This window comes from Streptomyces sp. A2-16 (assembly GCF_018128905.1).
In the GTDB taxonomy this organism is placed as follows: Bacteria; Actinomycetota; Actinomycetes; order Streptomycetales; family Streptomycetaceae; genus Streptomyces.
The window spans coordinates 4,330,496-4,386,769 of record NZ_CP063808.1 but is presented as its reverse complement, the minus strand read 5'-3'; the positions used below and the strand labels follow the sequence as shown (position 1 = coordinate 4,386,769).

At 69.9% G+C, this 56,274-nt stretch carries 54 protein-coding genes and 4 pseudogenes (1 of these 58 running past the window's edge); 23 read left to right on the top strand and 35 right to left on the bottom strand.

Annotated features, from left to right (window positions below; genetic code table 11):
- Window positions 1-368 precede the first annotated feature (368 nt).
- Entirely contained in the window at window positions 369-1,421 is a 1,053-nt protein-coding gene (locus IOD14_RS19695; RefSeq protein WP_212670935.1) for a winged helix-turn-helix domain-containing protein, read from the bottom strand.
- A gap of 172 nt (window positions 1,422-1,593) precedes the next feature.
- Between IOD14_RS19695 and IOD14_RS19690 the strand changes: the two genes are divergently transcribed.
- The 5 genes from IOD14_RS19690 (at window position 1,594) to IOD14_RS19670 (ending at window position 4,953) form a co-directional block, all read left to right on the top strand.
- The gene (locus tag IOD14_RS19690) at window positions 1,594-2,535 is read left to right on the top strand and encodes a LysR substrate-binding domain-containing protein (RefSeq protein ID WP_249125972.1); all 942 of its coding nucleotides are present in this window, start codon (window positions 1,594-1,596) and stop codon (window positions 2,533-2,535) included.
- 203 nt (window positions 2,536-2,738) lie between these two features.
- Window positions 2,739-3,110 carry a peptidase inhibitor family I36 protein gene (locus tag IOD14_RS19685; protein WP_123993179.1) on the top strand — a complete coding sequence of 124 codons (372 nt, stop codon included), beginning with the start codon at window positions 2,739-2,741 and terminating at the stop codon, window positions 3,108-3,110.
- A gap of 345 nt (window positions 3,111-3,455) precedes the next feature.
- A complete protein-coding gene (locus IOD14_RS19680) occupies window positions 3,456-3,977 on the top strand; it encodes a hypothetical protein (RefSeq protein ID WP_212670934.1) in 522 nt (173 codons plus the stop codon).
- Between the two features lie 87 nt (window positions 3,978-4,064).
- A complete protein-coding gene (locus tag IOD14_RS19675; RefSeq protein ID WP_123993181.1) occupies window positions 4,065-4,616 on the top strand; it encodes a MarR family transcriptional regulator in 552 nt (183 codons plus the stop codon).
- Window positions 4,609-4,953, top strand: a complete 345-nt coding sequence (locus tag IOD14_RS19670) for a hypothetical protein (protein ID WP_212670933.1) — start codon at window positions 4,609-4,611, stop codon at window positions 4,951-4,953. The genes IOD14_RS19675 and IOD14_RS19670 overlap by 8 nt, the downstream gene beginning before the upstream one ends.
- Before the next feature lie 164 nt (window positions 4,954-5,117).
- On the opposite strand, the gene IOD14_RS19665 is transcribed toward IOD14_RS19670, so the two are convergent.
- Entirely contained in the window at window positions 5,118-5,633 is a 516-nt protein-coding gene (locus IOD14_RS19665) for a hypothetical protein (protein WP_123993182.1), read from the bottom strand.
- A gap of 247 nt (window positions 5,634-5,880) precedes the next feature.
- Between IOD14_RS19665 and IOD14_RS19660 the strand changes: the two are divergent.
- A pseudogene (locus IOD14_RS19660) lies at window positions 5,881-6,724 on the top strand (IS5 family transposase).
- A 4-nt stretch (window positions 6,725-6,728) separates the two neighbouring features.
- Here the strand turns inward: IOD14_RS19660 and IOD14_RS19655 are convergent.
- A complete protein-coding gene (locus tag IOD14_RS19655; protein WP_212670932.1) occupies window positions 6,729-7,445 on the bottom strand; it encodes an SDR family oxidoreductase in 717 nt (238 codons plus the stop codon).
- A 71-nt stretch (window positions 7,446-7,516) separates the two neighbouring features.
- On the opposite strand from IOD14_RS19655, the gene IOD14_RS19650 reads away from it, so the two are divergent.
- On the top strand, window positions 7,517-8,332 hold the full coding sequence (locus IOD14_RS19650; protein ID WP_212670931.1) for a helix-turn-helix transcriptional regulator: 816 nt from the start codon (window positions 7,517-7,519) through the stop codon (window positions 8,330-8,332).
- A 339-nt stretch (window positions 8,333-8,671) separates the two neighbouring features.
- Here the strand turns inward: IOD14_RS19650 and IOD14_RS19645 are convergent, their stop codons facing one another.
- On the bottom strand, window positions 8,672-9,556 hold the full coding sequence (locus IOD14_RS19645) for an alpha/beta hydrolase (RefSeq protein WP_212670930.1): 885 nt from the start codon (window positions 9,554-9,556) through the stop codon (window positions 8,672-8,674).
- 125 nt (window positions 9,557-9,681) lie between these two features.
- On the opposite strand from IOD14_RS19645, the gene IOD14_RS19640 reads away from it, so the two are divergent.
- The 6 genes from IOD14_RS19640 (at window position 9,682) to IOD14_RS44320 (ending at window position 17,758) form a co-directional block, all read left to right on the top strand.
- Window positions 9,682-11,628: an AfsR/SARP family transcriptional regulator gene (locus IOD14_RS19640; protein ID WP_212670929.1), complete on the top strand. Its 1,947-nt coding sequence runs from the start codon at window positions 9,682-9,684 to the stop codon at window positions 11,626-11,628.
- Window positions 11,629-11,746: 118 nt separating this feature from the next.
- A complete protein-coding gene (locus tag IOD14_RS19635; protein ID WP_212670928.1) occupies window positions 11,747-12,697 on the top strand; it encodes a hypothetical protein in 951 nt (316 codons plus the stop codon).
- Window positions 12,698-12,736: 39 nt separating this feature from the next.
- Window positions 12,737-13,309 (top strand): hypothetical protein, encoded by a 573-nt coding sequence (locus tag IOD14_RS19630; RefSeq protein WP_212670927.1) that lies wholly within the window; start codon window positions 12,737-12,739, stop codon window positions 13,307-13,309.
- Complete coding sequence (locus IOD14_RS19625) at window positions 13,306-15,465, top strand: M48 family metalloprotease (protein ID WP_212670926.1); 2,160 nt, start codon at window positions 13,306-13,308, stop codon at window positions 15,463-15,465. The genes IOD14_RS19630 and IOD14_RS19625 overlap by 4 nt, the downstream gene beginning before the upstream one ends.
- A 42-nt stretch (window positions 15,466-15,507) precedes the next feature.
- Window positions 15,508-16,446 carry a hypothetical protein gene (locus IOD14_RS19620; protein ID WP_123993190.1) on the top strand — a complete coding sequence of 313 codons (939 nt, stop codon included), beginning with the start codon at window positions 15,508-15,510 and terminating at the stop codon, window positions 16,444-16,446.
- A 541-nt stretch (window positions 16,447-16,987) separates the two neighbouring features.
- The gene (locus IOD14_RS44320; protein ID WP_249126283.1) at window positions 16,988-17,758 is read left to right on the top strand and encodes an aminoglycoside adenylyltransferase family protein; all 771 of its coding nucleotides are present in this window, start codon (window positions 16,988-16,990) and stop codon (window positions 17,756-17,758) included.
- An 80-nt stretch (window positions 17,759-17,838) separates the two neighbouring features.
- Here the strand turns inward: IOD14_RS44320 and IOD14_RS19610 are convergent, their stop codons facing one another.
- Window positions 17,839-18,876 (bottom strand): LacI family DNA-binding transcriptional regulator, encoded by a 1,038-nt coding sequence (locus tag IOD14_RS19610; protein ID WP_212670924.1) that lies wholly within the window; start codon window positions 18,874-18,876, stop codon window positions 17,839-17,841.
- Between the two features lie 421 nt (window positions 18,877-19,297).
- Here IOD14_RS19610 and IOD14_RS19605 point away from each other — a divergent pair.
- Window positions 19,298-19,722: pseudogene (locus IOD14_RS19605) on the top strand (transposase); the annotation flags it as partial.
- A 49-nt stretch (window positions 19,723-19,771) separates the two neighbouring features.
- Here IOD14_RS19605 and fxsT read toward each other — a convergent pair.
- The gene (fxsT, locus tag IOD14_RS19600; protein ID WP_212670923.1) at window positions 19,772-22,189 is read right to left on the bottom strand and encodes an FxSxx-COOH system tetratricopeptide repeat protein; all 2,418 of its coding nucleotides are present in this window, start codon (window positions 22,187-22,189) and stop codon (window positions 19,772-19,774) included.
- Window positions 22,190-22,575: 386 nt separating this feature from the next.
- Here fxsT and IOD14_RS44315 point away from each other — a divergent pair, with 386 nt between their 5' ends.
- From IOD14_RS44315 to IOD14_RS44305, 3 genes and pseudogenes are all read left to right on the top strand, one after another.
- A complete protein-coding gene (locus IOD14_RS44315) occupies window positions 22,576-23,040 on the top strand; it encodes an IS5 family transposase (RefSeq protein ID WP_349252431.1) in 465 nt (154 codons plus the stop codon).
- Window positions 23,041-23,048: 8 nt separating this feature from the next.
- Window positions 23,049-23,378, top strand: a pseudogene (locus tag IOD14_RS44310) (transposase); the annotation flags it as partial.
- Window positions 23,359-23,612, top strand: a pseudogene (locus IOD14_RS44305) (IS5/IS1182 family transposase); the annotation flags it as partial. The pseudogenes IOD14_RS44310 and IOD14_RS44305, both read left to right, overlap by 20 nt.
- A gap of 70 nt (window positions 23,613-23,682) precedes the next feature.
- Here the strand turns inward: IOD14_RS44305 and IOD14_RS19590 are convergent.
- Together IOD14_RS19590 and IOD14_RS19585 are read right to left on the bottom strand one after the other, a co-directional pair.
- A complete protein-coding gene (locus IOD14_RS19590; protein ID WP_212670922.1) occupies window positions 23,683-24,606 on the bottom strand; it encodes an RNA polymerase sigma-70 factor in 924 nt (307 codons plus the stop codon).
- 154 nt (window positions 24,607-24,760) lie between these two features.
- Window positions 24,761-25,234: a carboxymuconolactone decarboxylase family protein gene (locus IOD14_RS19585; protein ID WP_123993194.1), complete on the bottom strand. Its 474-nt coding sequence runs from the start codon at window positions 25,232-25,234 to the stop codon at window positions 24,761-24,763.
- Window positions 25,235-25,407: 173 nt separating this feature from the next.
- Here IOD14_RS19585 and IOD14_RS19580 point away from each other — a divergent pair, with 173 nt between their 5' ends.
- Window positions 25,408-25,956 (top strand): DoxX family protein, encoded by a 549-nt coding sequence (locus IOD14_RS19580; RefSeq protein WP_349252430.1) that lies wholly within the window; start codon window positions 25,408-25,410, stop codon window positions 25,954-25,956.
- A 352-nt stretch (window positions 25,957-26,308) separates the two neighbouring features.
- Here the strand turns inward: IOD14_RS19580 and IOD14_RS44300 are convergent, their stop codons facing one another.
- The 4 genes from IOD14_RS44300 to IOD14_RS19565 all read right to left on the bottom strand — a co-directional run bounded on the left by IOD14_RS44300 (window position 26,309) and on the right by IOD14_RS19565 (window position 28,694).
- Window positions 26,309-26,497, bottom strand: coding sequence for a hypothetical protein (locus IOD14_RS44300; protein WP_249125969.1), 189 nt, complete (start codon window positions 26,495-26,497; stop codon window positions 26,309-26,311).
- Window positions 26,498-26,542: 45 nt separating this feature from the next.
- A complete protein-coding gene (locus tag IOD14_RS44295) occupies window positions 26,543-26,962 on the bottom strand; it encodes a hypothetical protein (protein WP_249125968.1) in 420 nt (139 codons plus the stop codon).
- Between the two features lie 96 nt (window positions 26,963-27,058).
- A complete protein-coding gene (locus IOD14_RS19570) occupies window positions 27,059-27,526 on the bottom strand; it encodes a DUF5959 family protein (protein WP_212670921.1) in 468 nt (155 codons plus the stop codon).
- Between the two features lie 208 nt (window positions 27,527-27,734).
- The gene (locus IOD14_RS19565; RefSeq protein WP_212670920.1) at window positions 27,735-28,694 is read right to left on the bottom strand and encodes a WYL domain-containing protein; all 960 of its coding nucleotides are present in this window, start codon (window positions 28,692-28,694) and stop codon (window positions 27,735-27,737) included.
- 90 nt (window positions 28,695-28,784) lie between these two features.
- On the opposite strand from IOD14_RS19565, the gene IOD14_RS19560 reads away from it, so the two are divergent.
- Entirely contained in the window at window positions 28,785-29,150 is a 366-nt protein-coding gene (locus tag IOD14_RS19560) for a VOC family protein (RefSeq protein WP_123993198.1), read from the top strand.
- Window positions 29,151-29,486: 336 nt separating this feature from the next.
- Here the strand turns inward: IOD14_RS19560 and IOD14_RS19555 are convergent, their stop codons facing one another.
- On the bottom strand, window positions 29,487-30,356 hold the full coding sequence (locus tag IOD14_RS19555) for an isocitrate/isopropylmalate family dehydrogenase (RefSeq protein WP_249125967.1): 870 nt from the start codon (window positions 30,354-30,356) through the stop codon (window positions 29,487-29,489).
- 294 nt (window positions 30,357-30,650) lie between these two features.
- A complete protein-coding gene (locus IOD14_RS19550) occupies window positions 30,651-31,343 on the bottom strand; it encodes a TetR/AcrR family transcriptional regulator (protein WP_212670919.1) in 693 nt (230 codons plus the stop codon).
- A gap of 145 nt (window positions 31,344-31,488) precedes the next feature.
- Here IOD14_RS19550 and IOD14_RS19545 point away from each other — a divergent pair, with 145 nt between their 5' ends.
- Entirely contained in the window at window positions 31,489-32,166 is a 678-nt protein-coding gene (locus IOD14_RS19545) for an SDR family NAD(P)-dependent oxidoreductase (protein WP_212670918.1), read from the top strand.
- Between the two features lie 347 nt (window positions 32,167-32,513).
- Here the strand turns inward: IOD14_RS19545 and IOD14_RS19540 are convergent, their stop codons facing one another.
- Window positions 32,514-33,755: an MFS transporter gene (locus IOD14_RS19540; protein ID WP_212670917.1), complete on the bottom strand. Its 1,242-nt coding sequence runs from the start codon at window positions 33,753-33,755 to the stop codon at window positions 32,514-32,516.
- The gene (locus tag IOD14_RS19535) at window positions 33,752-35,155 is read right to left on the bottom strand and encodes an NAD(P)-binding domain-containing protein (RefSeq protein ID WP_212670916.1); all 1,404 of its coding nucleotides are present in this window, start codon (window positions 35,153-35,155) and stop codon (window positions 33,752-33,754) included. Before IOD14_RS19535 ends, IOD14_RS19540 begins: the two co-directional genes overlap by 4 nt.
- 147 nt (window positions 35,156-35,302) lie before the next feature.
- Here IOD14_RS19535 and IOD14_RS19530 point away from each other — a divergent pair, with 147 nt between their 5' ends.
- The gene (locus IOD14_RS19530; RefSeq protein WP_123993204.1) at window positions 35,303-35,680 is read left to right on the top strand and encodes a metalloregulator ArsR/SmtB family transcription factor; all 378 of its coding nucleotides are present in this window, start codon (window positions 35,303-35,305) and stop codon (window positions 35,678-35,680) included.
- A 110-nt stretch (window positions 35,681-35,790) separates the two neighbouring features.
- Here the strand turns inward: IOD14_RS19530 and IOD14_RS19525 are convergent, their stop codons facing one another.
- The 5 genes from IOD14_RS19525 to IOD14_RS19505 all read right to left on the bottom strand — a co-directional run bounded on the left by IOD14_RS19525 (window position 35,791) and on the right by IOD14_RS19505 (window position 39,020).
- Window positions 35,791-36,492, bottom strand: a complete 702-nt coding sequence (locus tag IOD14_RS19525) for a hypothetical protein (RefSeq protein WP_212670915.1) — start codon at window positions 36,490-36,492, stop codon at window positions 35,791-35,793.
- Window positions 36,486-36,830, bottom strand: coding sequence for a hypothetical protein (locus IOD14_RS19520; RefSeq protein WP_212670914.1), 345 nt, complete (start codon window positions 36,828-36,830; stop codon window positions 36,486-36,488). Before IOD14_RS19520 ends, IOD14_RS19525 begins: the two co-directional genes overlap by 7 nt.
- Before the next feature lie 58 nt (window positions 36,831-36,888).
- Window positions 36,889-37,706, bottom strand: a protein-coding gene (locus IOD14_RS19515) for an IS5 family transposase (RefSeq protein WP_249125966.1) whose coding sequence is annotated in 2 segments (ribosomal slippage) — window positions 36,889-37,355 and window positions 37,355-37,706 — 819 coding nt in all. Because the reading frame shifts where the segments join, the coding sequence is not laid out codon by codon here.
- A gap of 187 nt (window positions 37,707-37,893) precedes the next feature.
- Window positions 37,894-38,658, bottom strand: coding sequence for an aquaporin (locus tag IOD14_RS19510; protein ID WP_249126282.1), 765 nt, complete (start codon window positions 38,656-38,658; stop codon window positions 37,894-37,896).
- A 53-nt stretch (window positions 38,659-38,711) separates the two neighbouring features.
- Complete coding sequence (locus IOD14_RS19505) at window positions 38,712-39,020, bottom strand: metalloregulator ArsR/SmtB family transcription factor (RefSeq protein WP_123993207.1); 309 nt, start codon at window positions 39,018-39,020, stop codon at window positions 38,712-38,714.
- 104 nt (window positions 39,021-39,124) lie between these two features.
- On the opposite strand from IOD14_RS19505, the gene IOD14_RS19500 reads away from it, so the two are divergent.
- The gene (locus tag IOD14_RS19500) at window positions 39,125-39,547 is read left to right on the top strand and encodes an arsenate reductase ArsC (RefSeq protein ID WP_123993208.1); all 423 of its coding nucleotides are present in this window, start codon (window positions 39,125-39,127) and stop codon (window positions 39,545-39,547) included.
- 166 nt (window positions 39,548-39,713) lie between these two features.
- Here the strand turns inward: IOD14_RS19500 and IOD14_RS19495 are convergent, their stop codons facing one another.
- Window positions 39,714-40,409, bottom strand: a complete 696-nt coding sequence (locus IOD14_RS19495; RefSeq protein WP_123993209.1) for an SDR family NAD(P)-dependent oxidoreductase — start codon at window positions 40,407-40,409, stop codon at window positions 39,714-39,716.
- A gap of 102 nt (window positions 40,410-40,511) precedes the next feature.
- On the opposite strand from IOD14_RS19495, the gene IOD14_RS19490 reads away from it, so the two are divergent.
- Complete coding sequence (locus IOD14_RS19490) at window positions 40,512-41,390, top strand: helix-turn-helix transcriptional regulator (protein ID WP_123993210.1); 879 nt, start codon at window positions 40,512-40,514, stop codon at window positions 41,388-41,390.
- Between the two features lie 331 nt (window positions 41,391-41,721).
- Here IOD14_RS19490 and aspA read toward each other — a convergent pair whose 3' ends face one another.
- From aspA to solA, 13 genes are all read right to left on the bottom strand, one after another.
- On the bottom strand, window positions 41,722-43,137 hold the full coding sequence (gene aspA, locus IOD14_RS19485; protein ID WP_212670913.1) for an aspartate ammonia-lyase: 1,416 nt from the start codon (window positions 43,135-43,137) through the stop codon (window positions 41,722-41,724).
- Between the two features lie 146 nt (window positions 43,138-43,283).
- Entirely contained in the window at window positions 43,284-44,567 is a 1,284-nt protein-coding gene (locus IOD14_RS19480; protein ID WP_212670912.1) for an FAD-binding oxidoreductase, read from the bottom strand.
- Window positions 44,568-44,617: 50 nt separating this feature from the next.
- Window positions 44,618-45,283 (bottom strand): haloacid dehalogenase type II, encoded by a 666-nt coding sequence (locus tag IOD14_RS19475; RefSeq protein ID WP_123993213.1) that lies wholly within the window; start codon window positions 45,281-45,283, stop codon window positions 44,618-44,620.
- A gap of 45 nt (window positions 45,284-45,328) precedes the next feature.
- Window positions 45,329-46,267, bottom strand: coding sequence for an aldo/keto reductase (locus IOD14_RS19470; RefSeq protein ID WP_212670911.1), 939 nt, complete (start codon window positions 46,265-46,267; stop codon window positions 45,329-45,331).
- Window positions 46,264-47,724, bottom strand: coding sequence for an aldehyde dehydrogenase family protein (locus IOD14_RS19465; protein WP_212670910.1), 1,461 nt, complete (start codon window positions 47,722-47,724; stop codon window positions 46,264-46,266). The genes IOD14_RS19470 and IOD14_RS19465 overlap by 4 nt, the downstream gene beginning before the upstream one ends.
- A complete protein-coding gene (locus tag IOD14_RS19460) occupies window positions 47,721-48,674 on the bottom strand; it encodes a M14 family metallopeptidase (RefSeq protein ID WP_123993215.1) in 954 nt (317 codons plus the stop codon). Before IOD14_RS19460 ends, IOD14_RS19465 begins: the two co-directional genes overlap by 4 nt.
- Window positions 48,675-48,705: 31 nt before the next feature.
- Complete coding sequence (locus tag IOD14_RS19455) at window positions 48,706-50,097, bottom strand: aminotransferase class III-fold pyridoxal phosphate-dependent enzyme (RefSeq protein ID WP_212670909.1); 1,392 nt, start codon at window positions 50,095-50,097, stop codon at window positions 48,706-48,708.
- Complete coding sequence (locus IOD14_RS19450; RefSeq protein ID WP_123993217.1) at window positions 50,094-50,963, bottom strand: ABC transporter permease; 870 nt, start codon at window positions 50,961-50,963, stop codon at window positions 50,094-50,096. Before IOD14_RS19450 ends, IOD14_RS19455 begins: the two co-directional genes overlap by 4 nt.
- Window positions 50,960-51,880: an ABC transporter permease gene (locus tag IOD14_RS19445; RefSeq protein ID WP_212670908.1), complete on the bottom strand. Its 921-nt coding sequence runs from the start codon at window positions 51,878-51,880 to the stop codon at window positions 50,960-50,962. Before IOD14_RS19445 ends, IOD14_RS19450 begins: the two co-directional genes overlap by 4 nt.
- Window positions 51,881-51,885: 5 nt before the next feature.
- Complete coding sequence (locus IOD14_RS19440; protein ID WP_212670907.1) at window positions 51,886-53,025, bottom strand: ABC transporter ATP-binding protein; 1,140 nt, start codon at window positions 53,023-53,025, stop codon at window positions 51,886-51,888.
- Window positions 53,018-54,124: an ABC transporter substrate-binding protein gene (locus tag IOD14_RS19435; RefSeq protein WP_123993220.1), complete on the bottom strand. Its 1,107-nt coding sequence runs from the start codon at window positions 54,122-54,124 to the stop codon at window positions 53,018-53,020. The genes IOD14_RS19440 and IOD14_RS19435 overlap by 8 nt, the downstream gene beginning before the upstream one ends.
- Window positions 54,125-54,231: 107 nt before the next feature.
- The gene (locus IOD14_RS19430) at window positions 54,232-55,287 is read right to left on the bottom strand and encodes a succinylglutamate desuccinylase/aspartoacylase family protein (RefSeq protein WP_249125965.1); all 1,056 of its coding nucleotides are present in this window, start codon (window positions 55,285-55,287) and stop codon (window positions 54,232-54,234) included.
- Between the two features lie 2 nt (window positions 55,288-55,289).
- Window positions 55,290-56,274, bottom strand: partial view of an N-methyl-L-tryptophan oxidase gene (solA, locus tag IOD14_RS19425; RefSeq protein WP_123993221.1) — the 3' portion only. It continues 152 nt past the right edge of the window; the window shows 985 of its 1,137 coding nt (coding positions 153-1,137); its start codon lies beyond the right edge, outside the window — the gene reads right to left on this strand; the stop codon is at window positions 55,290-55,292.

Below are 56,274 nucleotides of genomic sequence, written 5' to 3'. Positions count from 1 at the left end.
CTACGGAGTCCCGGTCGCGGCCTTCGCACGTCACCGAGCGGGCGTCGTGGATCGCGAGGGCTGTCCCGAGCCTCGGCACAGGGCTGCGTCGCTCCTGCGCGAACTCGTGTGGAACCCGAGTCCGGAGGTGCGCAGTAATCGCTGCTCGCGGCCTCCGTGACCGCGGCCCGCCGGTCGACGTGCGGCCTCCCGGTCGGCCTGGGCCTGGCCTGGCCACGCTTCTCCCCTGTGCCCGCGCTGCCCGCGCTGCCCGCGAGGGGCTCCCGATGCGCGAGGTCGCCGCTCACTTCAAAACTGATACCAGCCTCTCTCATCGAGGTGGGTCCCCGCCCCCACTCCCCCCGATCCCGGACAACAGCGAGCAACCGTCACCGCCGTACGACCGCGGGCAGCGGTGAGAACTCGGCCGGGCTCTCCAGTCGCTGCGCCGGCAGATCGCCACTGAGCAGCGCGGCGCCCAGCGGAGTGAGGGTGTGGACGACATGGGTGCCGACGCGTCGGCTGTGCGCGAGGTCCACCTCCCGCAGGACGGCGACGTGTTCGCTCGCCGACGGGGCCGAGATGCCCAGGCGCCGCGCGATTTCCCCGGTGGTCGCGGTGGTGTCCAGGCACGCCAGTACCCGGGCACGGGTCCGGCCGATCAGGGTGGCCAGTGCCTCGGCGTGCCGGTCACGGGTGACCTCCGGCGCCCAGGTCGGAGGATGAGCGACGGGGTAGGCGAGGACCTGGGGCAGGGTGGGGTCGGCCAGCCCAATGGGCGTCTTCCAGCAGAAGTGCGAGGGGATCAGCCGTACTCCACGTCCGCCGAGGTGCAGATCCCGGTCCTCCGGGTAGCGCACGTGCAGTACGGGAGGACGCCAGACCATCAGCGGTCGGAAGGAGTCCAGCAGTCCGTGGACCCCTCGATCGCGCAGAGTGCGTGTCCGCAGGGCCCGGTCGGCCTCGGTGGTTCTGGCCGTTCCGGTCCAGTCCGGCGCCACGATCGTACGGTGCACCAGACGGAACGCCGTCGCGACCTCCTCCATCACCGTCCGGTCGCCCGCGCCGAGACCGTGCGCCCAGCGCGGCAGCCTGTGGGTCCCGGCCATCCGGTCGAGTTCCCGGTGCAGTCGTGACCGGGGTGTGGCGCGCAGTTCGTCCATGGCGGCCTCCAGGCCACCGGCCGAGGCGCCGGGGGTCAGGAAATCGGGCCAGTAACTCGCCGACGCCGGGGCGAGGACGGACAGCATCCGGGCCGGCCCCGCCAGTCCCTTCGCGGCCAGTCCGGCCCGCGCGGTGCGCCGCCAGTGGGCGAAGACGGGCAGGCCTCGTCTCGACGCGCTCAGCTGATGCAGGCTCAGCAAGGTCTCCCACACCGGGTCCGGCTCATGGGCCAGGTGAACGCGTGCCAGGTCCGCGGCTGTGAAGTGAATGCGCAGCATGGTTTCTCCCCCGATTGCCATTGCCACCGCCAACCGTGCCGGTGGTCAGTCCGGCGGGGCGGCGGTTTTCCAGAGTGGCACGGAGAAGATTCGTTCAACGGTGCGCGGGCGATGAGAGTATGGGCCCGATCGATGCAGGGGCTGCTATGGCCGCAGGTTAAGGACGTGTGCGGTGCCTGAACCGGAGGGAACGGCGGAGCCGAGCCTGCATCAGCTGCGTCTCTTCCTGGCGCTCGGCGAGGAGTTGCACTTCGGCAGGGCCGCCGCGCGGTTGCACATCGCCCAGCCGACGCTGAGCCGCCAGATCAAGGAGCTAGAGAAGCGGCTGGGTGTCCCGCTGTTCTCCCGTGACAGCCGCAGTGTGACGCTCACCGACGGGGGCCGAGCCCTGATGGAAGAGGCGCGGGCGGCGGTGGAGGCGATGGGCCGGCTACGGCTCCGCGCCGGCCAGTGGGCCCGCACACTCCGCGCACACGTGGTGGTGGGTACGGTCGGCGCCGAGGCCGCCATGCCCTACACGCACGCCGTCCTCAAGCACCTGCGCGCGATGCATCCGGCACTCACAGTGGAGATCCGCGCCCTCGGCTTCGCCGAACATCTGGCCCGGTTGCTCTCCGGCGACATCGACGTCGCCTTCCTACGGCCCCCTGTGCCCCCCGGCGTCGAACTGCTGGAGCTGGCCACCGAGCCGCGCATCGCCTGCCTGCCCGCCAACGACCCGCTGGCACAACGGCCCCAGCTCCACCTCGCCGACCTCGGCGAGCGGGTCTTCGTGGACGTACCCCCTGAAGTGCCCCGGGTGTGGTGGGACTTCTGGGCGATGGACCCGCGCCCCGACGGCACGCGGGTACGCTACGGCCCCGTCGTCTCCGACATGGAGGGGCTCCTGCACACGGTCGCCACCGGGCAGGGCATCTGCTTTCTGCCAGCGGCGGCCCGAGAGCTCTTCCCCCGCCCGGGTGTGCGCTACGTCGACGTGGTGGATCTGTCCCCGTCGATCTCCGCCCTCGGCTGGCCGGTCGAACACCGCGACCGCCCTGCCGTGCGGGCCGTACGAGAGGCCGCGACCGCCGCGATGTCCGCTGCCCACTGGGAGCACACCCCGTCCCCGTGAGCCGCCAGCCGAGCGCGGCACCCCGGTCGTGAACCACCGGGCCGGGCCACCGGGTTCGGCTTCGGGCCTGCGTGCCCCGTGGGTTTCGGTCCAGACCGAAAGGGGGCGCGGATCGCTGCGCGGGCGGGCAGGCTGCGGGGCGGGGCGCGGTAGTGGAGTGCAGCGTCCCCACCCGCGTCCCTCCTGCAGGAAGAGAGGCAACAGTGCGCAAGCGTTTGGGCGTTCTCGCCGCGGCGGCCGCGTTCGCCGGCATCGTCGTCACCGCTCCCACGGCCACCGCCGAGCCCAACCCGCCCAACTGCCCGAAGGGTTACTTCTGCGCCTACTCCGAGCCGGATCAGCGCGGCACACTGTTGCTGAGTACGGCCGGCGACTGGTCGGGCGAGATCCACAGCGTCGGCTCCGTGTTCAACAACGGATACGTCGCCCCGGGCGCCGACCACATCCAACTCGTCTACGCCTACACCACGTCGGTCCACCACCTGTGCCTGCACTACAACCCGGGCCCGGGCCAGTACAAGGCGAACATCATCTACGCCACGATCGGCAAGGCGACCTGGCGGGGCGAATGCTGAACTGCGGCGCTGCCACGGGAACCACCTGAGCGCCTGAGGCTCGGCCGTCGAAGGGGGTCGACCACCGACGGGCCCGGCACCCCCCACCGGCGCCCGTCGGCCCAGGCAGGGTGCGAAACAGGCGGAGGGCTCGCCTGACCGGCCTCGGGATTGCCGGGGATCGCTTCATCGTGGTCGTCGTAGAGCCCGTGCTGTACATGTCGGCCCGGATGAATCCCGCTGCTCCCGCGTCCACCGGCTGAGTCCAGCACCCGCGTAAGGACCCCGTCAGGATTCGGCCGTACGGCGTCAGAGCCCCGTCAGTGCCGGCGGCCGGCTCCCGCAGGACCGCCTAGCGTCGGCGGCATGCGACGTTCCGACGACCGGTGGGCCCGGACCGGCGACCGCCACTGGCCTGCCGGTGCACGGCTCGCGGCGAGCTGCACCATGCTGTTCGGCGCCCTGTCCCTGCTGGTCGACTGGGACGCGGGCAGCTTGTCGCTCATGCGCGCCCTGCTGTGGCTCGCCCTGTCGGCCGCACTCTTCACCGTCCTGCTCCCGGCCCGGGTGACCACGGGCACCGGCTGGCTGGAGGTGCGGGGTCCGTGGCACAGGCGGACGGTGCGCACGGACGCGCTGACGGGCGTATGGCTCTACGACGACGTCTCGTCCTGCCTGGTCCTGCGCGACGTGTACGGGCACCGCCTGGAACTGGATCCTCGCGTCCTCACCACCAACCCGCTGATCTGGCACAACCTCGACACCGGCGTCCGCCGCTCCGTCGAGCGCGGAACGCTCCTGCGAGGCGAGGACGTCCTGGAGCGGCTCGGCCGCCGCATCGACGAGGAGACCGTAGGGGCCGCGCTCAGGGCGTCGGGGCTTCGGTGACTCCGTCGACAGACTCCCCCTACTTCTCCATCCGACTGAAATGACAGAAACAAGTGTCATCTCAGTCAGAGCTGCTAGCATCGAGATGTGCCGAATGACGCCGAGCTGCTCTTCGCCGACCACGTGGGCCGTTTCTACGCCCGGCAGTACGGGTTTCCGCCCATGGCGGGACGACTGCTCGGACACCTTCTCGTCTGCGATCCGCCGCAACAGACCATCGACGAACTCGCCGACGCCCTGCTGGCGAGCCGCAGTGCCATCACCGGTGCGGTCAAACTGCTGGAGACCTACGGGCTGGCCCGGCGCACCCGCACGGCCGGTGAACGCATGGACCGGGTGAGCCTGAACCCGGACAACCGCCAGCCGCAGAACTTCGACGCGGCCCTCCACCAGGAACACGCCGCACTCTTCCGAGAAGGGCTGGCCCTCCTCGCCGACGCTCCACCGGAACGCCGCGCGCCGCTCGAGGAGATGGTCGCGTTGGCCGAGTTCCTGGCGGAACGCCTGCCCAGGCTGGTGGACGAGTGGTACGCGCACCGCGACGAACTGCGCGCCTCGGGACGGCTGCCCACTCCGGGCGCCCCATCCGACCGACCCACCCCGGACAACCCCCACGGAAAGGCTGCCCGCCATGTCTGAAGCCGACCTGTCCGCGCTGCGGGAGCGCGCCGAAGCGGGGGACGCCGACGCCGCCGACGAACTCGTCCAACTCGCTTCCGAGCTGGGTGACCTCGACGAACTGCGCCGTCTCGCGGAGACGGGCAGCACCGACGCCGTCGACGAGCTGATCCAACTCGCCTCGGAGCGGGGCGACATCGCGGAACTCAGACGCCTCTCCGACGGCGGCAACGCCACGGCCACCGACGAACTGATCCAACTCGCCACCGAGCAGGACGACCTGAAGGAACTACGCCGCCTCGCCGCCCACGGCAACACCACCGCCGCCGAACAGCTCGCGGAACTCACCGGCGACTGACCTCGACGGCGGGTCTCGTCGTCAACGGCGTGGGCGAAGTCGCCGGAGCGGCAGCAGGCGCTGTTGCCGGCTACGACACGGTGGATGTGAGTCATGCCGTGGGGCGGCGAACCGAGGGAGTGTCAGTATGCGTGGATGAACAAGCCCGGGTAAGGCATGTTTCGTCAGTCGGCAGTAAGGCCGCTCAATTCCTCCCCTCGATACGGTATCCATCGGTATCCGGGCTGGAACACTTCGTAGTCGGCGCTCAGGTCAAGTTCGGCATGCAGCTTTTCGCAGAGCACGAGCCCGTGGATGCTGCCGTCCTTCAGTTCTTCTGACCACTCGCTCCTCAGCTCAGCAGGGTCCAGGAGTGCTTCCGGATCCCAGCCGACCTTGGCGGCGACATATCCGTGGAACTGCCCGAGCAGTTCGTAGAGTTGGTGTCCCAGTTCGGTCAGCTCTGCTGCGATGAGCTGGAATCTGGGGAGGCTGCCGTCCAGACCGCAATTCCAGCTGACGGCTATGGGCAGGACCGAGAGCTCGATGTATGAGCCGACCTTCGCCAGCGTCGGCCGGTGGAGAGGGATGCGGTGGGCGCCCGCACGAAGCACCCATGGCTTGGGGTCGATGCGGGCGGCAGCCTGTGCCGCTTCGACGTCGTCGCCGAAGTTCACCACGAGCTCGAAACAGATCGCCACGATTCTTCCGCCTCCCTTGGCTTCGGCCTCCAGTGCGGCTGGCGAGCATCCGCCGGGCGCCCTCGCGCAGGGTCTAGTCGACCAGAGAGCCGGACTCTGTGGAGTCGTCGGCTTTCACTGCGCTGAACACAAGCGCGTCTTCTTCAGAGGTCGCGCGGATAGGCGCGGTTGGGGACCCCAACAACAGAACGGGCACAGGTCCCGGTGATCATGGAGTTGCGGCGCTCTGTGACCACTGAGGAGACCTGTGCCCGCGTTGCCATCGTGGCTCACCGAACCGCTCTGGTACCAATTCGTGGCTCTGCTGCCCAAGCGGCCGCAGTTCCATCCGGACCATCCACTCGGCTGCCACCGCCGGCGCCTCAGTGACCGGATCATCTTCGACAAGATGCTGCAACTGCTGCGCTTCGGCTGCTCCTACGAGGCGATCGCCGACACGACCTGCTCGGCCACCACGATCCGCAGTCGCCGCGATGAGTGGATACAACTCGGCGTGTTCGCCCAAATCAAGCAGATCGCGCTGGACTCCTACGACCGGATCGTCGGCCTCGTCCTCGATCAGATCGCCGTGGACGGCTCCATCACCAAGGCGCCCGGAGGCGGCGAGGTGGCCGGCCGCTCACCGGTCGACAGCGGCAAACAGGGCCTGAAACGCTCGGGCATGACGGACGGGTACGGCATTCCGCCTGGCCGTGTCCTGGCCGGTGCCAACCGCCACGACTCCCCGTTGCTCGCCCCGACCTTGGATCGTCTGAACGACCTGGGACTGTTACCCGACGACATCACGGTGCATCTGGACGCCGGCTACGACTCGGACAAGACCCGCGCGCTACTCAACGAACGCGGCCTGCACGGACGCATCGCGCACAAGGGGGAGAAGGCGCCCATCCAGGCCAGTCAGAGGTGGCATGTCGAACGCACCCACGCCTGGCAGAACGCCCTTCTACCGGCTCGCCCGCTGCTACGAGCGGCGCACCACCGTCATCGACGCCTTCTTCGACCTCGCCGACACGATCATCACCGTGCGCAGTCTGATCCGGCAGGCATGGACCACACACCGATGGGACACCCGTCCTCGCTGCCGCCCATGACTGATCACCAGGGCACGGGCGTTCCGTCCCAGGAGAAGAAGCCACCGGTGGGGCCGTCGTCCGGCAGCAGGGCCAGGCGGAGGGCACCCTGCGCAGCCTCGGCCGGGTCGCCGCCGGCAGCGGCGGCCCGGAGGTTGAGATCAGTGGCCCGCAGGCCAGGGGCGAGCGCGTTGACCTTGAAGCCGTCCTCAGCCAGCGTCTGGGCGTAGAGGACGGTGAGGGCATTGAGGGCGGCCTTGGACGACCGGTAGGCGCCACCGCCGCCGCTTCCCGGGGTGAACTGGGGGTTGGGGGTGGTACTCCAGGTCAGCGACGCAGTGCCACTGGAGATGTTGACTATGCGCGGGCTCGGGGACCGGCGCAGGGCGGGCAGGAAGGCATTGGTCACCGCCACTACCCCGACCACATTGGTCTCGTATGTGCGCCGGTACTCCTCAACGCCGGTGTCGGTCGGCGGGGCGAGTGACGGCGAGATGCCGGCGTTGTTGACCAGCACGTCCAAGCGGTCCATCTGAGCCGCGGCCTGTGCGACGCCGTCGGGATCTGTCACGTCGAGGACCAGCAGACGGGCGCCGACTCCGATCTCCTCGACGGCCCGTTGCCCGCGCCCGGGGTCACGGGAGCCCACGTACACGGTGAGGCCCTCGGCAGCGAGCAGCCGGGCGATATGCTTGCCGATGCCCTTGTTGGCACCGGTGACCAGAGCTGTGCGTTCATTCATGGCAACCACACTTCCCTGGTCGTGGGTGCCCTGCCAGGGACAGCCTGTACCAGGCAGTGGGAGGAGGCGACATGGCGCGGCAGGAGCTGGCCCGCTACCTGCGGGACCGCCGGGCGGCCCTGCGTCCGCACGAGATCGGCCTGGCTGCGACGGGCACCGACCGCCGCACACCGGGTCTGCGCCGCGAAGAGGTGGCGGAGCTCGCCCACATGTCGGTCGACTACTACACGCGGCTGGAGCAGGCCCGGGGGCCGCGGCCATCGGCCCGGATCCTGGACGCGCTGGCCCGCGCGCTCCGGCTCACGCCGGCCGAGCGCAGCCATCTGTTCCACCTGGCGGGTTCGACCGCGCCGCCCGGCATCAGCGCCGTGCGGCGGGTGCGCCCGCACGTGGCCCGGATGCTGGAGCGGCTGCCGGAGACCGGTGCCATCGTCACTGACGCGGCGTACGACGTTGTCGCCTGGAACCCCCTGGCCCGGGCACTGCTCGGCGCCGACCTTGGAGGCGGGACGACGAACCTGGCCCGACGCCGCTTCCTGGGCCAGGGGCGGACGTACGAGAGCTCCAGCGCCGAGGAATTCGGGCACATCGTGGTGGCGCGGCTGCGCCGGGCCGCGGACCGCTACCCGCATGACCCGCAGCTGGCCGCGCTGCTGGCCGAACTGCACGCCGGCAGTGAGGAGTTCCGGCAGATCTGGGAGGCGCGTCCGGTCCACGCTCCCGGGCATCGCACCAAGACCCTGGACCATCCAGAGGCCGGTGCGCTGCGGTTGAACTGCGACGTCCTGCTCGTGCCCGAGAATGACCAGGAGGTTGTCCTGATGACGGCCGACCCCGGATCACCTGCCGTGCGGGCCTTGCGCAGGCTGGCCACGCAGGCGACCTGAAACGAAGGATGCGCACAGGTCTCGCCAACGGTCACAGAGCGTCGCAACTCAATATTCACTGGGCCTGTGCCCACCTTGATGCTGAGGCTTTCCACGCCGCCTATCTGCGCGGGCTCTTACTCGCGCTGCGAATGCGGGCCTACTCGGTGATTGGTCGATAAATCACCCCGGAAGTACGCCCCCAGCACTTGCCCAGCCCAAGCGTGGTGTCCAGTGACGGTGCGGCGGTTGATCACGTTGCCGATGGGGGGATATGCCCTTCACTCACCGGAGCCCCTTCTCGGACAGCGTGTCAGGTCCCTCTTGCCAGTCGCACTGGCATCGGCCCCTCCCTGGCGATCACCGCTTCACCAAGTCAAGGATCAGCGTGGCAACGTCCTCCGGGGCCTCCTCGGCCATGAAGTGGCCCGCCTGGGTGGTGAAGTGCTGGAGGTCGTCGGCCCACGGCCGCCAGATCGCGGTGGGGTCGAAGCCCAACTGGCGGCCCCAGTCCTGCTGGACGACCGTCACCGGCATGGTGAGCCAGTTTCCCGCGTCGAGGTCGGCCTGGTCGTGCTCGATGTCGACCGTCGCGGTCGCGCGATAGTCGGCGACGATCGAGGGCACGGCGGCCCGGCATGCACGAAGGTACTCCGCGCGTATGTCCGTCGGGATCGCGTCGGAGCTCACGGACCAGGTGTCGAGGAAGTGGCCGAAGAACGCGTCGGCGCTGCCGGCGATCATCTGCTCGGGCAGTCCGGGCGGCTGGGCCATCAGATACAGGTGGAAGGCCACCGCCGCGCTGACGCCGTGGAGCACGTTCCAGGTGTCCGGAGTGGGAACGATGTCCAGGATTCCCAGGTGGCTGACCCGATCCGGGTGATCCAGTCCGGCCCGGAAAGCGACATGCGCGCCGCGGTCGTGCCCGACCAGCGCGAACCGGTCGAACCCGAGTGCGTCGGCCAGGCCGACGATGTCCGCGGCCATCGTCCGCTTCGAGTAGGTGTCCTCGGCGGCCGCTTCCGGCTTGCTGCTGGCGCCGTAGCCACGAAGATCGGGGCAGACCACGGTGTGGCGCTCGGCCAGTACGGGAGCGACGTGCCGCCACATCAGATGGGTCTGGGGAAAGCCGTGGAGCAGCACGATGGCCGGGCCTTCTCCGCCCACCGCCGCGTTCAGTTCAATGCCGCCGGGCACACCGATCGACCTGGTCTCGAACGCCGGGATGGTGATGTCCACTGTCATCGTCTCCTTCTCTCCCACTCGTGTGCTGCTGCCGCTGCACATGAACGAATGCACGAGAGGAGGATCGGCGAGCCGGGTTAGCAGTGGATCAGCAGCGGCAGGACGAAGTCGACGACAATGAGCCCATGGAGATCCTCGTCAAGGTGCTCGGACCGATCGAGGTCACGGATACCGAGGGCCGCCCTGTAGCGGTCGGCAGCCTGCGCCGCCGCGAGCTTCTGGGGCGGCTGGTCGCTGCCGGCGGCCGGGCCCTCCCTCTTCAGGTGCTCGTCGACGATCTCTGGGAGGACCCCCCGCCCACAGCGGCCGGGACGGTCCGCACCTTTGTCGCCGAGCTGCGCCGCGCCCTTGAACCCGGTCGACCTCCGCGGACCCGGTCGCACGCCATCGAGACCGTGGGCACCGGATACGCCCTGGGGATTCCACGGGCCCACGTCGACGCCCACCGCTTCGAGGACGCCCTTCGCGCCGTTCGCGACCAACCCAGCGGGGAGGTTGCCGGTGTGCTGAGCGAAGCCCTCTCGTGGTGGCGGGGTGAGCCGTACGCAGACCTCGAGTCCTCGGCCTGGGTGAACGCCGAGCGCGCCCGCCTGTCGGAACTTCATCGTCAGGCCGTCGAGCTGCGGGCCCGGGCGGTGCTCGACCTCGGACGTGGCGCGTCTCTCGTCCCGGAGCTGGAGGCGCTGGCGACAGCGCACCCGTGGCGGGAGCACGCCTGGGTCCTGCTTTCCCATGCCCTCTACCAAGACGGCCGCCAGGTCGACGCGCTGGCCTCGCTGCGTGAAGCGCGAGCCAGGCTGCTGGATCAGTTCGGGCTGGAATCGGTGGACGGTCTCGACCATCTCGAACGTGACATCCTCCGACGCGCTCCGCACCTCACGCCCGCGCCCCGGGACGAGGACCGGCTACGCCTGCTCACGCGCACGGAAGCGACCGGGACCTACACCCGGCTGCGCTCGATGAGCACCGTCGCCAAGGCCGCCGCGGTGACAGGCGGCACCAACCTGGTCCTCGCCCAGCAGCAACGCGCGGCGGCAGCCGCGGAAGCGGAGCGGACCGGAGACCCCAGTCTGACCGCGCGCGTGATCGCGGCCTACGACGTCCCCACGATCTGGACGCGCGCCGACGATCCCGAACAGTCCGAGGCCCTCGTCGCGACCACCCGACGCACTCTGCACCGTCTCGGATCGGGGGCCCCACCCGCGCTCCGCGCGCGTCTCCTCGCCACCATCGGGCTTGAGCATCGCGGCTCCCGCGACCGCTGGGCCGCCGAGGCGGCGACCGAAGCCGAACGACTCGCCCGAGACCTGCACGACCCCAATGTGCTGGTCCTCGCCCTCAACGCCAGATTCGTGCAGTCCTTCCAGCACCCCGGGCGCACCGGCGAACGCGACGTGATCGCCGATGAGCTCATCGATCTCTCCACGCGACACGATCTCCCGATGTTCGAGATCCTCGGCCATCTGATCAAGATCCAGGTCTACGCAGCCCGTGGCGTCGCTGAGACCGCTCAGCGCCACGTCGAAGCGGCCGAACAACTCGCCACCATCCACGAGGCGCCGCTCGTTCACGTTCTCACCGCCGCTTTCCGGACCATGCAACTGGCAGAACGATCGAACGACCCCGCCGAAGTCGCTCACGCCTATCGCACCGTAGCCACCGATCTCGCCGGCGCCGGCATGCCCGGGATCGAAGCCGGCATCTTCCCGCTCGCGCTTCTCTCACTCCGCATCCGCCACCGACGTCCCGCGCCGACCGACCCCGACCTCGACTGGGGCCCCTACCGTCCCTGGACTCAGCCCCTCCTCCACCTGGCCGACGGCAACCTCGAAGCGGCCCGCCACGCGGCCGCCACCCTGCCTACGCCCCCCGCTGACCACCTGTACGACTCGCTCTGGGCCGTCAACGCACACACGGCGATCCTGCTCCACGACGAATCACTGGCCGCACAAGCGCGCGACGCCCTCTCCGCCCTGCGCGACGAGATCGCGGGCGGAACAACCGCCGTGATCACGTTCGGCGCCGTCAACGACATCCTGGCCGCCCTCGATCAGTACCTCGACCGGCGATGACGCCCCCCCCCCGCTCGAGAGGCCCCCAGCTGCCCCTACCCGCGCCTGTGTTGAGGGCTGATACCCCACGCCATCCGAGCCGGTTCCGCCTTACGGATGCGATCAATTCATTTCCTTATTGATCGAATCAACAGAGAAGAGCATATTTAACGCTTTCATCCTTAAACTTGCATGGGTCACGCCAGGAAGCGCGCTGGGGGCGCGCGTGCAGGGGGAGCTGGTCGATGTGCGCCGTGGATTGTTTTCTGCAGCCCTCTTGGGTGTCTCCCTTCTCTTCGTCCCGGCGATGGCCGCCACATCCGCCCAGGCGGCGGATCCGACCGCACCGCGTGCCGAACTCGCGCCCGGCGAAGGCGAGTTGGTGCCCGGCGGCAAGTCGCTGAGCATCGACGCCCTGTTTCACAACTCGCTGGACACCGACATCACCGACAGCTTCATCGTCGCGGTCGGGGCCCGACTCGCCCCGCCGGCAGCGAAGCTGACGCCGGATCAGATCCGCATCGAGTGGTTCGACGCGGCTTCAGCCAGGTGGCGAAGCGTCGAACTGACGGCAGGCGAAACCGCGTTGAGCGGCTATCTGAGCACGGACGAAGGGCTGCCCTCCGTGGGCTCCCTTCCCGCTGGACAGACGGCCAGGATCGGACTGCGTGTCTCGATCGCCGCCGAGGTGTCGCCCGCGACCACCCTGCAGTTCGTGACCCAAGGCCTTTTGCAGCCCGTTCCCGATGCGGAGCCCGTTCCCCTGATGGACGCAAAGGCGTCCTACAGCGTCGTCGCCGAAGCGAGCGGCACGCCCACACCGACCTCGACCCCGACGCAGTCGCCCAGCGCCTCCGCGAGCAGAACCTCGAAGCCGACCGGCGGCGCGTCCGCCTCCGTTTCCCTGTCACCCTCGGCCTCCGGCTCTTCCGGTGCCGAGGCTTCCGCCTTGCCCGCCGACGGTGGCGGGGACCAGCTCGCCGACAGCGGTGTACCCCGACTCGCGGTCATCGTGGGCACGGCCGCGTTCGTTCTCGTATGCGTCGGCGGTTTCGCGTTCACCGTGACCAGGCGGCTGCGCCGGAACTGACTCCGGGCACACCGCTCTCATCTTGTCGGGAGGTTTCTCATGCACCGACGCACAGGGCAGGACGTGCTGCGGGACGTGGTACGCGCACTCGCACCGTCCGAACTGGAGAAACTGGACGTGACCTGCCGGGCATACGTCGCCCGGCCCCATCCGCCGCAGCCCTTGCACCGGTCGGCCGGGGACCCGCTCGGTGCCGGTGTCGAGACGGCCGTCCTGCTGCCGGTGCTGGTCGCCGTGGTCGCGCAGGTCCTCGCCGACCTCGCGTCCGGGCGCATTCGCGCGGGCGGCAGCCGGTTGTCCCGATGGTGGCGGCGTCGGCGCGAGCGCGGCGCGCAGGCAGAGGGGCGGCGCGCCGCACTGCCCAACACCCTGCCGGAACTGGGCGACCTGACGCCACAGCAGCTCATGGAGTGGGCACTGGCACAGGGGCGCACAGCGGGTCTGGCGGCGACCGAAGCCGACGCCTGCGCCCGGATCATCGTGCTGGCCGTGGTCCAAGGGGACGCGGCACCCTCCTCGCAGAGTGCCGCGCAGACGAACGACTCGTCACGACCGGGCGTCCCCGCCGACCCCGAATCCGCGCCGGGAGCCACCGGCACACCACCGTCGTGAGCAGCCCCCCGGGCGCCCCCACCGCAGTGGACGTCACCCGAGCCCTTCTGTCCAGCCGGCTTCCCCTGCCGACCACGACCCGTCTGACGCTGCTGAGCCTCGTCGCCTGCGCCGGGGCCTCCTTCGCGACCTGGTGGTGGCTGGTTCTTCAGCGGGGCAACTGGCGGGCCGCCCAGCTCGGTTGTCTGCCTGCCCGGGCCGGTGCACCCGACGAGGTGCTCAACCGGTTCACCGGCTGCGTCAACGACGTACGACTAGCCCAGTCCGCGGTGGTGCTGTGCGGCCCCCTCGCCCTGCTGGCGCTCGCCCTGCTGTGGCGGGCCGCCGGGCGCCGACTGAGCCTGTGGCTGTGGCGGGCCCGGCCCGACAGGCCCGACCGACCCGACGCACCGACACTCCGTCCACGCCTGGACGCCGTACTGCCCGAGGCGACAAGTCCGCGGCCGGTCCTGTGGGTCCGTGGACGGCGCATCGGGGTCAGGGCACGGGCCTCGGGCAGCCGCCGCGAACCGTGGATCGTGGCCGACTCACATGTCTTCAGCCTCCCGGACGCCTGGGTGGAGGCGATGTTCCGGCACGAGCTGGCGCATCTGCGACTGCGGGACGTGGGGCGGGTGCGGCTGGCGAGCGCCGCGTGGTGGGTCCTGCTCCTCGCCTGCACCGTACCCATGGCTGTGTCCCTGATTCTCACTCCCCGTCCCCTGGGGACCGGGCTGCTGGTGCGGTTGACCGTCATCCTGGCGATCGTGGGCGTCAGCCTCTGCGCGGTGCTGCAGGCCCGGGAGCACGACGCCGACCTCGGCGCGGACGCGGCTGCGGACGCCCCTCCGGGTGCGATGGCCGACTACATCAGTGCCGCCCACGCGCCCTCACGCCGTGCGCGGCTTGCGGCCGCTCTGGGGCTGGCCACCCACCCGACCTCCGCCAGGCGCCTCGAAGTGCTCCAAGATCCGGCGCGGACCTGGGGGTTGTCGTGGTTCGTCTGCCTGGTCACCGGCTTGGCCGCGGGGCTGCTGTTCACCGACCTCGCCCTGCTGATCGCCGCGTTGATGCCCTGGCGAACCCAACTCGCCTACACGCTCGCAGGTTTGCTGACCGGCTGGGCCGTGGCCGCGGTGGTGACGGTGGGCTGGTGGCGTGCCGCGGCCGTGGGGCACCGCGACGCCTCCTTACGGCGCGCGGCGACGGCCGGAGGCGCGCTCGGGCTCGGCGTGCTGGTCGGCAGTCAGCTGTCCGGGCGGGCCGCGGGCAACTGGGTTCAGGACACCGGGACGGCCGACGGGCTGGCCACATCCCTCTCCCTCACCGACGCGCCCGGCACCCAAGTGGCAGCCCTGGCAGTACTCCTGATGGCCGGCGGCGCCCTGCTCGCCCTGTGGAACACGAGTCTCGCCCGCGCCCTGCGAGCCAGCGTCCGCGGACCGGGCTCGGCGCCCGCCTGCGCGGGGGCAGTCGTTCTCGCCGGGCTGCTGACCGCCGTACCGCTGGGCAGTTGGTTCTACCTCGCCCGCCTGACCGCCGCCGGGGCCGACACCCGGTGGGGCGTGTTCGACACCCCCTGGTGGGTGACCGGTAGCGCGGTCACGGTCGTCGGCGCGCTCACTCCTCAGCTCGCCGCTCGCGTACGAACCTCGGTCGCCCGGTCGCGAACCCCGGTCGCGGCGCAGAGGAAGGCAGTCGTACGACGGTTTCCTGGCGCCGGAGCGAGTCGCCGCCTTGCGACGCTCGTGGTCGCCGGATGTCTCGTCGGTGCGGGGGCCGGGTGGGCGGCGATCGGCGGTGAGTTCAGCGCGCCGGTCGTGTCGCGGTCCTCCGGTCGGACGGCGACCGCCCCACCCGCGCCGAGGACCGCCGGTGGGGAGGACCGGACCGTGCCGCTCGGTGAGCTCCCCGACCTGCCACCCGAGTCCGAACGCACACCCGCGATGCGCGCGGACCGGGCCGTCGTGTGCCGAGCGCTGACCCTCGAAGGCACCGCCGCCTTCGCCGATCCCGCGCGCCGCGCCGAGACGGCCGGGCTGCTGGGCGCGGTGGACGACCCGGTCCTGCGGTCCGCGTCCCGGGTGCTGCTGCGTGATCCGTCGGGACCCGTGGACCTCGACGCGGTCGTCGCCTCCGTGCTCCGCTGCGACCTGTTTTTCCGCTATCACCGCTGATCCGCACCGGCGGACGAATCGACCGGCTCGCAGGAGGCTCACGTGGACGACACGCTCACCGCGACGAACGGCCACGCTCGCGTCCGCGTCACTCGCCGACGGGCCGCCGTGTCGGTCGTCGCGGTGCTGCTGGCCACGGTGCTCACCGCGTGCGGCCACGGCGCGGACGACCGTGCCGACACCGTCGTACCCACGGACTCGAAGCTGTCCCTTCCGCCGATTCCCTCCGCGTCCCACTCCGCCTCGCCTTCCCCCACGACGTCCTCCGCTTCTCCCCCGCCCGCAAGGACGCCGAGTGGCTCCACGACCGACGGCGGCACGGCGGGCGGCTCCGGTTCCTCGGGCGCAGGCGGTTCCGGTGAGACGGACGGACCCAGCAGGGGTGCAGGCGGGACGCCGGGCGGAAGGACCGACCCGGCCCCGGACGGTCCGCCCGCGGTCGCGGATCTCTCCGCGGCCCTCCTCACGACGAGCCTGCTGCCCTCCGGCTATGTGAAGACCGACCTGCGCAACGATCCACCGACCCGTTCCGACCGGACCGACTGCCTCGCCATGCTCAACTCCCTGGAGTCCTACCGCAGTTCCAGGCCGGGCGCGGTCGAGGCCCGCGCAACGTTCGCGATGAGCCGGAGCGGGCCGTTCCTGCAGGAGGTGCTGCGCCGACTGCCGGGCACCGGGGCACGGAAGGACCTTCAGCAGGCCGCGGACGTGCTGTCGGGGTGCACGGAGTTCGGCATCGGCTGGAATGACGGCATGAGCGGCACGGAGAAGGTGGTGGCGCGGGGGTCGGCGGGAATCGGCGACGCTTCGTGGCACGCGACGGTGACTGTCACCGGTGACACGTTCACCGTTCAGGAGACCCTGGTCATCGCGGTCGTTGACAGGACTCTGATCGTCCTCGGCGAAGCGGGCAGCCCCGTGGCGCCCGCCCGTTCCCGCACCCTTGCCCTGGCTCGCGCCGCGGCGGCACGCGTCTCGTGACCGTGCGGGGCGTATGGGGCGTATGGAGCATGCTCGCCCGAGGCGACGCGATGTCACGACCACGGATCGGTCGCCGGCACCCGGCTCGGTGGAAAGCCCCGGGCGAGTGGGAAGATGCGGTGTGCCGTACCACATCGTGACCGTGACCGGCTCGCACCGCACCGGCTTCGGTCTCCAGGTCGAGCCCGCCGTCCCCATCAAAGCGCTGGCCGCCCGCGTCGCTGACACCGACGTGCCCGTGCGCGGCGACACTCTGCTCCTGCTCTTTCCCGAGGGCCGCCATGGGCGGGCGATTCTTGCGGACTTCGGCCTGGAAGCCTGGCGCGAGGCAGACACGTACTACAGCCGCAGCAGCCCTGATGACCCGGAGTTCACCCTCACCATCGGCACCGAGCGCGGACCGGAGGATCTTCCGCCGGGCACGGAGATCTGGCTCGACGACGCGGCTCCCACCGGCGGTGCGCGAAGCGGCGGTTGGAGCCGGATCATCGCGCAGTTCGAGGGGCTGCCGTGGGTGAAGGTCGATCCTGACACTGGTCCAGTGGATCAGACGCAGCAGATCGTGGGGCTGGTCGACGATGTGCTGGGCCCGGACGTCATCGGCACCTACCTCCACGGCTCCTCCGTACTCGGGGAACTCAGGCCGGCCAGCGATCTGGACGTGCTGGTCGCCTCCCGGCGGCGCATGCACGAGCAGGAGCGACGGGCACTCCTCGATGGACTGCTTCAGATCTCCGGCTCCCGGAACAACGCCCGCCCGGTCGAACTCACCGTGATCGTCCAGTCCGAGGTACGGCCGTGGCGGTATCCGCCGACCGGCGACTTCCTCTACGGCGAGTGGCTGCGCACCGAGTACGAGTCCGGCCAGGTCCCCCAGCCGGAGCCGATGCCCGATCTGGCCCTGCTGATCACCATGGCGCTGGCGGGCGACCACCCCCTCACTGGCCCCCGCCCCGCCGACGCCCTCGACCCCGTTCCGCAGACCGACCTGATCCGGGCGAGCGTGGCGGGCATCCCCGGCCTGCTCGACGACCTGAACAGCGACACACGCAACGTCCTGCTGACCTTCGCCCGCATCTGGACCACGCTCGCCACGGGACAGATCAAGTCGAAGGACGCCGCCGCAGACTGGGCCCTCGCCCAACTCCCGCCCGAACTCCGCCCCGTCCTCGAACACGCCCGGCAGCTCTATCTCGACTGCCCCTATTCCGAGGAGAGTTGGAGCGATGCGTTGCGGGCGCAGGTGCGTCCGCATGTGGACCACGTGCTCGCCGAGATCAACCGGTTGTACGCCCGCATCCCACGGCTGTGAGGGCCACGGCCCGAAGTCCCAAGGCCGTGGCTCGCGTTGCCCTGTCCAAGTCCAGGGTCACGCGGCGGGCGGGCGGTGGGTCACGTCGTGCCTCGGACGGTCAGGTTCGGTGTCAGGACGATAGGGGGTGGCTGTTCGCCGGCGAGGAGTCGCCCGACTTGATGGATGGCCAGCTCGCCCAGCCGCCGCTTGTCGAGATGGAGGGTGGTCAGTGGCGGGTCCACCAGGTCGACGACGCTCAGCCCGTCGTAGCCGACCAATGCGCAGTCGTCCGGCACGCGCACGCCGAGCCGGCGGGCAGCCCGGAGCGCGCCGATCGCAACCAGGTCGTTGAAGGCAACGACGGCGGTGAGGTCCGGGCGGGCGGCGTACAGGGCCTCGAACGCATCGCCGCCTCCGGCCGGGGACTGCTCAGCCATGACGATCCAGTCCTCGTCGACGGGCAGCGCATGTTCGCCGGCGACTTCGAGGAAAGTGCGGCGCCGGACCATCGGGGCGCTCAAGCACTCGCAGTCGATCATGCCGATCCGCCGGTGACCCCGTTCGACGAGGTGCTGCATTCCGGCCCGGATCCCGGCCGCGGTGTCGATGTGGACCAACGCGTGGTTCGTCGAGTCCAGCTCGCGATCCACCAGGACCAACGGCACGGTGCCCACGTACGGCTCGAGTTGGGCGTCGGCATGGCTGATGTAGCCGACCAGGGCGTCAACCTGCCGACCGAGTGAGCGGACCAGGGCGAGTTCCCGGGACCGGTCGTTCTCGGTGCTGGCCACCAGGACCTGCCAGTCGCGTTCGTCCGCGGCCGCGATCACTCCTGCCACGAACTCCGGGAAGAAGGGGTTCACCACGTCGGGGACGATGAGCCCGACGGATACGACGTCCGGGCGGACCAGCCCCCGGCCGAACCGGCTGGGCCGGTACCGCAACTGCCTTGCGACATCGAGGACACGTTGCTGAGTCGCCGGGTCGATCTCTCCCTTGCCGTTGATCGCCCGGGAGACGGTCTGATGGGACACGCCTGCCGCCTGAGCGACGTCGCGGAGCGTGACGCGCTTGACGGTTCCCGCACCTCGCGCCCGCTGGTCTTCCGTTTCCCGCTGTCCGGCCACGCTGCCCACTCACTTCTGTTCCTGTGCCGCCCTGTGCCCCAGTCAACCAGGTTCCCGCCGGCCTGCAGCGTCCCGGTCGTCCGGCGGCGGCGTTGACGGAGCCCGCTCCGCTGGGCCAGAATCTCGTTAACGGTCACGTTAACGGTAACGGACCAAGCGAAGGAGATGGCAGTGGCTTCTCTGCGGGGCCCTCTACCGCACGAACCACACCCCACGTTCCGTGGCGTGTTCAGCAGCTGGCAGGCAAAGGCGGGCGTCTTCTCTGCGCTGCCGGACGCGCCTGTGCAGCCGGATGATCCGCAGCCCTGGTGGCATCGGCTGAGAGTTCGACTGCAGAAGCCGAGGAGCGGCGAGTTCTCGCCCAGCCGCCCCACGGCACGGGCTCGGGGCTGCCCTGCTCCCAGCGCGGAGGGCTGACGCCCGGGAACGACTGTTCGGGGTCTCGAAATCGGCAGCCGGCCGCATCCTCGACCACCTTGCAACGTCGCTCGCACTCCAACCGCGCAACCGGTTCCGCAGGGACACTGTGCTGTTCGTGGACGGCACCTTGGTTCCCACCCCTGACCACACCGACGCCGAGCAGCCGAAGGACTATCGGTACTCCACGAATCACCAGGCCGGTGCCTCGGTAGCAGCCGCAGTGATCGCGGACGGCGGCTACCGAGGCACCGGTCTGGTCATCCCGCACCGCCGTGAGCCCGTCAGACCCGACTCCAGGACTGGAAAGAGGAACACAACGCCTCCCACCGCCAAGTCCGAGCCCGCGTCGAGCACGTCTTCGCCCGCATGAAGAGCTGGAAGATCCGTCGTGACTGCAGCGTGAAAGGCGACGGCGTCCACCACGCAGTGCTCGGCCCGCACGAAGTCACGGGCGGGCCCAACGAGATGCCTGTGGGGGCGGCTCCTAGCGTCGCGAGGGGCGCAACCAGGTCTGTCGCCGTCGTGCAGCACGCCAGGCAGCCGAAGCTGTCTCCAGGTCGTCGCGGGCGCGCACGGTGTGCGGGTGCTCAGGGCCCAGCACACGGACGCGGTCAGCGAGGGTCTGTCGCAGCAGGCGTACCGCCTCTTCCTGCTCGCCCATCCTGGCCAGTGCGCTGGCGAGGTTGTGGCGGCTGGTCAGGGTATCGGGGTGGTTGAGGCCCAGCACACGGATGCGGTCGTCAACGGTCTGCCTGTGCAGGCGGACCGCCTCCGCATGCTCGCCCATCCCGTCCAGGGCGAGACCGAGGCTGTCACGACTGGCCAGGGTGTGCGGATGCAAGACTCCCAGCACACGGGCGTGGTCATCAAGAACCTCCTGCAGTAGCCGTTCCGCCTCCGCATGCTCGCCCATCCTGGCCAGTGCGCTGGCGAGGTTGTGGCGGCTGAGCAAGGTGAGGTGATGTTCGGGGCCCAGCACACGGATGCGGTCGTCAACGGTCTGCCTGTGCAGGCGGACCGCCTCCGCATGCTCGCCCATCCCGTCCAGGGCGAGACCGAGGCTGTCACGGCTGGCCAGGGTGTGCGGATGCAAGACTCCCAGCACACGGGCACGGTCGGCGAGGGTGTGCCGCAGCAAGGACACCGCTTCTGCATGCTGACCCGTCCCGTCCAGGGCACAGGCGAGGTCATGACGGCTGATCAGAGTGTCAGGGTGCGCGGGGCCCAGGACACGGCTACGGTCCTCCAGGGTCTGCCGGAGCAGCAGTATCGCCTCAACTGGCTCGCCCATTCCGAACAAGGCGTTGGCCAGGTGGTTGCGGCTGGTCAAGGTGTCGGGGTGCTGGGGGCCCAGGGTGCGGCTCTCGAAGTCGAGGAGGCGTTCCTGGAGAAGACGGGCTGCACCGAAGGCGCCGGCGTGCTCCAGCACTTGCGCGAGCGTGCCGAGAGCGGTGCGGTGATGTGCGGAGAAGCAAGGGTCAGGGAGGTCGAGCAGCATGGGCAGGTGAGGGGCGAGGAGTACGGCGGCAGGCCAACCGGCGCGCCCCTGCTCGTCCACCTCGTGCACGGCCGCGGTCAACCGCTCGGCAAGGGCTCGCTGCCACGTGGCGAGATGGGATGCCCCGGCCGCCAGAGCGACGGCATTGATCTCCCTGATCAAAGGGTGCAGCACCACCTGCGCCGGATCGCTGATGCCCGATGCCTGCCCGGCGTTGCCGGGAGAGTGAGGAAGGTCAAGCAGGCCGTACCGGTGCAGGCCGGCAAACGCAGCCTCCAACGCTGGGAAGGTGACGTCGTCTCCCGTGACGGCAGACAGCAGGTCCGGGGTGATGAGGGACAGCGGGACGGGAGCTTCGGCCATTACGGCTAGTAGTCGCAACACGGGGCGGGCCAAAGCGTTGCCTTCCCGGGCGAGCTGGTCCAGGGACACCTCCCAGGTGTGCCGCACCACAGTGCGCGCGACTCGCGGATGAGAGGCGTCCGGGTGTTCGGCTCCCAGCAGAAGGGGCAGTTCATGCTCCAGGGCTTGGCGGTAGGTGGTGAAGGTGCGGTAGCGGCTGGTAGGCCCGGCCAGGTAAGTACCGGCCGCGTGCAGCGCCAGCGGAAGCCCGCCCAGCCGCATGGCCAGGTCCCGAGCCTGCTGGGCTGTGCCAGCTGTGGGAGCAGCGTCGACCAGGATCTGGCCTGCAGACTGTGCGGGCAGCGGCTTCAAGGGCAGTAGACGGGCACGCGGCCCCCATGTCTGCGGGCTGCAATCTCGGCTGGTCATCACCAGCAGGCCTCGGCCGTGTGGGCGGATCCAACCGCGGTAATCGGCCAACGGTTCCCCTGCCGGGCCGATCTCTTGCGGCTCGTCGGCGTTGTCCACCACCAGCAGCCACCGCCGGGCCCGGCCCAACTGCCGCCACACTGTATCGGGCAGACTCGCCCGCCCGGCCCGCGCGGACTCCAACTCTGCCTCGGGCAGCCCACAAGCCAGTGCTGTCTGCACCATCTGCTGCGCCAGCTCGGCGGAATCGCGCCAGCGCACCCAAAAGACTCGCCAGCCAGCCGCGTTGGCCTGCGAGGCGAACTGCGCGGCTACCGTTGTTTTGCCCATTCCGCCGGCCGCGCACAACACCGCGAACCGCCCTCGTGGCCGCCGCAGCATGCCTGCCAGCTCGGCCAGCTCGGTTTCACGTCCGCGCACGCGCTCCACATGTGGAGGGTGCAAGGAATCATGCCGGCCCCTGCCCGATCGGCCCACCCGTCCCAGCCGCGCCAGCGGTCTTGTTGCAACATCCAGCCGCCGGTTCCACAACACCAGCCCGATGCCGGCCAACACCAGCACGGCGAACAGCGGCCAGATTACCCACGCGTGAGCCGCCCATCCTGGTACGGCGGCACTGGCGTAGTTGGTCACCAGCCCCAGCCCCGCCGTCACGACTGCGGCAGCCCCCGTCACGGTCGACCCAGCCCACGCACCCTGCCTACGCCGCATCGTCGCCACCCCCGGTCCACCGTCATCAGCATGCCCAAACCGAGACCACCTGTGCAGGAGCTTGAAAGACTGGTGGTCAAGCTGGTGAGACGCCCCTCTCTCACGACCAGCACAGCCGTTTCGAAAGAGCCGGCATCAGGCAGCCCCGGTGCCGGGCGGGATCGAACTTCCTGGGTACGTAACCGCGTACCGGGCTGGATGCTTTCACGCGAACGCCGACACGGTGAGCAGGCAAGTCCAAGATCATTTACGGGACAGGCCTGAGGGCGGCGCCATTTGGCTCCAGCCTGGGTGAATCCAACTAGGGCGTGCTTCAGCAGTGGATCAAGTCTTGTCATGATCCACTCGTGGGACGTGGAGATCTGACGGGCGAGCAATGGGCCAGGCTGGAGCCGCTGTTACCGGTAGGCAAGAAGCCGGGGCGGCCTCCGGTCTGGTCGAAGCGGCAGCTGATCAACGGCATACGGTGGCGGACGCGGACCGGTGGGCCCTGGCGTGATGTCCCTGCCCGCTACGGCGAGTGGGAGACCGTCTACGGACTCTTCCGGCGCTGGCAACGCGATGGCATCTGGTGCCGGATCCTCACCCAGCTGCAGACCGAGGCTGACACGAAAGGCCTGATCATCTGGGACGTAAGCGTGGATTCCACGGTCGCGCGGGCGCATCAGCATGCTGCTGGTGCCCGCAAGAGGGGGATCTGCAGCGGGACAAACCAGGCGGAGTCGCAGACGAGCCCGCCGACCACGGGCTCAGACGCTCACGCGGTGGACTGACCACGAAGGTGCACCTCGCGTTCGAGCACGGACAGAAGCCGCTGTCCTTCCTGGTCACCGCCGGTCAGCGGCACGACAGCCCCCAGTTCCAGCCCGTCCTGGAGCGCATCCGAGTGCCCCGCACAGGCGTCGACAGGCCGCGCCGCCGACCGGACCGGGTGCGGGCCGATAGAGCCTACGGGTCCCGAACCAACCGCGACTACCTGCGCAAACGCGGGATCCGCTGCACGATTCCGGAGAAGTCCGACCAGATCCGCAACCGCAGGAAACTGGGCACCCGCGGTGGCCGTCCGCCGAAGTGCGACAAGGCCGACCACCGAGAGCGCCACCCGGTCGAGTGCGGGATCAACCGCCTCAAGCGCCACCGGGCCGTGGCCACGAGATACGAAGAACTCCCCGACTGAAAGCAGGCGCACAACAAGAGCCCCAGGCAGGTCCGGGCCCGCGTCGACCACGTCTTTGCCCGCATGAAGACCTGGAAGATCTTGCGCGACTGCCACCTCCGCGGCGACGGCGTGCACCACGCGATGCGCGACACAGCCCGTCGGCACAACCTCAACCTCGCCGGATAGGCGAGCCGGCCACCCTGCGGATGACATGAGCTGCCGGTGAACGAGCCGACCGCCCACGCCAGTTCCGAGGTCATTTCGTCTGCTGGCGGGCCTGCTTCACCTCGCGGTCGACAGCCCAGGCGTCAGCGACCGGCCCGAGGTGGCCGAGCTTGTCGGGGTTGATCACCGAGCGGATGGTCTGGATCTGCCCATCGAGCACCTCCAGGGCCAAGATGTGGAGCACGTTGCCGTCCCGGTCGCGGAAGATCGCTCCGGGCTGGCCGTTGACCTCGTGCGGCTCGAAGGTCACCTCGATCCGGGCCATCCATGGGAAGACGGAGGCGAGCAGCCGGGCCACGTTCTCGGCGCCGATGACGGCCCTGGCCAGCTGCGGGGCCTTGCCGCCGCCGTCCCCGACCATCGACACGTCGGCGGCGAGCAGATCCCGCAGGCCGACGACATCGCCTTCGCGGAGGGCGTCGAGGAATCGCGTCGCCAGCTCCTGCCGCTCCTGGCGGTCCGCTTCGAACCGTGGCCGTCCGGCCTGCATGTGCCGCCGCGCCCGTACCAGCAGCTGCCGGCACGCCGCCTCCGACCGCTCCAACGCCGCGGCGACCTCGTCGAAGCCGAAGCCGAACACCTCCCGCAACACGAACACCGACCGCTCCAGCGGACTGAGCCGCTCCAGGAGCAGCAGCGCCGCCATCGACACAGAGTCGGCCAGTTCCGCTGAGCGTGCCGGATCCTGATAGGGATCGGTGAGCAGCGGCTCGGGGAACCACGGCCCGACATACTCCTCCCGCCTCACCCGTGCGGAGCGCAGCACGTCGATCGAGATCCGCGTCACCGTGGCGGACAGGAAGGCCTTGGTCGACGTGGGCCGGGTCGCCGAGCCGTCGAAGCGCAGCCAGGTCTCCTGTACCGCGTCCTCGGCCTCACCCACGCTGCCCAGAATCCGATAGGCGATCGAGAACAGCAGCGGTCGCAGCTCCTCGAACTCCTCGACCTTGCTCACGCCGACTCCCCCTTGCAGTCCTCCCGCCCGGCCGTACTCGTCGACGCGGGCATGTCCTGGTGATCATCCGGTCCACCGTTGGCTCAGAGCAAGGCCCCATGGGCCGGGAGCCCGGAGCCCGCCGCTCGGGTCCGGGCCGGTTGCCGACGACCGATCAGTGGAACTGGCCGACCTCGTAGTCGCCGGCCGGCTGCTGGGTGATGATGTTCAGCCGGTTCACCGTGTTCATGAAGGACACCAGGATCACCAGGGCGGTGAGCTGCTCCTCGTCGTAGTGCTCGGCGGCACGCGCCCATACCTCGTCGCTGACCCCGCCGACCGCGTCCGCGACCCGGGTCCCCTGCTCCGCCAGCTCCAGCGCGACGCGTTCAGCCTCGGTGAAGACCGTGGCCTCTCGCCACGCCGCAACCAGGTTCAGCCGCACCGGGGCCTCCCCGGCAGCGGCGGCCTCCTTTGTGTGCATGTCGATGCAGACGGCGCAGCCGTTGATCTGACTCACGCGCAACGCCACCAACTCCTGCGTCGCGGCCGGCAGCGGGGATTCCTTGAGCGCCTTGCCCGCCGACATGAAGTGTTTGAGGGCCTTGCTGGGGTTCGGGCCGGCGAAGTAGTTCAGTCGCGCGTCCATCGTGTGCTCCTCCGTGTTCGTCAGTGGCTACACCCCCTGAGACGAGGTAGCCCGACGCCCTGTGACACGGACGCGTGTGACCCACGTCTGCCCGCTGCCGGGGTGTTCGGAGATGCACCGGCGGGGTTGCGGTCTCGTCACAGGGGTGCGGGCAATCCTCGATCAAGGAGCTGATGATGAACCTCACGCGGTGGATCACGGCTGGCCACTGTCTGGCTGGCCGGCAGTGCCCAGATGCTCGTGCCCAAGGAGAAGACGGCCGGCATGGGCACCGCCACCCAATGGGTCGACGACTTCAGCCCCGGCGCCTCCAGGCCATCGGCGCCCTTGAGCTCCTGTCCACGACGGGCCTGGTCCTGCCCGCCCTGCCAGACATCGCACCGGTTCTGGTGCCATTGGCCGCCACCCGCCCAGAGTCGCCATTCGGCGGTGCGGTGATCACGCGCCTCCGCCATGGCGAGAACCTGACTATCGTGGGCGCCCTGGTCCATCTCACCCCTGGCCGCCTTCGTGGCGTGGGGCCGCTTCGGCCCCGAGTCCTTCATCGGCCGACCACTCAGCTCAGGGAGCCGGTAGCCGAAGGCGCCCGGGCTCAGCCCGATGTACGGGCTTTGGAACGGCTCCGGCACAGTATTCGTGCCAGCCACGACCCACAGATTGATCTCACCCCAGTCGCCCAGGATCGTGTAGCTGCTGTCGACACTGGTCAGGGAGTCGACTGATCCCAAGTCGGCACTGCCGCTCGCGACGGTCGCAGGCTTGATGACACTCTGGCCTGTCCAGTGCAGCTCCGGACTGACGTCCTCGAACCCCGGGACGCTCGGAAAGTCATCGTGCATGGCTCATCGCTCGGGCCGTCTGCCAAAACGCTGATCTTCAGCGGGCTTCTGCCTGGTCAGAGGCGGCCTGGATGCTGCGTCGAACCTGAGCTTCAGTGTTGTAGCCCACCGTCAGGGTTGGCTGGCGAGGGTCTTCGTCCTCGTTGTCGATGAGGAAGGAGACGCCGTAGATGTCGCCGGCACCGGCGGCCGGGATCGTAGAACGTCGTTGTCGGAAGGGTTCTGTCGCCCCGGGTCATGAGTCCCACCGGTCGCAGTATTCGATGTGGATCTCGCGCGCATCGCCGAGAATGCCGTCGTTGGAGTGGAACTCGGTGCAGAAGTGCGGATAGTTCGGATGGACGGGGACGTAGCCGGGACCGTGCCGGGCGACGTCAAGGAAGTGCCGGGCGGTGTCCCTGAACACCTTCGCGCTGCCGGTCATGAACAGGGTCTCCGCGTGGACATGCTGGTGAAACAGATCCCGGTTCTACCGGTAGTGCCGTGCCTCGTGGTCAACTACGGCTGCGCCAGGGTGTCCTGGGACGGGCAGCGTCACCGTCTGCGGACGCCCCGGGCCGAGCCGCCTGCGCACTTCCTTCCAGCTTGAGGGCGCGAACTGGAGTGAGTGGTGCAGCAGCACGAGATCGAGCTGCCGCGTGCCCTCTTCCGGCAGCTCGCTGGAGGGAGACTGGTTGGCTCGCATCGGCAGGTGGACCAGTGAGCGCGGTGAAGAGGCGGCAAGCGTCCACAGCCCGCCGATTCGCTGCGCGGCATCCTGATCGACGTAGGCGTCCAGGTGCCGATCGTGGTCGACGAGCACGGCATGGACCAGAGGCCGGGCTGGTCTGATGACCTTGAACTCCATGGATCCGAGCCGCGCTTGGTGGATGGCGATCTGTAGCTTCATCGGTTCTCCGGGACACATCGGCTGGCATCGGCGGCGTAGGCGGCCCGGTTCGCGGCGGGGAGGGTGAACAGGGCTGTGGAGCAGTTCTGTTGGAGCTCACTCCGATGACAGGTGCCCCTCCCAGGCGCCGAGAACGGCGCTGAGCAAGCCCCGATGAGTTGCGACCCAGTCGGACGGCAGATCGATGGGCACCCGCACGGTCGTCATCGAGATCACTTTGTCTTCAACCACCACCTCGGGGCAGTCACGCTCGCCGTTCAGGTGGATGTAGATGGATGGCCCGCGCTGGACGTGCAACCAGGCGATGTCCTCACTGGCCTCCAGGCGGTCCAGTGCCTCGGCCCACGAGGTGAGCCGCGATCGCCACAACGCGAGGTCCACGCGGCCGGCCACGAACGGCGTGTCGACGACAATCTCTGCGGCGAGCCCACCGGCCACACCCTGCAAGGGGCCAAGCACGGTGATGCGCACACTGTTGCCTTCGTCATCGCGCAAAAGAGCCAGATCCAACTGCCCAGCCGTTACCACGCCGCCTCCCACGAAGATGAGGCGATCTTGACGCACCTCCGCCTCAGCTGGCCAGCGACTTCCGAGTGGAGTGCGCCATTTCGTTAGGAGCTCTCAGGGCTGCATGCCGATCTTGTGCAGCCGTGGACCGACCTCGCTGTTGTTGAGTGGACGCCCTGGTTGCCCTCCGGGCAAGAAGCCAAGGGGCATCGTCCGGAGTGTCGATCTTTAAATTGGGGTGCCGAGGCTTCCTGGATATTTCGGGTCAGGACGTCGACGCATAGTGGTGGGCAAGGTCGGTGGCGAGGTCGCGGAGGTGAGCCCTGGCTTCGGTGGGGCCGTGCACAGTGATGGCGCTCCCGAACGGCAGTAGTGCTCGCACGTCCTCCAGATGCAGGAAACGGATCGTCACCCTGCGGCCGGTGGCGGATTCTTCCTGGTCGTCCGGGACGAGTCGTGGGCCGAAGATCCGTTGCGCTCGCGCGATCTGGGTCTCTTCGATGGTGGCGCTGACCTCGATCGCGTGGTTGTGCTCCCACTGATCAATGAGCGCCGCAGCGACGGTGGCCAGGGTCTGGCCCTCCCGGATCCGTCGTGACCGGTCGACTTCCTCCCACGTCGTGATCCGTTCGAGTCGATACATCCGTGGCACTCCGGCACAGTCGGCGACGAGGTACCAGATGCCGGCCTTGGCGAGCAGCCCGTAGGGATCCACGACCAGGTCGCGTGGGCATGACTCGCGTGGGCTGTCGTACTCGATCCGTAGCCGGCGGCCTCGCCGCACTGTGCCGATCAGCGAAGCCGGAGTCGTGCCGGAAGCTCGTGCCTGACGCCAGGGACGGCTGTCCACGTGCACTACGTCGGTGAGCGGCAGGAGCTCATGAACTCGACGTGGCTGTGCAGCGGCGATCTTGGAAAGCGCGCGCCGACTTTCGGCCGATGCGTTGAGCTCGGCACGTTGCTTCTCGTCCAGCCCGGTCAGCGACAGATGATCACGCTCGCCCGGTGTGAGTCGCGTGAGGTCGAGCCCGGTCCCGGGCAGCATGGTCACGCCTCCGAGGCGGCCCCGGTGGGCGGTCACCGGCAGACCGGCGTCGCGGAGCCAGTTCAGGTCCCGGGTGATGGTGCGAAGGGACACCCCGAGCGCTGAGGCAAGTTCCTGTGTGGTCACGGCCTCCCTCGATTCGAGGAGCAGCATCAGGCTGAAGAAGCGATCTGGGGTCACCCACCAATTTTCTCAGCGAATTGCGACACGATGCGGCGCATTTCCTGGTCAGGCTGGCGGACGCGTACCTACGACTGTGAAGGACCAACCATGACCAAATCCGTCGTGTCCATCGTCTACGTGAACGACGCTCCCGCCGCAGCTCGTTTCTACGGCGACCTCCTCGGCCTGAGCCCCTCGTTCGAGACGTCGGGATACATCACGTTCGACCTCGGGCCGGGCGCTGACCTCGGTGTGTGGTCCGGCCAGTTCGAGGATCTGTCACCGGACGTCCCGCGCACCGGTGAGGTGTGCCTGGCCGTCGACGGTGGACCCGACGAGGTCAACGCGACCTTCGAGCAGTGGAATGCCAAGGGGGTCACGATCCTGCGCGAGCCGCATGATGCGGGGTTCGGACTGACCTTCCTCGCAGCCGATCCTGACGGGAACCGTATCCGCGTCGCACCGATGGGCTGAAAGGCCGCAATACGGCAGGCGCGCACGACAGGTGTCGCGCCTGCCGTCGTCCGACTTCGAGGACGACGGGCGCCCCACGCGAATCGCCGCTGAGATGGGCACGCGAGCGCCGGAAGCGCGCCACCCGGCCGGACGAGACGCCGCCGCGGGGAATGGTGTGGACACTCGTGTCGGACAGCAACCCGCCTTCGTGGGCGAGGCGTTCGCGGGCGCGACGCTGCGGAGTCCGAGACCCCTCGCCGACCCTGACGCTGCGGAGTCCCGGGCCCTTCTCCGACCGAGGGCGGCACGGGTCCGGGCTTCTCCGACCGTCGGCGAGTTGCTCGCTGCGGACCGTCAGGTGTTGAGTGCCTCGATCAGGGCCTTCACCACGTCCTCGGTCGATGCGTTGCCGCCGACGTCTCGGGTCAGGACACCCGCCGAAGTCGTCGCCTCGATGGCCTTGTTGAGGCGGGCCGCCTGCTCGGGCAAGCCGAAGTGCTCCAGCATCAGTGCGGCGCTGCCGACGGCTCCGATGGGGTTGGCCAGGTCCTGGCCCGCGATGTCCGGGGCGGAGCCGTGGACGGGCTCGAACATGCTGGGGTAGCGGCGCTCGGGGTTGAGGTTGGCGCTGGCCGCCAGGCCCAGGCTGCCGGCCAGGGCGCTGCCGAGGTCGGAGAGGATGTCGGCGTTCAGGTTGGACGCCACCACGACCGACAGGTCCTCCGGCTTGAGCACGAACTTCGCGGACATCGCGTCGACCAGGACGCTCTCCGTCTCGACGTCCGGGTAGTCGGCGGCCACGCGCTTGAAGACGTCGTCCCACAGGACCATGCCGTACTGCTGGGCGTTGCTCTTGGTCACGGAGGAGACCTTCCTGCGGTCCCGGGTACGGGCCAGGTCGAACGCGAACCGCATGATCCGCTCGCAGCCGACCTCGGTGAACAGGGCGGAGTGGACGGCGACTTCACCGCCGGGCCCGCGTCCGCCGAGGTTGCGGCCGCCGAGGCCCGCGTACTCGCCCTCGCTGTTCTTGCGGACGACGACCCGGTCGAGCTCGGTGTCGTCCGCCTTGCGCAGCGGACTGACGACGCCCGGCAGGAAGTGCACGGGGCGGACGTTGGCCCACTGGTCGAAGCTCTGGCAGATCTTCAGGCGCAGGCCCCAGAGGCTGATGTGGTCCGGGACGGTGGGCCGGCCGACCGCACCGAAGTAGATCGCGGCCACGGCCTCGCCGCGCTCCGCACGGCCTGTTCGGCTCGTCCGTTGCCCGGGGTATGCGTCATTGCAGCCTCCCTGATCGCGCGACACCGAGCCCGATCGGTCCGCGCCGGCTTGCGGCACAGTGAACCGGGCGGCGGGGCGGGGGGTCCACGACCAAAAATCGCTGCCCCGTAGAGGCCGGGCCTATCGATACGGGCGCGAGGGCGGTGACGTACGTGTCACTCGGGCGCACGGCCGTCCCGGCGTCCGCGTTTTGCCGTGCCGGGCACGCTCTGCGGGGGACGGCTTTCCCTTCGGTCACTCGCCCGAGTTCGACGCCGCCGCGCCTGCCGGACCGGGACGGAGCATGGCCCGGTAAAGGGCGTCGTGCTCGGGCGAGGCGGGCAGGGGGCCTCGGGTCGGGCTCTCCAGGGACTGGATCAGCAGGGCCACGACGCGTCGCCAGGCATCCGGCGCGGCGTCGCCGGTCGCGTTGACGACGCCGGCATTGGCCATGTGGATCAGCACCAGGTCCGAGGGGTCGAAGTCCTCGCGCAGACGGCCGGTGGCCTTGGCGCGGCCGATGAGTTCGACCATGCCCTCGTAGGCCTCGTTCCGGCGGCGTTCCAGCGCTTTGGCGGAGGGAAACGTCGTGGTCAGCACGTCGGCGAAGCCGTAGTCCGCGGCCTGCATCGCGCAGACGCTCTCGACGTAGCCGACGAAGCCGTGCCACGGGTCGGGGTCCGCCAGGGCGGTGGTGACCGCGTCGGCGTAGGCGCCCATACGGTCGATGAAGACGGCGTCGACCAGTTCCGCCTTGGTGGGGAAACGCCGGAACATGGTCGCGATCCCGACCCCCGCCTCGCGCGCCACCGAAGCCATGGAGGCGTTCAGGCCGTCACGCGCGAAGACCGTGCGGGCGGCGGCGATGATCCGCTCCCGGTTGCGCTCGGCGTCACTGCGCAGGGACTGCCCTGCGGGGGCGTCGGGGTGCTGGTCACCAGGGGGCATACGCCGGAGCATATCAATCGGATTGCCCTATCCACTTTTGCTGGTACGGTGGTCGAGCGAAAATGGAGAGACCTATCCACATCATGCAAACGGATAGGCCTTACCGGATCTCCCCTGTCAACAACCGCCTTTCGGAAGGATCACCGTGACCAGCATCGCCATCGTCGGCGCCGGCCCTCAGCTCGGCCTGGCCATCGCCCGCACCTTCGGCTCTCGAGGCTTCGACGTCGCCCTGATCTCCCGCAGCCGCGACAACCTCGACCCCCTCGTGGGCAAGCTCACCGCGGAGGGCATCACCGCCGCCGCGTTCCCCGCGGACGTCATCGACCGTGCCGCACTGGACCAGGCGCTCCGGGACGCCGCCTCGAAGTTCGGCGGTATCGACGTCCTGGAGTACTCCCCGGTGGGAACGTTCGACTCCACCGCTTTGACCACCCCCACCGGGACCGACCCGGCACATGTCCAACTCCAGATCGAGTTCCAGCTCTACGGCGCCATCACCGCCACCCGGGCGGTACTGCCCGCGATGCGTGAGGCCGGCGCGGGCACGTTGCTCTACACCACCGGCGCCGGCTCCATCGACCCCGTGCCGCAGGTCGCCAACGTGAACGCCGCGGCCGCGGCGCTGCGCAACTGGGCGATCAACCTGCACAAGGAGCTGGACGGCACCGGCATCCAGGCGGCCCACGTCGGCATCGACGTCTCGATCGGCACCCCGGCCCTCCCCGGCTTCCCGACGGCCCAGCCCGACGAGATCTCCCCCGCCTACTGGGACCTGCACACCACCAAGCGCGATCAGGCCGAACTCGTCTTCAGCCGCTGAGCGCCTCCTGGCCCCGTCATGCTTCGCCGAAGCCGGATCGCGCCGCCGCGGAATGCCGCCCGCGGCGGCGCGCTCCGCGGCGAGGGCAGGCCCAGGTGACTTCATGAGATCACGCCCTGCGGCCGCGGTCCGCGACGAACTGCCGCCTTTCGAGCCGTACATCACGATCATCGCCCGCGACGAAACCGTCCCTGGCCTCGGGGGGTGTGCCGGAGGTCTTGGTCCGCGTCCTGTTGCCCGCACCTCTGCGTCGCCGAACTCGGCTGCCGTCCCGAGACGCGGTCGATGCTGGATCATGACGACGTCCAACAGTGGAACGGCCTTGTCAGCAGGGGATGACGCGGTCGTCACAGCGGTGGCACGCGGCGGGGTACGGCAGCGGTGCCTGTCCACGGTGCGATGAGCGCGGCGGCCACGGAGACGATGGCCAGAAGGAAGAACAGCGGCTCATAACCGCCGAGCGGCACGGCCAGGGCGGCGCCGGCGAAGGGTGCGAGGGCTGCCGCGGACGTGGCCGGTGCCGCGAGGAGTCCGGAGAGGCGTCCGTAGTGGGCGGTGCCCCAGCGGTCGGTGATGGCGGTGGCCTGGAGCAGGGTGAGGTTGCCGCGGACCATGCCGGCCACGATCGACACGGTGATGAGCATGGCGTACGGGCCGGGGACAGCGGCGAAGGCGGCGGTGGTCAGTGCGCCGAAGGCAATGAGGACCGTGGTGCGGGTCGTGGCGGTGGTGCGGCGGGCGATCGCGGCGTACAGGGTGCGGCCGAGGGTCTGTCCGGCGCCACCGATGCCGAGGACCCAGGCGGCCTGGCTGGTGGAGTACCCGCGTTCCAGGAGGAGCGGGACGAGGGCGACGACGACGGCGTACATCGCGAAGGCCGACAGGGTGAAGGCGGCGGCGAGCAGCAGGAACGGTCGGCTGCGCCCGACCCCGGCGGCGCCTGCTCCCGCGTGTGCCGTGGCGGTCGGGGCGTCGGGCCAGGGTGCGCGCAGGGCCAGGGCGTGGGCGGGGATGGTGATGGTGGCGAGGACGGCGGCGAGCACGAGGTAGGTGTGGCGCCAGGAGAGATGGTCGGCGAGGGCTGCGGTCAGGGGTGCGAAGACGGTGGAGGCGAGGCCGCCGGCAAGGGTGACGACGGTCAGGGCGCGCACGTGGTCGGGGGCCCACCAGCGGGTGAGTGCGGCGAACGCGGGCTGGTAGAAGGTGGCGGCCATCGCGAGTCCGGCCAGCGCCCAACCGGCAATGAACACCGGGACGTTGGGGGCCGTGGCCACGATCAGCAGGCTGACCACTCCTAGCACGGAGCCGGCGGTCATGACGACGCGCGGGCCGCGCCTGTCGAGGATGCGCCCGACGCGGATCCCGGTGAGGGCGGAGACGACGAGGCCGAGGGAGAACGCCGCGGTGGTCGCCCCGGCCGGCCAGCCGGTCGCGGCGGTGATCTGCGGGTTGAGCACGGGGAACGCGTAGTAGACGATGCCCCAGCTCACGATCTGCGTGACACAGAGGGCGGGCAGGGCGGCGCGGGGCCGCGACCGGTCACCTGTTCCGGTCGCGGCCCCGCGTGCGGGGGTGTTGAGGTCGGTCACGAGCCGCAGCAGCCGCCCGCCGGGGCCTGCTCGGCAGCGGCCTCGAGCGGGGCGGGGGCGCCGAGTCGGACGAGCTGCGGCGCGGGCGCGCAGCAGCCGCCGCCGTCGCCCTCCTGGGTGTCGGGCGCGTCGAACAGGCCGGCGCCACCGCAGACTCCGGTCTCGGGCAGGGTGAGCTCGACACGGTCGGCGGACTCGATGTCGCCGGCGATCGCCGCGGCGACGGAGCGCACCTGCTCGTAACCGGTCATCGCCAGGAACGTCGGGGCGCGGCCGTAGGACTTCATCCCGACCAGGTACACGCCGTGCTCGGGGTGGGAGAGCTCGCGGTGGCCGTGCGGGTAGACGGTGCCGCAGGAGTGCTGGTTGGGGTCGATCAGCGGCGCCAGGGCGACGGGGGCCTGGAGGCGCTCGTCGAGACCGAGGCGCAGCTCGTCGAGGAAGGACAGGTCGGGGCGGAAACCGGTCAGCACGATCACCTCGTCGACCGGGTCGAGGCGGCGGCCGTCCTCGCCGACCAGGACCAGGCGGCCGTCGGTGTCGCGCTCGATCGCCTCCGTGCGGAAACCGGTGACGGCGTCCGCGTGGCCCTCGTCGACGGCGGCCTTCGCCGCCAGGCCCAGGGCGCCGCGGGCGGGGAGCTGGTCGGCTTCGCCGCCGCCGAAGGTGGAGCCCGAGATGCCCCGGCGCAGGATCCACACGCCCTTGGTGTTCGCGCCGTCGTCGGACTTGGCGAGGTCGGCGAGGTAGGCGAGAGCGGTGAAGGCGGAGGCGCCGGAGCCGATCACGGCGGTGCGCCTGCCCGCGTACCGGGCGCGGACGGCGGGGTCCCTCAGGTCCGGGACGCGGTAGGTGATCCGGTCCGCGGCCCCCTTCTCGCCGAGCGCGGCAAGGCCGCTGCCACCAGCCGGGGACGGCGTGGCCCAGGTGCCGGAGGCGTCGATGACGGCGCGGGCGAAGAGGCGCTCCTCACGGCCGTCGGCGTAGGCGACGTGCACGACGAACGGCTGCTGCTCGCGGTCGGCGTCCACGATCCGGTCCCGGCCGGTCCGGGAGACTCCGGTGACGGTGGCGCCGGTACGGACGCGGTCGCCGAGGACGTCGGCGAGCGGCTGCAGGTAGAGGTCGGCCCAGTCGCCGCCGGAGGGGTAGCCGGACGGGTCGGGGCGTGTCCAGCCGGTGGGAGCCAGCAGCTTCTCGGCGGCGGGGTCGACGAGCTCGCCCCAGGTGGAGAACAGGCGCACGTGCGACCACTCGCGCACCGCGGCGGCGGCAGTGGGGCCGGCCTCCAGGACCAGGGGCTCAATGCCGCGGTCGACCAGATGGGCGGCGGCGGCCAGGCCGATCGGGCCGGCTCCGACGACCACGACGGGCATGCGGTCGGTGGTAGGCGCGTTCACGAGACTCCCCTTTGTTTCGACGTTTGTCGATGTATCTGCCCGGCCAGGATGGCACCTGATTAGACATGCGTCAACATAGACATCCATCGAATTTGATGGACCGATACTCCCTGGCCAGCCTGGTTCGATGTATGTCAACATAGACGCATGCCGAATTCGAAGGTGTTGCCGCTGTTGGAGCCCGAGGTGCCCGAGGATGTTGCGCCGTGCTGCCCGCCGCTGACCGAGCGCCCCTTCACGGCCGAGGAGGCCGACACCGCCGCGCGCATGTTCAAGGCGCTGGGCGACCCCGTGCGGCTGCGGCTGTTCTCGGCCGTGGCCTCGCACGCGGGCGGCGAGGCGTGCGTGTGCGACATCTCCGACGTCGGAGTGTCCCAGCCGACCGTCTCCCATCACCTGAAGAAGCTCAAGGAGGCCGGGCTGCTGACCTCCGAGCGCCGCGGCACGTGGGTCTATTACCGGGTCGAGCCGTCGGTGCTGGCCGCGATGGGCAAGCTGCTGACCATCGCGCCGACCTCTGTCTGAAGGCACCGATCTGGCAGGCACACCTCCGGCAAGAAGTCCGCCATCACCAGACGCTGGGTGAAGAACGACCGGCTCAACCACAAGGCTGTTGTCAGCACGGCTTGAGCTGGTCAGCGGGGAGTGAGGCAGGCTTCGAGGGCGGCTCGCTGTTGCGGGGGCAGATGGTCACCGAGGGGGACTTTTCGGGGGCTGTGCTCGCCTTCGCAGAGCCAGCTCTGTTCGTCGTCATCGAACCACCAGTCCTCAGCGCCCCACATCGGGTGTCCCTGGAGCAGGTGTCCGGCCAACGCCTCGCTCGACTCAGGAGCACCCTGAGCGATGAGCGCTCGGACCACGACGGTCACCGCCTCGTCCGGAACCGCCGCGTCGCCGAGAACAGGCAGGAGAAGGAGGAGACGGGCGTGCGAGTCGGTGACGCCTGCCGCACTCGGTGGTGCCTCCAGCAGGGCGGCGAGCTCGGGCCAGCACAGCCCGGGGCCGATGCGGTCCTGATCGTCGCTGGCCAGGACGAGATCCTGGCTCCAGTCAGGATGTGTGAGGAAGTAGTCCGTGGTCGTGAACTCCTCGCCGCTGTTGAAGTGCACGACGATCGCGAAGCCGTCGGCCAGCGGCACCGTGAACATGGGCCACGCCGACGGGTCGTGGAGCGTGTCCAGCATGGCGTTCGTGTCGCCCGCGTCCGATCCGAAGGCCTCCGGCGTGAACTCCCCAGCCAGGTCCGCCAAGTACGCAGGCCAGAAGCCCGGCTCATCCAGGAGCGAGTGCCCGTCCGCGACGGGCGACGCGGAGTACCAGTGCCGTGTCATCACCATGCCGGGATTGTCTCCAAGCGCGGGCGGGGCTGCTCGAAGACCCCGTCACGGTCGACCGGCTTGACGGCACGGCAACGTGAGTTGTCCCAGGCGGCTTCAGCAGGCTGGGGGTTCCACAGCCGGGCGCAACGCTCCACCTCTTCGGGGTTCAGGTCCCTGTCGCCCTCGGTGCGCGGCAGGGTGGTGTCCCACGGCCGGCGGCCATCGGTGCGCGGTGCGAGGGGCATGCCGAGGATGGAGCTCTGGTCAACGAGGCCTGGCTGCTGGTGGAGTTGGTGGTGGCGCGGCAGGACGTACGACTGGAAGGCGGGCGCTCGGGGCCGAAGCGCGTGGCGCATCCGAGGATGGGCCGGCGGATGCCGGGCCAGCGCAGGCGGACTGGAAGACTAACTGGCCCTAACAAAGCCTCTGGACGTGTCGGTGGGTGATCAGGCAGACGGCGAGGCCGAGGAAAGCTTCGTGGATGTCGTCGCGCCGTTCCCAGCGGATGCGCAGGCGGCGGAAGCCGTGCAGCCAGGAGATGGTGCGCTCGACGACCCACCGGAACGTGCCCAGGCCGGTGCCGTGAGGCTGGCCCCGTTCGGCGATCGCGGGCCGGATGCCGCGTTCACGCAGGAGCCGGCGGTACTTGTCGTGGTCGTAGCCGCGGTCCGCGAAGAGCATGTCGGGCCGCCTGCGTGGCCGGCCCACTACTCCCGCCACCGCCGGGATCTTGTCCAGCAGGGGCAGCAGTTGGGTGACGTCGTTGCGGTTTCCGCCGGTCAGCGACACGGCGAGCGGGATGCCCTGGCCGTCGGTGAGGACGTGGTGCTTGCTGCCCGGCCGTGCGCGGTCGACCGGGCTGGGTCCGCTTTTGGGCCCCTGCGTGCGGCCCGGACATGGGAGGAATCGATCACCGCCCGGGACCAGTCCAGCTGGTTCTTCGACCGCAGCCTGTTCAGCAGCAGCTGATGTAGCTGGTCCCACACGCCGGCCTCGTTCCAGGCCGCCAGGCGCCGCCAGCAGGTCATGCCCGAGCCGAAGCCCAGCTCCTGGGGCAGGTACTCCCACTGGATGCCGGTGTGCAGGACGAACAAGATGCCGCACAAGGCCTGCCGGTCGGGCACTCGCGGCCGTCCCTCGACCTGCTTGGGCGGTGGCTCGGGCAGCAACGGTTCGATGAGCGACCACAGTTCGTCCGACACGATCCACGGCCGCGACTGACGCTTCCCCATGACCACATCAACGAGCGATCAAGCCGACAGTCACATGATCAACTCGCTTTTGTTAGAGCCAGTAAGTCCGCCCATACTGCCCGTTCGCGGTTTCCACGATGGCCACAGCACGGGAAAAGCCTGATCAGTCACGCCCTGTGTCAGACGCAACGCAGGGCCGCCGCCCACCCTCTTCCGGCAGTACGTGTCACTCGGCGCGTTCCCTCCCGGACGGGAACACGAGGGCCACCAAGGCCAGTCCGACCGCCCCGCCGACGAGCTGCATGCCGATGAAGCCCACCAGCGAGCCGGGAGCGATGCCCGCGAAGGTGTCCGTGAAGGTGCGGCCGATGGTCACCGCGGGGTTGGCGAAGGAGGTGGAGGAGGTGAACCAGTAGGCGGCTCCGATGTAGGAGGCGACCGCTACGGGCGCGTACTGCAGGCGGCCGACGCGGGCGAGGCCGAAGATCAGCAGGATCAGGCCGGCCGTGGCGACGACCTCGCCCAGGAGCAGGTGCCCGGCGGAGCGATCGTGCGTGGACCACTTCACCAGGGGTTCACCGAACATCGCGTCCGCCAGGATCGCGCCCGCGACCGCGCCGACGACCTGCGCCGGCAGATACACCGCCACCTCGCGGAGTGTGACGCCCGAACCTCCGCGTCGCGCCGTCCACCATTCGGCCAGCGTGACGACCGGGTTGAAGTGGGCGCCGGACACCGGGCCGAGCAGGAGGATCAGGATGCCGAGGCCGAAGACCGTGGCCATGGAGTTGGCCAGCAGCTGCACACCGACGTCCGTGGTCAGTTCGGTGGCCTGGATGCCGGAGCCGACCACGACCGCCACCAGCAGGGCGGTGCCTATGAGTTCGGCGGCGGCCCGGGCGAGAAGGGGGCTGCGCGACGGAGCGGCACCCGGCGCCACGGACTCGGGCGCGGGCGCCACCGCCGTGGACTCCACCGGCGTGGACTCCACCGGCACGGACTCCACCGGCACGGACTCCGCGGGCGGGGCGGCTTCGGCGGCGGTCACGGGCAGGCCCTCTTGTTCTTTGTGGCAGCGCGAGCGGACTCGGCCAGGTCGGCGAACTGACCCGCGAGCCGGGCGATGACGTCCGGGCACAGCTTGTAGTACGTGTACCGGCCGCACGGCTCCGTCTCCACGACCCCGGCCTCGCGCAGCACCTTCAGGTGGTTGGAGAGGTTGGTCTGCCGGGCACCGGTCTCCTCCACGAGATGGGTGGTGCACAGCGTCTCCTGGGCGAGCAGGGTCACGATCCGGAGCCTGAGCGGGTCGGCCAGAACCCGGATCAGATCAGTGTCGACTGACGTCAGCATGCGCTGATACTGTCACATCAGCGGTGACTGACACCACCGGATGCTGATACGTCGTGCCCGTACGCCCATACGCCGGTACAGATGCGAGACAAGAGAGACCTCTGATGTCCGACAAGCCCTCCGTGCTCTTCGTCTGCGTGCACAACGCCGGCCGTTCCCAGATGGCAGCCGCCTGGCTGACCCACCTCGCCGGGGACCGCGTCGAGGTCCGCTCCGCCGGCTCCGACCCGGGCAAGCAGGTCAACCCGGCCGCCGTCGCCGCGATGGCCGAAGTCGGTATCGACATCTCCGCCGAAGTCCCGAAGATCCTCACCGTCGACGCGGTGAAGGAGTCCGACGTCTGCATCACCATGGGCTGCGGCGACACCTGCCCCGTCTTCCCCGGCAAGCGCTACCTCGACTGGAAGCTCGACGACCCGGCCGGACAGGGCGTGGAAGCCGTCCGGCCGATCCGCGACGAGATCAAGACCCTGGTCGAGAACCTGATCGCCGAGATCACTCCGGCGAAGCCGGAAGCGACGGCCTGAGCGCGACAAGCAACGTCGTCATCATCGGCTCAGGCCTCGCCTAAAGCACGACCACCCTCTGCACCGCTCGCGTCCGACCGGAGCCGGCCGCGTAACGGATATCGGCATGAGTCGGTGACTCCGGAGGCCTCGTCCGTGCCGGGCACGCCCTGCATTCAGTGGTGGATCACCACGCCATCTCACCGTGACGGTCGCGGAAGGTTCCGGTCGGCCCGTCCGGACCGATGGTGGCAAGTTCGACGATCGCGTCGGTGCCCTCGGTCACGGTCTGCGGGCCGCTGTGTCCGTTGAAGTCGGTCGCGGTGTAGCCCGGGTCGGCGGCGTTCACTTTCACATCCGGCCAGGACTTCGCGTACTGCGTGGTCAGCATGGTCACCGCGGCCTTCGACGCCGTGTAGAGCGGCGCGAGGTTCTTCGACTCGATGCGCTCGGCGTCGTGGGTGGCCGCGAACGACCCCATGCCGCTCGACACATTGACGATGACCGGGTGCGCGGACTTGCGCAGCAGCGGCAGGAACGCGTGCGTGACGCGGACGATCCCCACGACATTGACTTCGAACACCTCGCCGGCATCGGCGGCTGTGATCCGGTCGGCGGGGCTGTGCGTCCCGAAAACGCCTGCGTTGTTGATCAGGACGTCGATGCCGCCCTCGTGAGCGGCGATGTGGGTGGCGGCAGCGGCGACCGAAGCGTCGTCGGTCACGTCGATCTGGACGAAACGGGCGCCGAGTGCGTCGGCGGCCGCCTGGCCGCGCTCCGGATCACGAGCGCCGATGAGGACGGTGTGCCCGGCCTCGATCAAGCGGCGGGCGGTCTCGTACCCGAGGGACTTGTTGGCACCTGTGATGAATGTGGTCGTCATGCGTCCACTCTCGGCCCGTGGCGGGAGGCCAGCCAGTGCCCTCCATGACGGTAGGACCGCCAGTACCAGGCACAGCGGCTCCCTTGCGGACACAATGGCCGAGTGGACGAGACCCTGGGCACGGCACTGCACCGCTGGCGCGACCGCCTCTCCCCCGCCGATGTCGGACTGGCCTCACGGCCCGGCCGACGTGCGGTGGGGCTGCGCCGCGAGGAGCTGGCCGAACTCGCCGGGCTGTCGGTCGACTACGTGGTCCGCCTTGAGCAAGGACGCGCCACAAGCCCTTCGGCACAGGTCGTCGCGAGCCTGGCCAGGGCACTCCAACTGCAGCCCATGGAGCGCGATCACGCCTACCGGCTGGCCGGCCTTCTGCCTCCCCAGGAGGGAACGGTCTCCACGCATGTTCCGGCCGGGGTCCAGCGGATGCTGGCCCGCCTCGGTGAGTTCCCGGTGGGCGTGTTCAGCGCCGACTGGACCTTGCTGTCCTGGACCCCCGCATGGTCAGTCCTGATAGGCGACCCCAGCGCACGGACACACGACGAGCGCAACCTTGCACGGGCGGTCTTCGCCACAGGCCCGAGCCGGCTCGCGGCCTGGCCAGTGCTCCAGGCCGACGACGCCCTCAAGCCCGCCCTCGTCGCCGACCTGCGCACAGCGCTCGTCGACTACCCCCGCGACCGCGGTCTGAACAACCTCGTGGACGAACTGCGGTCCACCAGCGCCCAGTTCGCCCGCCTGTGGGACGAGGGCAAGGTCGGCCCGCACGTCTCGGCCCGCAAGACCGTCGTACACCCCCAGGTGGGCGAGGTGACATGCGACTGCGACGTGCTCACCGTCCCGGGCTGCGACCTCCGCCTCGTCGTCTACACGGTGGCCGCGGGTTCCACCGACGCGGAAAAGCTGGAGTTCCTACGGGTCACCAACGGCGTCCGCGCCGACGGCCCCACGCCTCCGGAGCCCGGACTGTTCTCCACGCCGTGACGATCGGGCCGACCGGATTCGTCCAGCAAGCAGACGCCGAGCGCGGCAGCGCGGTTACCGGCTGCTCGCCGGCGTTGATCAGGTCGGGTTGGACGGTGCCGGGCCCGAGTGTGGGCCCCATGCTGATGCGCGTGCTCATCGGCGCTCCTCCTGTGCCGGCGGGCTCCCCTCGGTGTCGACGCCGCCGACGAACATGCCTTCGTCGAGCGACCGGCGTTCTCCCACCGCGACTAGGTGGTTGATGAAGATGCCGGGGGGTGCCGGCCGCTCGGGTAGCAGGAGGCTGGCGCCCCCGCGACGGAAGCGGTAGGCGACCGTCTGGCCGACCCCGTCAGGCCGGCAGCTGGGCGCCGCCTGCCAGGATCTCGGGCCGCAGCAGTTCGGCAAGGGTCTCGGCGGGCAACAGGCCCTTCTCCTGGACGAGTTCGGCCACGCCCCGGCCGGTGGCGAGGGCTTCCTTGGCGATGTCGGTGGCGGCCGTGTACCCGATGTACGGGTTCAACGCGGTGACCAGGCCGATGGAGTTCTCGACCGCCGCGCGGAGTTCGTCCTCATTGGCGGTGATGCCGTCGACGCAGCGCTCGGCCAGGGTGAGGCAGCCCGCGCGGAGATGGGTGAGGGACTCCGACAGGGAGTGCAGGATGATCGGTTCGAAGGCGTTGAGCTGGAGCTGTCCGGCCTCGGCGGCCATGGTGATGGTGACGTCGTTGCCGATCACCTCGAAGGCGATCTGGTTGACGACCTCGGGGATCACCGGGTTGACCTTGCCGGGCATGATCGACGAGCCGGCCTGCACGGGCGGCAGGTTGATCTCGCCCAGGCCCGCGCGCGGCCCCGACGACAGCAGCCGCAGGTCGTTGCAGCTCTTCGACAGCTTCACGGCGATCCGCTTGAGCACGCCCGACATCTGGACGAAGGCGCCGCAGTCCTGGGTGGCCTCGACGAGGTTGGCGGCGGTGATCAGCGGCAGTCCGGTGATCTCGGCGAGGTGACGGCGCGCCGAGTCGGCGTACCCGGCTGGAGCGTTGAGACCGGTACCGATCGCGGTGGCACCGAGGTTGATCTCGTGGATCAGCTCGACGGCCTCGGCGAGGCGGCTGCGGTCCTCGTCCAGCATCACCGCGAACGTCGAGAACTCCTGGCCCAATGTCATCGGCACGGCGTCCTGGAGCTGAGTGCGGCCCATTTTCAGCACACCGCGGAACTCCACTGCCTTGGCCGCGAAGGAGTCCTGGAGGACCGCCATCGCCTTGAGCAGTTCCCGCACCGCGAAGATCGTCGCTGTCTTGATGGCGGTGGGGTAGACGTCGTTCGTGGACTGGCCGAGGTTGACGTCCTCGTTGGGGTGGAGGTGCGCGTACTGGCCCTTCTCGTGGCCCAGCAGCTCCAACGCGCGGTTCGCGACGACCTCGTTGGCGTTCATGTTGGTCGAGGTGCCGGCCCCGCCCTGGATCACGTCGACCACGAACTGGTCGTGCAGCTTGCCGTCCCGGATCTCCCGGCACGCCTCGATGATCACGGCGGCCTTCTCGGGGGCGAGCAGACCGAGTTCCTCGTTGGCGCGGGCGGCGGCCTCCTTCACGGCGGCCAGCGCGTCGATCAGGTGCGGGTAGGCGGAGATCGGCGTACCCGTGATCGGGAAGTTCTCCATGGCACGCAGGGTGTGAATGCCCCAGTACGCCTCGGCGGGGACGTCACGGTCACCGAGAAGGTCGTGCTCGCTGCGGGTGGCTACGGCGGCGGTCATGGGAGTGCGGGCCTTGTCTCGAGGGGTTCGGGCGGGGAGCAGGGGTGAGGTGAGGTGGGGCCGCGGAGCCGTAGCGCTCCGACGCCGCGGGGGCCCTCCACGACCGCTTCGCGGAAAGTCCCCCCGGCGTCACCGGCGGCGTCGGATCAGAGCAGCTTGTCCTTCGCCTTGTAGTAGGCGCCGCCGAACGGCAGGAACCAGGCGGTGCCGTTGTAGAAGGGGACGGGCACCTTCGGAAACCCGAAGCCGCGCATCGGGTTGGCCTCGGGCTTGCCGTCCATCATCTCGGCGACCGCGCGGCCCATGTACGTGGCCATCTGGACGCCGTGTCCGCAGTAACCCATGGAGTAGTAGAGGCCGTTGACCTCGCCCGCGTGCGGAATGCGGTCCCAGGAGAAACCGACCATGCCGCCCCACACGTAGTCGATGCGCACACCCGCCAGCTGCGGGAAGATCTCGGTCATCTCCCGCTTGAGGATGTCGCCGCTCTTGATGTCGGAGGCCGGGTTGGAGGGGGCGAAGCGGGCCCGGCCGCCGAAGGCGAGGCGGTTGTCCGGAGTGAGGCGGACGTAGTGGCCGACGTTCTTGTGGGCGACCAGCAGGCGCCCGTTGGGGATGAGCTCCTTGGCGCGGGCCTCCCCCAGCGGCTCGGTGACGATGATGAAGCTGCCGACGTTGATCAGCCGCTTCCGGAACCACGGCATCGCCTTGTCGGTGTAGGCGTCCGTCGCCGCCATGACCTGCTTGGCACGAATGGTGCCGTGCAGGGTCTCCACCACGAAGCCGCCGCCGGGGAGGCGGGTGAGGCCGGTGGCGGCGTTGCGCTCGTGGATCTCGGCGCCGGCACGCTCGGCGGCGTCCGCCAGGCCGCCGACGAACTTGCCCACGTGCAGGCCCGCGCTGAGCGGGTCGAGCAGGGCGCCGTGGTAGTAGTCCGTGCCGATCTCGGCACGGAGCTCGCTCTTGCTCAGGACGACCGTCTCGTGGCCGAAGTTGTCGGCCAGGTCGCGCTGCTTGGCCCGCAGGCCGTCGAAGTGCCCGGGCTTGCAGACCAGGCCGAGTCGCCCCGAGCGGTTGAAGTCGCAGTCGATCTGCTCCTGGACCGTGAGGTTCTCGACGACGTCGACCGCTTCGCGGAAGGCGTCGTAGAGCTCACGGGCCCGCTCCTGCCCGTAGCGCTTGCGGGCCTCGGCGGGGCTGATGGTGATGCCCTGGGTGCACATGCTGCCGTTGCGCCCGGAGGCACCCGAGCCGACCTTGTCCTTCTCGACGAGGACGACCCGGGCGCCCTTGCGGGCGGCGTGGTAGGCGGTGGACAGCCCGGTGAGGCCGCCGCCGATCACCACCACGTCCGCCTCGTCGGGCAGGTCCTTCTGGGAACGGTCGGGCAGGGCGGGAGCGGTGTCCAGCCAGTAGGGGATCTGCTTCATGGCGTGCGTCCTCTGTCTTTCTCGGTCCTGTGTCGCCGGTGCGCCGAAGGTCAGCAGCCGAGCAGCTTCGGCAGGCCCGACAGGTCGGGCAGCTCGTCGTAGGGCTGGTAGTCGGCGCTGCCGGGGCGGCCGTAACGGTTGATCCACACACGGCGCTTCAGGCCGAGGTCGCGGGTCGGGATGTGGTCGTACTCCCAGCCCTGGGCGGTGTGGATGACCTGGGACGGCTCGACGCCCATGGTCTTGAAGGCGTACTCGAAGGTCTGGCGGTCCGGCTTGTAGGCGCCGGCCTGCTGGGCGGTGATGACGTGGTCGAACTCGACGCCGATGTTCTCCACGTTCCGCGCGATCAGGTTGTCGTCGGTGTTGGAGATGATGGCGATCTCGTACCGGGTCTTCAGGGCGCGCAGCGCGTCCGGGACCTCCGGGAAGGGACCGAAGGTGGGGACGGCCTCGACCAGGGCGTCGCCGTCGGACTCCCGGTACTCCAGGCCGTGCAGGCGCATGGCGTTGCGCAGGCTGGAGTGCAGGATCTCGTGGTACGGGCGGTAGGCCTCCAGGACGGCCTGGAAGCGCATGACGCGGAAGTCGTCGAGGAACTCGTCGACGTCCAGGTTGTCCAGGTCCAGCCGGTCCTCGAGGACCTTCAGGGTCGTCGGGCCGAGCTCGAAGTTGATCAGGGTCGCATAGGCGTCGAAGGTGACGATCTCTCGCATGGTGTGCAGCCTCGGTCTCGCGGGTTTTTGGATTGGGTGGGGACTTCAGACGACGCGTTCGCCGGGGGCGACGAGCGCGTCCAGGGCGGCCAGGTCGGCCGCACCCGGGATCCAGTCGGCCGCCGCCGCGTTGGCGGTGACCTGGTCGGGTGTCATGGCGCCGCAGATGACGGAGCCGACGGCGGGCAGGGCCGCCAGTGCGCCGACCGCGACCTGGAGGAGGGTCAGGCCGCGGGCGACGGCGTACTCGGTGAGTGCCTCGGCACGGTCGAGGGCCGCGTCGGTGAGCCAGCCCTGTCGCCAGGACAGCCGGCTTCCGGGTGGAGGGCGCTCACCGCGCCGGTACTTGCCGCTGAGCAGGCCGTTGGCCAGCGGGTAGTACGGCAGCAGGCCGACGCCGTGGCGCAGGCACGCCGGGACGAGTTCCCGCTCCACCTCGCGGTCCAGCAGGTGGTAGCGGGCCTGGGTGGAGACGAAGGCGTCGGTGAGGTGCCCGGCCGGGAGGTTGGAGCAGCCGATGTACCTGACCTTGCCCTCGTCGACCAGCTCCCGCAGCGCCGCGACCGTCTCCTCCAGGGGCGTGACGCCGTCCGGCTCGTGGTACTGGTACAGGTCGATCCGGTCGGTGCCGAGCCGGGTCAGCGATGCCTCGACGGCGTACCTGATGTAGCCACGGGCTCCGCGCGGGCCGTACAGGTCGGCGTCCTGGCTCATCTCCATGCCGAACTTGGTGGCCAGCACCACCTCGTCGCGCCTGCCCTTGAGGGCGGCACCGAGCAGCCGTTCGCCGTCGCCGCGCGCGCCGCCCCGCTCTCCGCCCCCGCCGTACATGTCGGCGGTGTCGAACAGGGTGATCCCCGCGTCGAGGGCGGCGTGGACGACGGCCTTGGTGCCGTCCTCGTCGAGGCGGGCACCGAAGTTGTTGCCGCCCACGCCGACCACGGAGACGGTCGGGCCGCGCTCACCGAGCGTGCGGTATCTCATGACCGGTTTCCGAATCCGATGCAGACGTTCTTGGTCTGCAGGTAGCTGGCGAGGCCTTCGAGGCCCTTCTCCCGGCCCCAGCCGCTGTGCTTGTAGCCGCCGAACGGCAGCTCGACGCCGGTGCCGACGCCGGTGGCGTTGACGTAGACCTGGCCGGCCCGGATGCCCTCGGCCATGCGCATCGCCTTGTCGATGTCACGGGTCCACACATAGGAGGCCAGGCCGTACGGACTGTCGTTGGCGATCTCCAGTGCCTCGGCCGTGTCGTCGAACTCGATGACCGTGATCACCGGGCCGAAGATCTCCTCCCGGGCGCAACGAGCCTGGTTGTCGAGCCCGGTGAGGACCGTCGGCTGGACGTAGTAGCCGTCGGCCAGGCCGGGGTCCGAGGGAGCGCCTCCCCCGGACCGTGCCACCGCGCCCTCCTGCCGCGCCAGGTCCAGATAGCCGAGGACCCGGTCCCGCTGCCGTGCGGCGACGAGCGGGCCGACGTCCGGGTCGCTCAGACCGGGGCCGATGCTGAGGGAGGCGGCGTGGGCGACGAGTTTGTCGAGGAACTCCTCGGCGCCGCGCTGGAGCAGCAGCCGGGTGCCGGCCGAGCAGGTCTGCCCGGCGTTGCCGAACGCCGAGGCGGCCACTGCGCCGAGCGCCAGGTCGAAGTCGGCGTCGGCGAAGACGACGACCGGGGACTTGCCGCCCAGTTCCGTGACGGACGGGACCACGTTGGCGGCGGCGGCCTGGGCGACCTTGATGCCGGTGGCCACGGACCCGGTGAAGGTGACCTGGTCGATGTCAGGGTGTCCGGCGAGGGCGGCCCCGGTCTCGCCGTCGCCGGGGACGACGTTCAGGACGCCCGGGGGCAGCCCGCACTCCAGGGCGATCCGGCCGATCTCCAGGGGAGTGAGCGGGGCCTCGGGTGACGGCTTGAGCACCACCGTGCAGCCGGCGGCCAGCGCCGGGGCCGAGCCCCGCGCGGTGTTCTGGAGGGGGTAGTTGAAGGGGATGATGTGGCCGGAGACGCCGATCGGCTCCCGGACGGTGTAGTCGAGCAGGCCGGGGCCGAGCGGGACCGTCGAGCCGCCGAGCTTGTCGGCGACGCCCGCGTAGAACTCGAAGTAGCGGGCCGCCGCCTCGACATCGGCCTTGGCCTGCCGCAGGGGCTTGCCGACGTCCTGGCTCTCCAGCCGCGCCAGTCGTTCTCCCTGGTAGCGGATGGCCTCGGCGATCCGGTACAGGATGCGGCCGCGGTCGGCGGCCCGCATACCGGCCCATTCGGGGGCGGTGAAGGCCGCCCGCGCGGCGGCCACCGCCTGGTCCACGTCCGCCGTTCCGGCCAGGGCCACCTGGGCGATGGCCGTGCCGTTCGACGGGTCGAGGACGGTGAAGGTGCGGCCGTCGGCGGCGGGGACCTGCTTGCCGTCGATCAGCAGCTCGGTCAGCTGCAGTTCGCCGCTCATGGCCGCATCTCCCCCAGCACCTCGCCGAAGATGACGACCTCGTCGCCGGGGCGGACCGTGCGGATCCGGCGGACCCAGAGCACGATGCCGTCCTGCGGGGCGGTGACCTCTTCCAGCGTGTTGCCGTAGTGGTCGGTGATGGTGGCGATCAGGTCGCCCTCCTTGCAGGTCTCCCCCGGTTCGGCGCGGGCGACGAAGAAGCCGCCGGCGGCGGAGCGGGCGAAGGTGCCGGAGACGGTGGTGTAGGTGTCCCGCAGCTCGGCCTCGCCGTCGATCAGGCCGAGGCTGCGCAGGATGTTGCGGATCGAGTGCATGTGCCGCTCGACGTTGGCCTCGCGGTAGGTGGCGCCGCCGCACTCGATGGTGATGGCGGGCTTGCCGGCCTCGAGGACGGGGTGGCGGACCGTGCCGCCCCACTTGCCGCCCTTCCAGACCAGTTCGTGCCCGGCGGCGAGTGCCAGGTCCGTCGCCAGGTCCTCGTAGCCGCCCTGGAGGATGACCAGCGGGGCGATCTCGCCGTAGGCGCCGCCGGTGTGCAGGTCGACCACGGCGTCGACGGCCGGGACGACCTGCTCGACGAAGGTGGCGGCCAGGCGCTGCGAGTACGAGCCCTCCGCGTCACCGGGGAAGATGCGGTTGAGGTTGAGGTGGTCGATGCCGCTCGCGCGGGCGGCGGCCTCGAAGGCCGGGGTGTTCAGGCAGGGGATGCCGACGATCGTGCCGCGCAGGGTGGCCGGGTCGACGTCGGCGAGGACACGCCGGATGGCCTCCTGGCCGTCGTACTCGTCGCCGTGCACCCCCGCGTCCACACACAGGACGGGGCCGTCCTGGGCACCGTTGACGACGATGAGCGGAATGCCGAGCTCCACGCCGTAGCTGCTGGTGCCGACCGGGATGAGGCCCTGGGCGCGCTCGCCGGGGGCGACGGTCAGCGGACCGATGGAGTACATGTCGTTCCTTTCCAATGCTTGCGTGCGTGGATCACAGGCGTGCGGAGGCCTCGGCGAGGGTGCCGGCGATGATCGCGGCGATACGGTCGAGGACGGAGCGGTCGCTGATCAGCGGGGGCGCGATCTGGACCAGGGGTGCGGAGCGGTCGTAGACGCGGGCCAGCAGGCCGGCTTCGCGCAGTCGACGCGGGATCAGACCGGCGACGAGTTCCTTGCGGGCGGTGTCGCTGAAGCCGCCGTCGTCGAGGTCGCCGACGAGTTCGCAGGCGTAGAAGAACCCGGTGCCGCGGACGTCACCGACGATCGGCAGGTCCTTCAGGGCCGTCATGCGCTTCGCCAGGTCGCCCTGGAGGGCGCGGACGTTCTCCAGGATCCGGTCCCGCCCCATGATCTCCAGGTTGCGCAGGGCGATGGCCGCGCTCAGCGGGTGCCCGGCGAAGGTGTAACCGTGGTTGAGGACGGCGCCGGGCCGGTTGATGACCTCGGCCACCTTGGTGCCGACCAGGGTCGCGCCGAGAGGGGCGTATCCGGCGGTGATGCCCTTGGCGACGGTGACCAGGTCAGGGCGGGCGCCGTAGCGGTCCCCGCCGAACCACTCCCCGACCCGGCCGAAGGCCGTGATGACCTCGTCGGCGACGAGCAGGAAGCCGTACCGGTCGGCGAGCATCCGCAGGCCCTGCCAGTAGCCCTCCGGCGGGGTGATGCAGCCGCCCCGGTTCTGCACCGGCTCGGCGATGAGCAGGGCGACGGTCTCCGGGCCCTCGGCCAGGACGACGGCCTCCAACTCGGCGAGCAGCCATGCCGTGTACGCCTCGTCGTCCGCGAACTGCCGCGCGAGTCCGGAGCGGTTGGTGTTCGACACGAAGCGGGTGTCGATCGCCGGCGGGCCGTACGGCTCCGACAGACCCGGGTCGTCGGTGAACGACAGCGCCCCGATGGTCAGGCCGTGGTAGGCCCCGCGCCGGGCGATGGCCTTGGTACGGCCCGGTTCGCCGCGCAGGGCGTGGTAGCGGCGGGCGATCTTCCAGGCCGCCTCGACGGCTTCGGCGCCGCCGCCGGAGAAGAAGGTGTGCTCGATGTCGACGGGGGCGATCCGGGCCAGCCGCTCGGCGAGTTCGATGGCCGCGGGGTGCGCGGAGCCGGTCCACAGAGGGCTGTAGCAGAGCTCGCGCAGTTGCCGTTCGGCGGCTTCGGCGAACTCGGGGCCGTAGGAGTAGCCGAGTTGGCAGCAGTACAGCCCTGACAGGCCGTCGATGTAGCGTCTGCCGTCCGTGTCGTGAACGTACGGGCCCTCGCCCCGCTGGACGACGAGGAGGTCCTCGCCCTCGGGGCCGAGCGAACCGTTGGGGGTCATGTGGAGCAGCAGGTGTCGGGTCGCCGTGGCGGACAGTTCGGCGGCCGGGCTGCGGGTGCCGGTGATCATGACGCGCCTTCGCTTCCCGCGGCGAGTCCGACGCCGGGTTCGGTCGGCAGCAGGCCGTCCTGCCGGCCGGCGCCACTGATCCGGCGGACCACTCCGACGAGGGTGAGGGCCACGACGGCGACCCCGATGAGGATCGCGCTGACGGCGGTCACGGACGGGTCGACGTCGTACTGGAGGACGTTGAACACCTGGACCGGCAGGGTCACGGTGTCCACGGAGGACAGGAACTGCGCGATGAAGAACTCGTCGAAGCTGGTGATGAAGGAGAAGATCGCCGCGGCGATCAGTCCGGGCATGGCCAGCGGGAAGGTGACGCGCCGGGCCACGGTGAGGCGGCCCGCGCCCATGCTGGCGGCCGCGTCCTCCAGCCGTTCGTCGATGCCCTGCAGGGTGGCCATGAGGATCATCACCGCGATCGGCGAGGCCAGCACGGTGTGGCCGAGGGCGATGGCGAACGGACTGCCGAGCATCGAGGCCGGTTCGAACAGCAGGAACAGGCCGAGGGCGATGACGACCTGGGGGATCACCAGGGGCGCCAGGACCAGGCCGTAGACCGCTGTCCGCAGCGGCAGTCGGCTGCGGACCAGGGCCGTGGCCGCCGTCATCCCCAGGACGAGGGAGAAGACGGTGGTCAGGCAGGCCACCAGGATGCTGAGCGAGAGCGCGGCCGGCCACTTGCTGCCGTCGGCGACCAGCGCCTTGTACCAGTTGAGCGTCCAGGAGGTGGGCGGGAAGGAGCCGAAGGCGTCCTTGCCGAAGGAGGTGATGACGATGACGACGATCGGCAGCACCAGGAACAGCAGGATCAGTGTGGACAGGACGGTCAGGGTGACGCGTCCGGCCAGGGTGGAGCGGAGTTCGATCATGACGTCGTACCTCGGTTCCGGTACGCCTCGCCCGCGGACTTCAGCAACTTGAGCAGCAGCAGTCCGGCGAAGGTGAGCAGGAGCAGGATGATCCCGAGGGCCGAGGCGCCGTTCCACTGGTCCTGCTTCATGACCTGGGTGTCGATGAGCGAGGCGACCATGGTCTGCTTCGGGCCGCCCATGAGGGCGGGGGTGATGTAGTACCCGAGGCAGAGGATGAAGCACAGGACGCCGGCGTTGACCAGTCCGGGAGCGACCAGCGGGACGTAGACCCGGCGGAAGATGGTCACCCGGCCGGCGCCCATGCTGGCGGCGGCGGCCGTCAGTCGGCGGTCGATGCCCTTCATGACCGCGTACAGCAGGAGCACGGTGTACGGCAGCATCACCGAGGTGGTGCCGATGACGACTCCCAGCTCGTTGTAGAGCAACTGGAAGGGGGCGCCCGGGACATGAAGACCCGTCAGGAGATTGTTCACGACGCCGTGTTCACCGAGCAGGATGATCCAGCCGTAGGTGCGCACGAGCGCGCTGATGAAGTGCGGGACGACCACGACCACCATCACCAGGCCCGCCCACAGGGGCTTGAGCCGGGAGATCGCGGCGGCCAGGACGAACCCGATGACCAGGCTGAGCAGCGAGGTCTCGGCGGAGATCCGCAGCGTGGTGAGGAGGATCTCCAGGTTGGCGCCCTGGAAGGCGTCGGCGTACCAGTGGAGGGTGAAGCCTCCGCTCTCGCCCTTGAGGCTCAGCATCAGGATGCTGAAGATCGGATAGACGAAGAGGACCAGCAGGTAGACGACGATGGGTGCGGCGTTGAGCAGTCCGAAACGGGTGCGACGGTCGGACAGCGCGTGGCCAGATGCCTTCTTGCGGGTCACCGGGGCGGTGGAGCCCGGTGCCGGAGCGAGTACGGCCATCTTGCTCACCCCCCGTCTTCCGCGTCGGGGTACACGCTGACGTTCGCGGGGTCCGCGGCGAGGTCCACACGTGCGCCGAGGTCCGGGGCGCGGCCGGCGGGGAGTTCCAGCCGTACGACGTCGGCGTCCTCGCCGCCGAGGGGGCGGACGGTGACTCGGACGAGGGTGCCGACGTAGGTGACCGTCTCGACGGTCCCGGTACAGAACCCGTCGCCGGCGGGACACAGGAAAAGCCGGCCGGGCTGGACCGCCGCGCGTACCCGTGCGCCGTCCGGGGCGGACTGCGGGCGGGCCTTGAGCAGGCCGCCCGTGTCCAGCCGTACGAGCGTGTGGTCCGTGGTCTGTTCCTCGACACGGCCCGGGAGGAAGTTCGCCGCGCCGAGGAAGTCGGCGACGAAGGGGGTGCGGGGACGCTCGAAGAGCTCCTGCGGGGTGTCGAACTGGTCGATGCGCCCGTCGCGCATGACCGCGATGCGGTCGGACAGGACGAGGGCCTCCTCCTGGTCGTGCGTCACATAGATGACGGTCAGGCCGAGTTCCTGCTGGATGCGCTTGATCTCGGTCTGCATCTGGTCGCGCAGCTTCTTGTCGAGGGCGCCCAGCGGCTCGTCCATCAGGATCACCGGGGGCCGGTAGACCAGGGCCCGGCACAGCGCGACGCGCTGCTGCTGGCCGCCGGACAGCTCTCGGGGTCGTCGGCGGGCCAGCTTGGACAGGCCGGCCATCTCCAGCGTCTCGCCGACCCGGCGGCGCTGTTCCGCCTTGGGCACCCCGCGCAGTTGCAGCGGGAAGGCGACGTTGTCCCACACCGTCATGTGCGGGAAGAGCAGGTACTGCTGGAAGACGAAGCCCAGTCCGCGCTTCTGCGGGGCAAGGCGGGTCACGTCGTTGCCGCCGACGACGATGCTGCCGGAGTCGGGCTCGCAGAACCCGGCGATCATCATCAGGGTGGTGGTCTTGCCGGAGCCGGAGGACCCCAGGAAGGTGACGAACTCCCCCGCCGCGATCTCCATGGAGACCTCGTCGACGGCGGTCACTCCCGCATACGTCTTGCGCAGTCGCTGTACGGACAGGGCCTTGCCGCTGCCGGCCAGTGCCGCGGGCGCGGTGAGGGAAGGCTCGGTCATCACGTGGGTCTCAGGCATGCGTCCACTCCTGCCAGCGCTTGTCGACCGCGTCCTGGTTCTCAGCCCACCACTCGACGTCCAGGTCGAAGCCGGTCTTCAGGTGATCCGGGGAGCTGCCCAGGTTCGCGGCGGTGGCCGGGGAGAGCTTCTTGTAGGCGCCGGGCACCGAGGGGGCCATCGGGTACAGCTCTGCGTACTGCGCCTGGATGTCGGGCCGCAGCGCGAAGTCGATGAGCTGGTAGGCGGCATCCAGGTTGGCGACTCCCTTGGGGATGCCGAGCGCGTTGCTCTGCCGTCGGGCGCCGTTCCACTGGTAGGCGAGCGGCGCGCCCTGCTTGATGAGCGCGTCGAGGCGGCCGTGCCAGACGTCGGTGGCCACGACCTCCTTGCGGCCGAGCAGCACGCCGGGCAGGGCGCCGGTGTCCCAGTACTTCTTGATCGAGCCCTTGATGTGGTCCAGGGACTTGAAGGCGCGGTCCAGGTCCAGGGGATACAGCTTGTCCAGGGGCACTCCGTCGGCGAGCAGCGCGAACTCCAGTACGGGACGGTCGGCGTCGAGGCCCTGGAGTGCGCGGTCGCCGGGGAATGCGTCGGTGTCCCAGAAGTCGGCCCAGGAGGAAGGTTTCTTCCCGTTGAAGGCGTCGGTGCGGTAGGCCATCACACTGGCCCAGTAGTTCTTGCCGACGGCGTTGGAGGTGACCAGGGTCTTGGCGATGCCGGCGTTCTTGAAGTTCTTCAGACGGTCGTAGTCCAGGTCCTCGGTGGCGCCCGCCTTCTTGAAGCGCAGGAAGTCGGACATGGAGTCGTCGATGACGTCGAACTGCGGGCGGCCCTGCTGGATCTGGGCGAGCATCTGCGCGTACTGGATGTTCACCACCTCGATCCGGATGCCGGTCTCCTTGGTGAACGCGTCGTAAATGGCCTTCTTGTTGGCGTCGCCGTAGGTGCCCCCGCTGTCACGGACGACCAAGGTCTTGGAGCTCTTGCCACCGCCGCCGGCTACGGACCGGCTGGTGCCGGTCCCGCAGCCGCTGAGAGCTGTCGCGGCCGCGACACCCGCGGTGACCCCGCCTATTCCGCGCAGGAACAGTCTGCGGTCGATCCGGGCATCTTTCATGGTGTGCCTCCTGGTGCTGCCGGCCTGGACAGAGGAGCGGCCGGGGGGACGTGAGTGAAGAGCTGAAGGGCAGGGAGTTAGGGACGGGGTTTCTGGAGGGCGGGGAACTAGGGACGAGGGTTCGCCTCGTCGGACCCGACGCCCGCGCCGGGGGTGCGGAAGGCGCCGATGGCCGTGTCGGGGTCCCACGGGACGGCCAGGGCGGCCAGTTCGGCGCCCGGGGCGACGGTCAGACCGTGCATGGCGTAGAAGATCCGCCCGTCGGCCGGGGCGTGGACCGTGTGCTCGCGGCCGTCGGCCGGATCGAGGATGCGACCGAGGACGTCGCCCTCCGCCACTTCGCCGATGACGTCGCCGTCGAGGGAGAACTCGGGGTACCACAGGCCCATGGCCTCGGCCGTGACGCCCGCGGACCAGACCCACTCGCGGATCGGCGCCGGGGCGGAGCCGTCCGGGTCCAGCACGCCGAGGTGGCGCAGTGCCCGGCACAGTCCCTCGACACGGCGGCGGGTCGTGGCCGCGTCTCGCTGTCCGAGCGCGCCCACCTCGACCAGCACGGCGCAGATGCCGCGCCGGGCGGCGGCCGCGTGGCTGTTGCCGCCGTCGGGCTGCAGCCCGAGGATGACGTCCTCGATGCCGAAGGACGCGGCCAGTTCGGCCGTCGCCTTGTCGAGGTCCGGGTCGCCGGTCAGGCGGTAGCCGACGAAGTCCCGCAGGACCTGGTCGATGCCGCCGCAGTGCAGGTCGACGTAGACGTCCGCGCCGTCGACCAGGTGGGCGAAGAGCCAGGCGGCGAGCCGCTCTGTGGGGCCGCCGGACGGGTCACCGGGGAAGACGCGGTTGATGTTCACGCCGTCGAGGGGGGAGACGTTGAGCCGTCCCTGGTACACCGCCGGAGGGTTGGCGACCGGGCAGATGATGACCTGCCCGCTCACCTCGCCGGGTTCCAGCAGCGCACTGAGGCGTGCGGCCGCGTCGACGGGCGTGAACTCACCGCCGTGCACACCGGCGGTGATCACCACTCGCGGTCCGGGGCGGGTGCCGTTGACCAGGGTGACCGGGATGTCGACGGTGAGCGTTCCGAGGTCGGCGCGGACGGTGCCGCGGGTCTTGACGCCGGGCTCGGCACACAGGGTGCCTACGCGGAGGGTCGTGTCGTCCATGGTCAGGCCTCCGCGCGGTCGAGGGTGGAGAGGAAGTCGATGGGCTGGGGCGAGGTGCCGTCCAGCGCGAGGTCCGCGGCGATGTCGCCGAAGGCGGGCGAGAGCTTGAAGCCGTGGCCGGAGAATCCGGCGAGCAGGATGACGTGCTCGGCGCCGGGCAGCGGGCCGACCAGGGGGCGGCTGCTCTCGGTGTAGCCCTCCATGAACACGGAGAGCCGGATCGGGTCGGGGTGGAGATCCGGCAGGTAGCGGCCCATCAACTCGGTGAAGATCTCCAGCTCCTCCGGCTGCACGGTCCGGTCCAGCCGGTTCGGGTCGCCGGCCGGCCGGTGCAGTGCGCGGGACAGGCCGAGCTTGACGGAGACGCCGTCCGGGGAGGGCAGGCCGTAGCAGTGGGTGGGTGCCGTACGGATGAAGGCGGGGCGTTCCTCGCCGAACCAGGTGTCGGTGCTGGGCACGTACCAGGCGCTGACGAGGCGGCGGACGTCCACCTCCCAGGGCAGGTCGGGCAGCAGGTCGTTGACCCACGGTCCGGGGGTGACGACGGCGGTGTCGAAGCGCTCGCTGCCCGCGTCGGTGCGGATCTCCACGCCGTCGGCCAGCGGGACGATCTCGCGGACGGGGGTGTAGCGCCGGATCTCGGCGCCCAGTTCCTCGGCGCGGCGGGCGGCGGTCTGGACCGTGAGTTCGGGGCGGATGAGACCGGCGTGGCGGTCGAGCACGGCCGCGTCGCCGTCGTCGAGGCGGTACTGGGGGAAGCGCTTGGCGAGGGACTCGGCGTCCAGGACCTCGTGGTCGAGGTCGTGCTCGGCGATGGACTGCAGGACGGTGGCCATCTGCTCGTGCTCGGCGGGGCCCATGAGCAGGCATCCGGTCAGGCGCCGCAGTTCCCGGCCCGTCTCCCGCTGCAGGCGGTCCCACAGGACGTCGGCGTGCTGGAGGAGCGGGACGTACCGGGAGTCCTCGAAGTGCGCGCTGCGGAAGATG

Bases quoted from the DNA above. Each gene is read 5' to 3' on its own strand.
- IOD14_RS19695 (WP_212670935.1), bottom strand. From the start codon at position 1,421: ATGCTGCGCATTCACTTCACAGCCGCGGACCTGGCACGCGTTCACCTG.
- IOD14_RS19680 (WP_212670934.1), top strand. From the start codon at position 3,456: ATGCGACGTTCCGACGACCGGTGGGCCCGGACCGGCGACCGCCACTGG.
- IOD14_RS19670 (WP_212670933.1), top strand. From the start codon at position 4,609: ATGTCTGAAGCCGACCTGTCCGCGCTGCGGGAGCGCGCCGAAGCGGGG.
- IOD14_RS19655 (WP_212670932.1), bottom strand. From the start codon at position 7,445: ATGAATGAACGCACAGCTCTGGTCACCGGTGCCAACAAGGGCATCGGC.
- IOD14_RS19650 (WP_212670931.1), top strand. From the start codon at position 7,517: ATGGCGCGGCAGGAGCTGGCCCGCTACCTGCGGGACCGCCGGGCGGCC.
- IOD14_RS19645 (WP_212670930.1), bottom strand. From the start codon at position 9,556: ATGACAGTGGACATCACCATCCCGGCGTTCGAGACCAGGTCGATCGGT.
- IOD14_RS19640 (WP_212670929.1), top strand. From the start codon at position 9,682: ATGGAGATCCTCGTCAAGGTGCTCGGACCGATCGAGGTCACGGATACC.
- IOD14_RS19630 (WP_212670927.1), top strand. From the start codon at position 12,737: ATGCACCGACGCACAGGGCAGGACGTGCTGCGGGACGTGGTACGCGCA.
- IOD14_RS19585 (WP_123993194.1), bottom strand. From the start codon at position 25,234: ATGGACGCGCGACTGAACTACTTCGCCGGCCCGAACCCCAGCAAGGCC.
- IOD14_RS19580 (WP_349252430.1), top strand. From the start codon at position 25,408: ATGATGAACCTCACGCGGTGGATCACGGCTGGCCACTGTCTGGCTGGC.
- IOD14_RS44300 (WP_249125969.1), bottom strand. From the start codon at position 26,497: ATGACCGGCAGCGCGAAGGTGTTCAGGGACACCGCCCGGCACTTCCTT.
- IOD14_RS44295 (WP_249125968.1), bottom strand. From the start codon at position 26,962: ATGAAGCTACAGATCGCCATCCACCAAGCGCGGCTCGGATCCATGGAG.
- IOD14_RS19560 (WP_123993198.1), top strand. From the start codon at position 28,785: ATGACCAAATCCGTCGTGTCCATCGTCTACGTGAACGACGCTCCCGCC.
- IOD14_RS19550 (WP_212670919.1), bottom strand. From the start codon at position 31,343: ATGCCCCCTGGTGACCAGCACCCCGACGCCCCCGCAGGGCAGTCCCTG.
- IOD14_RS19530 (WP_123993204.1), top strand. From the start codon at position 35,303: ATGCCGAATTCGAAGGTGTTGCCGCTGTTGGAGCCCGAGGTGCCCGAG.
- IOD14_RS19525 (WP_212670915.1), bottom strand. From the start codon at position 36,492: ATGGTGATGACACGGCACTGGTACTCCGCGTCGCCCGTCGCGGACGGG.
- IOD14_RS19520 (WP_212670914.1), bottom strand. From the start codon at position 36,830: ATGCGCCACGCGCTTCGGCCCCGAGCGCCCGCCTTCCAGTCGTACGTC.
- IOD14_RS19505 (WP_123993207.1), bottom strand. From the start codon at position 39,020: ATGCTGACGTCAGTCGACACTGATCTGATCCGGGTTCTGGCCGACCCG.
- IOD14_RS19500 (WP_123993208.1), top strand. From the start codon at position 39,125: ATGTCCGACAAGCCCTCCGTGCTCTTCGTCTGCGTGCACAACGCCGGC.
- IOD14_RS19495 (WP_123993209.1), bottom strand. From the start codon at position 40,409: ATGACGACCACATTCATCACAGGTGCCAACAAGTCCCTCGGGTACGAG.
- aspA (WP_212670913.1), bottom strand. From the start codon at position 43,137: ATGACCGCCGCCGTAGCCACCCGCAGCGAGCACGACCTTCTCGGTGAC.
- IOD14_RS19480 (WP_212670912.1), bottom strand. From the start codon at position 44,567: ATGAAGCAGATCCCCTACTGGCTGGACACCGCTCCCGCCCTGCCCGAC.
- IOD14_RS19475 (WP_123993213.1), bottom strand. From the start codon at position 45,283: ATGCGAGAGATCGTCACCTTCGACGCCTATGCGACCCTGATCAACTTC.
- IOD14_RS19470 (WP_212670911.1), bottom strand. From the start codon at position 46,267: ATGAGATACCGCACGCTCGGTGAGCGCGGCCCGACCGTCTCCGTGGTC.
- IOD14_RS19465 (WP_212670910.1), bottom strand. From the start codon at position 47,724: ATGAGCGGCGAACTGCAGCTGACCGAGCTGCTGATCGACGGCAAGCAG.
- IOD14_RS19460 (WP_123993215.1), bottom strand. From the start codon at position 48,674: ATGTACTCCATCGGTCCGCTGACCGTCGCCCCCGGCGAGCGCGCCCAG.
- IOD14_RS19455 (WP_212670909.1), bottom strand. From the start codon at position 50,097: ATGATCACCGGCACCCGCAGCCCGGCCGCCGAACTGTCCGCCACGGCG.
- IOD14_RS19450 (WP_123993217.1), bottom strand. From the start codon at position 50,963: ATGATCGAACTCCGCTCCACCCTGGCCGGACGCGTCACCCTGACCGTC.
- IOD14_RS19445 (WP_212670908.1), bottom strand. From the start codon at position 51,880: ATGGCCGTACTCGCTCCGGCACCGGGCTCCACCGCCCCGGTGACCCGC.
- IOD14_RS19440 (WP_212670907.1), bottom strand. From the start codon at position 53,025: ATGCCTGAGACCCACGTGATGACCGAGCCTTCCCTCACCGCGCCCGCG.
- IOD14_RS19435 (WP_123993220.1), bottom strand. From the start codon at position 54,124: ATGAAAGATGCCCGGATCGACCGCAGACTGTTCCTGCGCGGAATAGGC.
- IOD14_RS19430 (WP_249125965.1), bottom strand. From the start codon at position 55,287: ATGGACGACACGACCCTCCGCGTAGGCACCCTGTGTGCCGAGCCCGGC.